The following is a 46,311-nucleotide window of genomic DNA, read 5'->3' as shown; positions in this document are numbered from 1 at the left end:
TCGGGGCGGAGTGATCTGTTGCGCTTCGATACCGTGGATGTGGAGTCGTTCAGTGCGGCGCTGGCGTTGTTCAAGGCGAGATTCGATCCAGCAGACGAACGTCTACTGGTGGTGGTGGTCGATAACGCTGGCTGGCACCGCAGTCCTCAGGTGATCGTGCCCTCGGGCGTGCACCTGGTGTTCACCTTGCCGTACACGCCAGAGTTGATGCCTGCTGAACACCTGTGGCTGCCGTTGAAGGAGGGGCTGGTGAATCGCGCGTGGTCAACCCTTTCGGAGCTGATCGAACCGCTGGATCGCCGTTGCGTGTGGTTGATGCAGGAGCATGCCCTGGTCTCGAATCTCACGAGCTTCCACTGGCTCCCGGCTGCCTGATGCTAAATGTCTAAATCAAAACCGTATCAGACGGGCGGAACGCGGAGCCGCCGCCCCGCCGCGAGCACCGGACCGCATGCAGGCCCGCGCCGTTCGGTTCATTCCTGGCGCGTTCCGTTCTGGCGGGCGTCCCCTTTACCGCGCGTCCACGCCGACGGCCTCGCTGACGTGCGTGAATCCGTCGCGGCGCAGCAGGGCCGCGAGGTCCGCGTTGATGCGGGCGGGCAGGCCCGGCCCGCCGTACACGAGGGCCGTGTACAGCTCCACGAGGCTCGCCCCGGCGCGGATCTTGTCATACGCGTCCTGCGCGCTGAAGATGCCGCCGACCCCCACGATGGGCAGGGTGCCGCCCGTCAGGCGGTACGCGGCGGCGACGAGCGCGGTGGAGCGGCGCGTGAGCGGGCGTCCGCTGAGGCCGCCCGCCTCGTCACGGTTCGGGTGCGTCAGGCCGGTCCGGTCCAGGGTGGTGTTGCTGACCACCACGCCCGACACGCCGACCGCCTGCATGGCCTGCACGCTCGCCGCGAAGTCCTGTTCGTCCATGTCGGGCGACAGTTTCACGAGGACCGGCAGGGAGGGTCGCAGGGTCCACACCTCGTCCAGCACGGTTCCTACGAGCCGCGTGAGTTCGTCGGCGGCCTGCAGGGAGCGCAGGCCGGGCGTGTTGGGGCTGCTGACGTTGATTACGAAGCCCTCCGCGTGGCGGTACAGGGAGCGCACGGCGTCCAGGTAGTCCTGCGCGGCCGCGTCGTTCGGGGTGTCCTTGTTCTTGCCGATGTTCACCCAGACGGGCGCGTGCCGCTGGCCCGTCAGGTGCCGCGCCATGCGGCCCGTGCCGCCGTTGTTGAAACCCATGCGGTTGATGAGCGCGTCGTCCGGCGGGAGCCGGTACAGGCGCGGGAGGGGATTGCCGGGCTGCGGGCGGGGCGTGACGGTGCCCACCTCCACGAACCCGAACCCGAGCGCCGTGAAGACGGGGACCGCCTCGGCGTTCTTGTCGAGGCCCGCCGCGAGCCCCAGCGGGCTGCGGTACGCGCGGCCCCAGAGGGTCTGCGTGAGGGCCGGGTCGGGGCGCAGGGCGGACGCGGCGACGCCCGTCACGAGCGGCACGCGGCCGAGGACAGCGGCTCCGCGGATGGTGAAGTGATGCGCCCGTTCGGCGTCCAGGCGGAACAGCAGCGGCTTGGCGAAACGCGAGTACATGAAGGTCAGCATAGAGCGTGCCCTCCCCTGCCGCCCGCCCCCGCCTCTACAGGCCCAGCTCGCTCAGGCCGGGCGTGCCGTGCGGGCGCGGGCCGAGCGGCCAGCGGAACAGGCGGTCCGTTTCGCGGATGGGCACGTCGTTGATGGACGCCTCGCGCCGCGCCATCAGGCCCGCGTCCGTGAAGGCCCACTGCTCGTTCCCGTGCGCGCGGAACCACTGCCCGGACGCGTCGTGGTACTCGTACACGAAGCGGACCGACACGCGCTCCTGATGGAAGGCCCACACCTCCTTCACGAGGCGGTACTCGTGTTCCGCCGCCCACTTGCGCGTCAGGAACGCGACGACGGCCTCGCGGCCCCGCAGGAACTCGGAGCGGTTGCGCCACACCGTGTCCTCCGTGTACGCGAGCGACACGCGTTCCGGATCGCGGGAATTCCAGGCGTCCTCAGCCAGCCGGGCCTTCTGGCAGGCGGTCTCGTGCGTGAACGGCGGGACGGGCGGACGTGCATCCATGAGGTCACCTCTGACGGCAGTGCGGAAGGCCCCGGGGAGGATCGGTGGGGCCGGGTCACTCCGCATGGTACGCCCGGCCGGACCCGCGCGGCGTGACGGATGACCATGATGCGGCACGCCCGGCAGAGCGGGTCTGCCGGGCGTGCGTGCGGGTGGGGCCCTGACCGGGAATTCCGGTGCAGGGCTGTGCTTCAGAACTGGGCGAGGACGGCCTGCAGGCGTTCCTTCTGCGCGGTGAAGTCCGTGACGCGGCGGCGTTCCTCGTCGATCACGTCCTGCGGGGCGCGCGCGACGAAGCCCGCGTTGTTCAGTTTGCCCTGCGCCTGGTTGATCTGTTTGTCGAGTTCCGCGAGGCGTTTCTTCTGCTTGCCGAGCCAGTCGGCGATGTCGACCGTCCCTTCAAGCGGCGCGAGGACCGTGAGGCCCGCCTCGACGGCGCTGAGGGTGCGGCCGTCCAGGGCGTCCACCAGCGTGACGCGCGCGATGCCTTCCACGATGGTGCGGTTGTCGAGCACCACGCCCGCGCGCTCGCCGTCCAGCGCGACGTTCAGGCGTTCCTGGGGGGCCATGCCGAGTTCGTTCTTGAGGCTGCGGGCGGCACTGACGGCGGCGCGCAGCGTCTCGAAGGCGCGGGTGGCTTCCTCGTCGTGCAGGGTGTCGTCCCCTTCGGGCCAGGTGTGCACGGCGATCTGGCGGCGGTGCCCGAGGTTCTGGTACAGCTCGCTCGTGATGAACGGCATGACGGGGTGCAGCATCTTGAGGATGTGTTCCAGCACGGCCTTGACGGTGACGAGCGTCCCGAGGCGGCCCTCCTGCAGGGCGGGTTTCGCGGCCTCGATGTACCAGTCGCAGAACTCGTCCCACGTGAAGCTGTACAGCGCGCGGATGGCGGCGCCGATGTCGAGCGCGTCGAGGTGCGCGGTCACCTCGCGGGTCACGGCGTCCAAGCGGCTGATGATCCAGCGGTCCGCGAGGGTCAGCTGGTCCGGCTGGGCGCGCACCTGCGCGAGCGCGTCGCGGCTGCGGATGGGGTCGCCGGTGCGTTCGCGCACGGCGTGCCGCACGTAGCGGGTGAGGTCGTCGCCGCTGCCGGACTCGCCGAGCAGTCCGGCGTCGTCGGCCTTCTGGATGTTCAGGACCGCGAAGCGCGCGGCGTTCCAGAGTTTGTTCGCGAAGTTGCGGCCCTGCTCGAAGCGCCTCGGGTCGTGCCGGATGTCCTGCCCGCCGGTGGACAGGAACGCGAACGCGAAGCGGCTGGCGTCCACGCCGTACGTCTCGAACAGCGCGAGCGGGTCGATGCCGTTTCCCTTGCTCTTGGACATCTTCTGGCCCTTCTCGTCGAGGTACAGGCCGTGCAGCATGATGCGCCCGAAGGGTGCCTGGTCGGTCAGGCCGTACGCGGCCATCTGCATGCGCGCCACCCAGAAGAACAGGATGTCGTAGCCGGTCACGAGGACCTGCGTGGGGTAGAACTTCTGGAAGTCCTCGGCGTCCAGGTCGGGCCAGCCGAGCGTGGAGAAGGGCCACAGGTTGCTGCTGAACCACGTGTCGAACACGTCCGGGTCGCGGCGCAGCGTGAGGTGCGCGTAGCGGGCGTCCTGATCGCAGTCCAGGTCGGGGTTCTCGGGGCTGGGCACGTACACGTTGCCGTCCTCGTCGTACCACGCGGGAATCTGGTGTCCCCACCACAGCTGACGGCTGATGTTCCAGTCGCGGATGTTTTCCAGCCAGTCGCGGTTGACCTTGGTGTAGCGGTCCGGGATGAGCTGCATGTCGCCCGCGTCCAGGCCTTCCAGCACACGCTGCGCGAGCGGTTTGACGTTCACGAACCACTGGGTGCTCACGATGGGTTCCACCGGGACCTTGGTGCGTTCGCTCAGGCCGATGGCGGTCACGTGGTCCTTCTGCTCCACGAGCGCGCCGTCCTCCTCCAGCGCCTTCAGGACGGCCTTGCGGGCCGCGAAGCGCTCCATGCCCTGGAAGGCGTCCGGCACGAGGTCCGAGGTGAGGTTGCCGTTCAGGTCGATGACGCTCGGGCGGGCCAGCCCGTGCCGTTCACCGATCTCGAAGTCGGTCGGGTCGTGCGCGGGCGTGATCTTGAGGGCGCCCACCCCGAAGCCCATCTCGACCGCGGCGTCCGCGATGATCGGGATGAGGCGCTTCGTGAGTGGAATGCGGGCCTGCAGGCCCACCAGGTGCCGGAACCGTTCGTCGTCCGGGTGCACGGCGATCGCCTGGTCCGCGAAGATCGTCTCGGGACGCACGGTCGCGATGAGGATCTCGCCCGCCTCGCCGTTGCTGGCGGGCGTGGCGGGGTCGGCCAGCATGTAGCGCAGGGTGGTCATCTGGCCCTTGCGTTCCTCGCGGTCGATCTCCAGTTCGGACAGCGTCGTCTGCGCGGCCACGTCCCAGTTCACGATGCGCTCCCCGCGGTACGCGAGGCCCTCGCTGTACAGGCGCACGAACTGGTGGCGCACGGCGCGGCTGAGCAGGTCGTCCATCGTGAAGCGCTCGCGGGTCCAGTCGGCGCTGACGCCCAGGCGGCGCAGCTGCTCGAAGATCTGCCCGCCGGACTCCTGCTTCCAGGCCCACACGCGCTCCAGGAACTTCTCGCGGCCCAGGTCGAAGCGCGTGATGTTCTCGGCCTTCAGCTGGCGTTCCACCACGACCTGCGTGCTGATGCCCGCGTGATCCATGCCCGGCAGGTACAGCGCCTCGAAGCCCGCCATGCGCTTGAAACGGATGAGCGTGTCGATGAGGGTGTTGTCGAGCGCGTGCCCGAGGTGCAGGTTGCCCGTCACGTTCGGCGGCGGGATCATGATTGTGAAGGGCGGCTTGCTGCTGCTGGCGTCCGCGCGGAACGGTTCGCGGAACCAGCGGTCCGCCCACTTCGGCTCGGCGGTCGCCGGGTCGAAGGATTTGGGCATGCCGGAGGTGTCGGCGCTGGCGGCAGTATCCGTGCTGGAGGCGGTGTCGGCGGTCGGCGCGTCGGGCGTCTGGTCGTGCGGCTGTTCGGGCGTGTGGTCGGTCATGAAGTCTCCTGTGATGGGCCGGGAAGGTGCGCCTGCAGGTGCCGCAGGGCCTCCCTGTCAGGGTGATGTGGGGCGGTCTGTCAGGTCAGACGGGGTTCAGGTGCGCGTGGGCCCAGGGGAGGGCGGCGTCCATCTCCCAGTCGAGCCGCGGGGCCAGGGCGGGCATCCAGCGGAACGCGAAGTGTTCGCCGTCCGCGTCTCGCTCCCAGGTGTCGGGCGTGCCGGGCGGCGCGCGGAACAGGAACGCGTGGCACACCTGCCGCGTGAAGCGGTCCGGCAGCTGCGCTTCCCACAGGTACGACGTGAGGTACGTCGGGGCGGGCAGGGTCAGGCCGGTCTCCTCCCACAGTTCGCGGGTGGCGGCCTGTCCTGGCGTCTCGCCGGGCTCCACGCCGCCTGCCGGGAGTTGCACGCCTGCACTTCCGGCGGGCACGTGGTCCATCACCAGCAGGTCCTGGCCGCGCGTGACGAAGCACACGGCCTTCTCTCTGAGGTGGTGGGTGGCGGCCCGGTGGCGGGCGTCCTGCAGGGTGCGGAAGGGTGTGATGCTCATGCGGTCCTCGCGGGCAGGTGAGTGAGGGCCGGGGGCGTGACAGCAGTGCGCCTCGCCCGCCGGGACGGTCCCGGTCGCGGACGAGGCGCTGCTCAGCGTTCCCGTGGTACCACCGCGTTTCCCCCTCCTGCTCCGGGGGCACTTGCTCGCGCTGTGTCGGGCGCACCCGGAGAGGTCTACTCGGCGTGCGCCTTTCTTCTCCCGTACTCGCGGGCGACGTTCCCCGGCTGCGTTCCCGGTCCCCTCTCAGTCGCGCGGGCGCGGGGGGCCTTCCTGTGGGTGCACGTCCGGGTACTCTTCCCGGTCAACGTGTCCCCAGTATAGCCGCTGCCGTGCGCGCGTGGGGCACGGACGGCAGCCGGGGGTACGGTTCCTGCGGTCCTCATGAGGGACGGGCCGTGCTATCCGCCGTCCGTGTTCCCGCCGGTCGGCGGCTGGTGCTGGCGGTCCTGCCAGTCGTGGCGGCTGACCTCCATGTGCACGTCGGTGCGGTCCGGCGTGATGGTGCGGCCCACCTCGTGGAAGCCGGTCGCGAGGAAGCTGCGCTGCGCGCGGCGGTTGTGGGAGAAGGTCGTGAGGCGCACGCGTTCCAGGGGCGGTTGCCGCTGCCCGAACGCCCAGGCGAGCAGGGCGGTGACGGCGTCGCGGCCGTACCCTCTGCCCCACAGGCGGCGCTCGCCGATCATGACGCCCAGCGTCCCGAAACGCGCCTGGGCGGGCGGGACGGGCCGCAGGTCGTACAGTTCGATGCTGCCGATGAGCGTGCCGTCTTCGTCGAGGATGCCGAAGCCGTGCCGGTCCCCGCCGCGTTCCTCGTCGATCATGACGCGCCGGAACAGGAATTCCGGGATGCGGATGGGCTGCGCGCCGTTCCAGTCGGCGAGTTCCCGGTCACGGAAGTACGAGTGCATCTTCCGCCATTCGGAAGCGTCGAGCTGCACCAGCGGCTTGAGCGTGACGCGCCCGTGGGTGGGGGCGCTCACGGCGCGGCCCGGCCTGAGCGGCGGAGTGCGGGACGGACGGACGGGACCCTCATGCCGGGGTAGTGTATCAGCGGGACGCGCGGAGCGCACGCCCGGCAGGCAGCGGCAAGGGAACGCGGGCCGCCCTGCTGTGGGCGGCCCGCGCGGTGAGGTGAGGTCAGTGCGCGGTGCGCTGGCTGCTCAGCTGGCCTGCCCCGATGGCGGAGTCGAGGTCCACGGCGCCGTTGCTCTTGAAGATCTTGATGGCGTCGTCGGTGTTCAGGTCGGCCTGCGCGCGGGCGAACACGAGGATGTGGCCGTTCTTGAGGCTCTGGTTGTACCCTTCGGCCACGCGGGCGGGCATGCCGAACTGACGCATCAGCTTGACGTAGTCACCGTTGTCGCTGCCGGCCAGCGCGCCGAACAGGCCACCCATGCCCGCGCCGCCCAGCACGCCGAACAGCATGCCGAGCAGGCCGCCGTCCGCGTAGATGCGGGTGGTGGGGATGATGAGCAGCAGGATCCACACGGGGACGGTCAGGGCGAGTCCGCCGAGCGTGCCGATGCCGATGCCTTTCAGCACGGCCGCGGAACCGCCGGGCGCCCCCTCCTCGGGGCTGATGCCGGTCTCCGAGGCCAGTTCGGCCTCCTGGACCACGTCGAGCATGGTGAATCCCAGGTTGTCGCGGTGGTAACCGCGGGCGAGCAGGGCGTCCAGGGCAGTCTTGACCTGGGTGGGCTCACGAAAGAGGGCAACGACGCTTTCCATTGGGTCTGTTGTATCACGGTCCGCTCAGGAAACGCGAGGGACACGCGTACCCGGGCGCGTCCCACCGCCAGGGACAGGACAATAAGGGGTGGCCGGGACTCAGAGGATCGGAGTGCTCAGGGGGACTGTCCGGGGCCGAGCACGTCGTCCGCCTCGGTCGCCTCGCCCATCGCTTCGAGGTGCGCGGCGTCGTTGAAGCCGAGGAGCGTCCCGCCGCCCTCCGTCAGGAGGACGCGGGTGACGCTGGTGTTCGTGACGGACAGGCGCGCCCACGCGTTCTGCGGCACGCCGCCCAGCGCGAGGCCCACCGCGACGCGGACGACGCCGCCGTGCGTGAACACCAGCACCCGCCCGCCCGCGTGCCGTGCCCGCATCGCCTGGAAGCTCGTCCCGGCCCGCTCGTACAGGTCCTTCATGCTCTCCCCGCCGGGTCGGCGGGTGTTCCAGGGGTCGGCGCGCAGCGCTTCGAGGTAGTCGGCGTGCTCGGTGCGGAGCTGCGGGGTGTCCTTGCCGCTCAGCAGGCCCACGTCGATCTCGCGCAGGCCCTCGTCGATCCGCACGTCCGGCTGCGCCGCGAGGCGTTCGGCGACGATCTCGGCCGTGACGAGCGCGCGCGCGAGGTCGCTGGAGTACACCGCGTCGAAGGTCTGCCCGGTGAGGCGTTCGGCGAGCATCGCGGCCTGCAGGCGGCCCTCCAGGCTGAGCGGCACGTCCGCCTGCCCCTGGTAGCGGCCCTGGAGGTTCCAGGTGCTCTCGCCGTGCCGCACCACCCAGAACTCCGTGGCCTGCGCCCGGTCCGGGGCAGGGAAGCCGGTAGGCGGCCTGTACGCGGGCTCGACGGGCTTCCCGCCCGGCGTTTCGGTGCCCGCCGGTTCCGGCTGGGTCATGCCGCGCCGCCCCCGTTCAGGGTCACGCCCGACCCGGCCGTCATCTGCCCGATCACCCAGGGCTGCTCGCCCGCCGCGCGCAGCGTGACGAGGGCGGCGTCCGCCTGCGCGGCGGGCACCATGAACAGGTAACCGACGCCCATGTTCAGGGCGTGGAAGGCGTCGTGCGTGCTGATCTCGCCGCGCTCCACGATCAGGCGGAAGAGTGGCGGCAGCGTCCAGCTGTTCAGGTCGACGCGCATGCCGACCCCCTGCGGGAAGATGCGGGGCGGGTTGTCGATCAGGCCGCCGCCCGTGATGTGACTCATGCCGCGCACGTCCGTCCCGGCCGCCACGAGCGCCTCGAAGGCCGCGAGGTAGCAGCGGTGCGGGGCCAGCAGCGCGTCCTGCAGCGTGCCGCCCAGGTCGCCGCGCTCCTCCTGCCAGTCGAGACCGTCCAGCACGCGGCGCGCGAGGCTGTACCCGTTGGTGTGCAGGCCGCTGCTCGGCAGGGCGATCACGGTGTCGCCCACCTCCAGGCGCTCGCCCGTCACGAGGTTCGGGCGGTCCACCACGCCCACCAGCGTGCCCACGATGTCGAGTTCGCCCGTCACGTACACGCCGGGCATCTCGGCCGTCTCGCCGCCCAGCAGGGCCGCGCCGACCTGCAGGCACGCCTCGGCCGCGCCGTTCACGAACTCCGCGACGCTCTCCGGCACGAGTGTACCCATCGCGATGTAATCGAGGAAGAAGAGCGGGCGGGCGCCCTGCACGAGCAGGTCGTTGGTGCAGTGGTTGACGATGTCGTGCCCCAGGTGTCGGAACACGCCCGCCTGCGCGGCGACCTTCGTCTTGGTGCCGACGCCGTCCGTGGACGCGACCAGGATAGGGTCCGTCATGCCGCCGAGCGCGGGCCGGAACAGGCCGCCGAAGCCGCCCAGGCCGCTGAGGACCGCGCCACGCAGGCCGGGCGCGTTCTGGCTGCGGCCCACCGCGTCCTTCATGAGGGCCACCGCGCGGTGCCCCGCCTCGATGTCCACCCCCGCCTGCTGGTACGCCGAGGGGCGGGGTGAGCCGGGTGTAGGGTTGAGGGCCTGATCAGTATCGTTCGCCATGCGTCTGGGAGTCAGTGTAGCAGGGGCGTTCCTCCCCCCCCGGCGGGAGGGCTGGACGGGGTCGCCGGGCGGGCGGGGAGGGGCGGGCGGTATGCTGGGCGTCAGACCCCCCTGCCCCCGACCTTCAGGAGACGACCATGACCCACGCACACCCCGGCCAGGAATCCGCATGACGGCGCTGCAACGCGGCGAGAAACGCAGACTGCAGGACCTCACGTCCCGGCGCACGCTGGACGTGACGCTGCAGCACGACCTGCAGGGCGCGGACGTGAGCGTGTTCGGCCTGAACGCCGACCGGAAACTGCAGGACGACCGGTACTTCGTGTTCTACAACCAGCTGAGCAGCCCGCGCGGCGAGGTGACGCTCACGCAGGACGCGCGCGGCGGCCGGTTCCGGCTGGAGCTGGACGCGCTGCCCGCCAGCGTGCGCCGACTGGTGTTCGTGGTCACGCACGACAGCGCGCCCTTCTCGCAGCTCGGGCGGCTCTCGTGGACGCTCGGCGACCCGGACGTGCGCGCCAGCGTGGAGCTGCGCGGCGATCAGTTCGCGCAGGAGCGGGCCGTGATGGTCGCCGAGGTGTACGAGCACGCCGGGGAGTGGCGCGTCGCGAACGTCGGGCAGGGCTTCAGCGGCGGCCTGGACGCCCTGCTGCGCCACTTCGGCGGGGAGGAGGCTCAGCCCACACCCCACACGCCCCCCGCCCCGGCCCCCACCTGGACGCCCCCGGCACCCGCCTCTCCCCCGGTCCCCACGGCGGGCGGCGGGACGCGCTTCGCGCCCGCCAGTGACGGCACGTACAGCCTCACGCAGTTCCTTCAAAAGAACGCCGAGGCCGACCGTCCCGGCGACGTGTTCGAACTGGAGAGCGACAAGATGCTGGAAGTCAAGGTGCGGGGCCGCGTGTGGAGCAAGCTCGGCGCGATGGTCGCGTACAGCGGCAACCTCAGCTTCAAACGCGAGGGCATGCTGGAGGGCGGCATCATGAAGGCCCTCGTGCGCGCCGTGACGAGCGAGATGGAACCCCTCGCGAAGATCGAGGGGCAGGGCGTGTGCTACCTCGCCGACCAGGCGAAGGAGATCACGGTCCTGAAATTGCAGGGCGACGCCGTGAACGTCGCCGGGCACGCCCTCCTCGCCTTCGAGGACACGGTGCAGCATAAAATCACCATGCACCGCAGCGCGGCAGGCATGGTGTCGGGCGGCCTGTTCAGCGTGCTGCTGCGCGGGCAGGGCATGCTGGCCCTGCTGAGCCACGGGCGGCCCCTCACGCTGCGCGTCACGAACGGCGAGACGGTGTACACCGACCCCAACGCCACCATCGGCTGGAGCGAGAACCTCAGCCCGCAGCTGCGGGTGGACAGCTCCCTGAAGAGCTTCATCGGGCGGGGCGGCGGCGAGACCTTCCAGATGGCCTTCCAGGGCGAGGGCTTCGTGATCGTGCAGCCGTACGAGGAGAACATGCACTGAACCTCTGCCGCCGGTGCACAGCTGACCACAGGGACGCCGCCCCCACGAGAGATCTCCGTGGGGGCGGCGCGCTGCTGACGCCTCGCTGCACGGGGCCGGGCCGTGCAGTATGGGACCCGCCCGGCCGAACGTCAGGCGTTCAGCTCCAGCCGGGATCAGTGCAGCGGCACGTGCCCCGGGAAGCCGATCACGAGGTCGAGCAGGTCGCCGACCATCGCGGACGCGGTCACCATGCCGCCCGCCCCGCCGCCCGCGAAGTACAGTTCGCCGCACTCCTCGCCGCGGAACACGAGGGCGTTGCGGCCCGCGCCGATGCTGCAGATGGGATGCGTGTTCGGGAGGCGCTGCGGGGACACGGTCGCTTCCCAGCCCTCGCCGTCCGGGCCGGGGCGCAGTTCGGCGATCAGCTTGTACTTCTCGCCGTTCGCGGCGGCGTCCTGCACGTCCTGCAGGGTGACGCCCTCGATGCCCTGCACCTTCACCTGATCGTACGGGAAGTCGCCGTCCGCGCAGAAGCGGGCGAGCACGGCGAGCTTGTGCGCGGTGTCGAAGCCGCCCACGTCCAGGGTGGGCGGGTCCTCGGCGTACCCCATCTCCTGCGCTTCCGCGAGCGCCTGCGCGTACTCCTTGCCTTCCTCCATCTGCGTGAGGATGTAGTTGCAGGTGCCGTTCAGGACGGCCTGCAGGCTCTCGAAGCGGCTGGCGCGCAGCACGGTGCTCATCGGGCCGATGACGGGCGTGCCCGCCATGACGGACGCCTCGTAGTACAGCTTCCCGGCGAGCGCGTACTCGCGCAGCTCACGCCAGCACTCCGCGAGGAGCGCCTTGTTGGCCGTGATGACGGGCCGCCCGGACTTCAGGTACGGGTGCAGCAGCGCCAGGGGCCGCTGCGTGCCGCCCATCGCCTCGATCACCACGCCGCACTCCTGCAGGAAGGCGGGGTCGTCCGTGAGGGGCGTTCCGGCGGGCACGTCGCGCGCCCGGTCGGCGTCGCGCACGAGGACGCCCGCCACCTCGATCCGCACGCCGATGTCGGAGAAGATGTCCTGGCGGCGCTGCAGGAGGTGCAGGACATTCTGGCCCACCGTGCCGCACCCCAGCAGCCCGACGGTGACGGTCTTGAGCGGAACGGCACTGGTCATGGGGGGATGATAGCCGCGCGCCGCCCGCCGCCCGCCTGCCCTGTATGGCCCTCCCCGGCCGCCGGACGTGGCGGGCACGTGAAGTGCAGGCACAGGAGGCGCGCCCCGCCCCGCGCTAGACTGCTTTTCATGTTCAACCATCCTGATCGCCTCTCCCGCCTGGAGCGTCCCGCTCCACCGCCCAGTCCGGGCAGCGCTCCACCCCGTCCGAGGGCACGCCTGCACGGAGCGCCGGGCACGTGCTGAGCGGCCGCATCGAGGAACTCGGCACCGAGTACGCCGCCATCGAACGCAGTCTGGGCGACCCGGCCGTGCTGGCCGACACGCGCGAGTACACGCGCCTCACGCGCCGCCACCGGGAACTCACGCCGCTCATCACGCTCTGGACCGAGTACCGCGCGCAGGAACGCCTCGCGCAGGACGCCCGCAGCCTCCTGACGGACCCCGAGATGGCCGACCTCGCCCGCAGCGAACTGGACGCCGCCCTGACGCGCATGGCGACGCTGGAGAACGAGCTGGAAGTCCTGCTGCTGCCCCGCGACCCGTACGACAGTCACGACGTGATCCTCGAACTGCGCGCCGGGGCGGGCGGCGACGAGGCGGGCCTGTTCGCGGCGGACCTGCTGCGCCTGTACACCCGGTACGTGGAGGGCCTGAACCTGAAGCTGAGCGTCGCGGACGCGTCCGAGTCGGACCTCGGCGGGTACTCGCGCCTCGTGGCGGAAGTCGCGGGCGAGAACGCGTACCGCGCCATGAAGTGGGAGCGCGGCGTGCACCGCGTGCAGCGCGTGCCCGCCACGGAAACGCAGGGCCGCATCCACACGAGCACCGTGACGGTAGCCGTGCTCCCGCAGGTCGAGCAGGAGGACGTGCAGCTCGACCTGTCCGAGGTGCGCATCGACGTGTTCCGCGCGCAGGGTGCGGGCGGTCAGGGCGTCAACACCACCGACTCCGCCGTGCGCGCCACGTACCGCGCGGGCACGCCCGAAGAGATCATGGTGGTCTGCCAGGACGGCCGCAGCCAGATCAAGAACAAGGAGAAGGCCCTGCAGATCCTGCGGGCGCGCCTCGCGGAACGGCAGCGTGAGGAGCGCGCCGTGACAGAACGCGAGGCGCGCAGCGCGCAGGTCGGCAGCGGCGACCGCAGCGAGAAGATCCGCACCTACAACTACCCGCAGAACCGCGTGACCGACCACCGCCTGACCGGCGACGACAAGAACTTCGCGCTGGACAGCGTGATGGAGGGCGCGCTCGCGGGGGTCGTCACGGCGCTCGAACGTGCGGAACGCGAACAGCAGCTCTCGGAGATGACCGATCATGCCACGGCGTGATCTGCTCGTCACGGCCGCCATCCTCCGCGACCGGCAGGGACGGGTGCTGCTGGTCGGGAACGACTGGCAGGGCCTGGGCCGCGTGCGCTTCACGCTGCCGGGCGGCGTGGTGGAGTCCGGCGAGGTCGCCCCGGAGGGCCTGTACCGCGAGATCGTCGAGGAGACGGGCCTGAAGCTCACGGGCATCAAGCACCTCGCGTACATGGTGCACATCGAGGACGAACGGCGCGGCGAGCGCGCCATCGCCATCGTGTTCGAGGCGACGTGGGAGGGCCTGCTCAACCCGGCCGACCCGGACGGCTTCATCGTGTCCGCCAGCTTCTTCACGCCAGAGGAAGCGGTGCTGAAACTGGAGACGCCGCCCATGCGCGAACCGCTCAGCGACTACCTCCGGACGGGCCAGCCGGGCCGCTTCTACGCCTTCAAGGGCTGGGACGGCAAGGGCGGCCTGCGCATCCCCGCGCTGCGCAAGGAAGACCACTGACGGCACGGCTGGACCATGGCCGAGACAACAGTACAGGGGGAAGGCCAGCGCCAGCCTTCCCCCCTTTTCTGTCGCGCCTCAGTCGCGGATGAGGACGACGGGCGTGCGGCCCGGCACGTCCAGCACCGCGCCGGACGCGACCTGCACCGTACGCCCGCTCACGGCGTCGCGGTACGTGCCGGCGGGCAGCGCGGACAGGGACGCGACCTGCGCGCGCGTGGCGGTGTTCATGACGACGTACGCGGCCGAACCGAGGTGCGTGCGGGCGTACAGCAGCAGGTCGTTCTGCGCGTGCAGCACCTCGAACGTGCCGCGCTGCAGGGCCGGGCAGGCGTGCCGCGCGGCCGTGAGCTGCCGCACCAGCGTCAGGGTGTCCATGTCCCAGCTGCCCTCGTCGTCCCACGGGAAGGCGCGGCGGCAGTCGGGGTCCGGGCCGCCCGGCAGGCCGATCTCGTCCCCGTAGTACAGGCAGGGCGCGCCGACGTACGTGAGCTGGAAGGCCAGCGCGAGCCGGTGCGCGGTCGCGTCGCCGCCCACGGCACTCAGGTAGCGGGCGGTGTCGTGGCTGTCGAGCAGGTTCAGTTGCGCCTGCACGATCTCCAGCGGGTACGTGGACGCGACCTCGGTCATGCGGGCCGCGAAGGCCTCGGTCGTCATGGGGTCCACGTGGCCGGTGCCGCTCACCTCGTTCATGCTGTGGTCGAGGGTGCGCGCCCCGAAGTGCGCGAGGCAGGGCCGCGTGAACGGGTAGTTCATGACGGCGTCGAACTGGTCGCCCTGCAGCCAGCGGTGCGCGTCGCCCCAGATCTCCCCCACGATGTACGCGTCGGGGTTGATGGCCTTGACGCGGCGGCGGAACTCCTGCCAGAAGCTGTCGTCGTCGATCTCGTTCGGCACGTCGAGGCGCCACCCGTCGATCCCGAAGCGCATCCAGAACTCCGCGACGTCCCACAGGAACTCCCGGACCGCCAGCGTGTCCGTGTTGAATTTCGGGAGGGCGCGGTTGCCCCACCACGCCTCGTAGTTGGCGGGCCGGGCGTCGTCGTACGGGGAGAGCGGGAACGGCCCGGCGTGGAACCAGTCGAGGTACGCGCTGTCCTCCCCCTGTTCCAGCAGGTCCGAGAACTGGAAGAAGCCGCGCGAGGCGTGGTTGAACACGCCGTCCAGCACGACCCGGATGCCGCGCGCGTGCGCCGCGTCGATCAGTTCGCGCAGGGCGGCGTTCCCGCCGAGCATGGGGTCCACCTGATAGTAGTCGTGCGTGTGGTAGCGGTGATTGCTGGCCGACTGGAAGACCGGGCAGAAGTAGATGGCGTTCACGCCGAGCGACGCGATGTGGTCGAGGCGTTCCACCACGCCGAGCAGGTCGCCGCCCTGGTACCTGTGAAAGGTCGGCGCGTCTCCCCAGTCCTGCAGGTGAGTCGCTTTCGGAACGCGGGTGCTGCGGGCGAAGCGGTCGGGGAAGATCTGGTAGAAGACGGCGTCCTTGACCCAGTCGGGGGTGCGAATATCCACCCTGCGCAGTGTACCGGATAACCTGGGCACGGGCGGCACGGGGAATTCAGGTCGCCTGGACCTTCCCGTTCGCCCAGGCGAGCAGCCACGTGCGCGCCCCGGCCTCGTCCGTCACGTCGCCCAGTGCGCGCGCTTCGGCGAGGGCGCGCAGCGCCTCCCCGAGCTGCGGGCCGGGCGGGAGGTCCAGCAGGGCCATCACCTGCCGCCCGTCCAGCAGCGGGGCGGGCACGCCGGGCTGGTCCTCCAGGGCCGCCAGGACGCGGTCCATGCCCTGCCGGTACGAGAAACGCGAGTGCTCGCTGCTGCGCGGCCCGCGTGCCGCCTCGCGGTCCGCCAGCATCAGGGCGAGCAGGTCCGGCAGCAGGTCCCGGCGGCGGTGCACGAAGCGCCGCGCCTCCCGTTCCGACTGCGGGAGCGGCAGCATGTGCGCCGCCACGAGCGCCGTCACGCGCTCCACCTCGCCCGCCGGGAAGCGCAGGCGCGTCAGCATCTCGCGCGCGAGGTCCGCCCCGACCCGCTCGTGCCCGTGAAAGTGCAGCGCGTCCCCGTCCACGCCCCGCGTGCGCGGCTTTCCCACGTCGTGCAGCAGGGCCGCCCAGCGCAGCGTGAGCGGCGCGTCCGGGAAGCGGCCCAGCAGCTGGTGCAGGGCCTCGGCCGCGTGCCCCAGCACGTCCAGGTGATGGAAGTCCCCGTGCCGCATGCCTTCCCCCTCCAGCAGTTCCGGCAGGTACACGCGCAGCAGCCCGAGGTCCCTGAGCAGCAGCACACCGCGCGCGGCGTCCTCGTGCCGCAGCAGGGCGTTCAGTTCGTCACGCGCGCGTTCCGGGGCGGGCAGTGGCAGCCCCTCCCCCGCCAGCCGCTGCACGGCGGCCCGCGTGGCGGGTTCCAGCGAGAAGCCCAGCGTGACGCTCAGCCGCGCGGCCCGCAGGAGCCTGAGCGGATCGCCGCGCAGGTTCTCTTCCCGCACCATCCGCAGGCGCCCTGCACGCAGGTCGCGCCGACCGCCGGTGGGGTCCGTCACGCGCCCGTCCGCGTGCAGGGCCAGCGCGTTCACCGTGAAGTCCCGCCGCCACAGGTCGTCCTCCAGCAGGTCGGGGCGCGGCACGACGTCATGCTGCTGTGCGCCCGCCACCACGCGGTAGTACCCGCGCACGGGATCGAGCGCGAACACTGCCCCGCCGAGCAGGCCAGCCAGCCGTTCCGCCGCCGCGTGCGGGTCGGGGGCCGCCCAGTCCCAGTCTTTCGGCGTCACGCCGCGCAGCACGTCGCGCACCGCGCCGCCCACGAGCACCGCCCCGTCCGGCCACCGCCCGTTCAGGACGAGGGGGCGCAGACGGGGCGGGACGGGCGAACGACGGAACACGCCAGGGCCGAAGCTTACTTCGCGCCGATCTTGACGCTGATGATCCAGCGGTTGGTGGGCGTCACCGTGTACGCGGTGGTGCCATCGGCCGCTGTGGAAGCGGTGGTGGTGTTGCCGAAAACGTAGTCGATGCGCGGCCCGATCAGGACCGGCAGCGCGTCGTTGCGGTAGAACAGGTCGGCGCGCACGCCACCCTCGCTCGTCACGGTCAGGCCGTTCACGCTGCGCTCGTTGTCGTAGTGCGGCGTCAGGTCCAGCACGAACGCGGGCGCGACATCCGCGCGGGCCGTGAACGCCACGTTGTTGAGCGTCGTCTCGCTGCCCAGGAACGAGTACCGGAAGTGGTACTCCGCCGAGCGAAGCGACAGCGCCCCGGCATTGAGTCTGGGCGTGGCGACCACGTCCACGTTGCTGCGGCTGTAGCGGCCGAAGTTGTACGCCCCGATCTGGCTGTCCCCGACCGCGAAGCGTTCGAACTCGCTGACCGTCACGCTGCTGTAGTCGGTGGGGCGCACGGTGACGCTGGCACTCAGGTCCGTGCTGAGCTGCACCGACTTCGGGAAGAAGTACCCGCGCGCCGTGCCGTACACGCCGTACGTGGCGGGGCCGTCCGTGACGCTCTTTCCGCCGCTCACTTCGGTGTGGACGAACGGCGACTCCTGATACCCGTCCGGACCCTTGACGTTGTCGTAGTTCCCGGTGCCCTGCCAGGCGTAGCCCGCCTCGGCGTAGACCCGGAAGGGACCCTGCGCGGCGGCCCATCCGGCAGACAGCTGGCTGACTCGGTTATGGTCCTGCAGCAGCGCCTGGTACTGCAGGCCCGTGTAGGGGTTGTGGTTGATCTCGAGGTGGCCGACGCCTTCCGTGGCGCCCGCCGTGTCGTTGTAGTACCGGCCTGCGGCGAAGGTGGTGTCGTCGTAGCGCACGCTGAGCGCGTACTCCTGATACTTGGGGTGGCTGACGTACGTGAGGCGCGTGTCGGCCTTGAAAGGCAGCGGGAAGTACCGCACGCCGTACCCGTTGGAGGAGTCCGCGAAGCCCTCCACACCACCGAAGCGGCCGAGGTACTCGGCGCTGAACAGGTTCAGCAGCTGGGCCGTGAAGCTGACGTTGGGGTCGTTGGGGCTGGTCGAGGGTGGCGGCTGGGGAGGCTGCGTCTGCGCGGAGGCGAGCCCTCCGGCGGTTCCCAGGACCAGGCTCAGTGCGGCGGAAAGGATACGGAGTCTCGTCACCATGTCGCCCCACTATGCCAGAAGGAACGGACCGGGGGTGAGGGGGAGGGACAGACGTCTCATGAGCCTGCCCGGCCGGGGCGCGTCAGGAGCGGCGGATGTGGACGACGGTGACGCCGTGCCCGCCCTGGTTCGGTTCGGCGTCGCTGAAGCTCTCGACGCGCTTGTCGGTCTTGAGGTAGTCGCGCAGCAGGCGGCGCAGAACGCCCTGCCCCTTGCCGTGCACGACGCGCAGCGGGGATTCCTTGAGGGCGTGCGCCTCACCGACCGCCTGCCGGAGTTCCTCGACGGCCTCCTCGACGTGGTGGCCGCGCAGCTGCAGTTCGTTCTGGAAGGTGGTGGCGGTCGTGCCGACGAACGCGGCGCGTTTCTTCGCCTGGACCTTCGGGGGTTCCTCGGCGCGCAGGCGCACGTCGCGGCGGCGCACGTTGACCTTCATGACGCCGAGCTGCACGACGAGTTCGTCGCCGCGCACGTCGAGCACCTGGCCGCTCGCGCCGTAGGCGGGCACGTCGACGGTGCTGCCCGCGCGCAGGGGGTCGCCGCGCGGCGTTTCCGGCTGCGTCTGCGGTCGTTCGGCCTGCGCGGTGCGGCGCAGCTGGCGCAGTTCCTCGAGGACGCGGGGGCGGGCGGTGTCCTCGCGGGCGCGGGAGCGGAGGCTGCGGACCTGTTCGACGGCGTTGGTGTAGAGCGCCTCGGCCTTCTGCGCGGCCTCCGCGATGAGTTCGTCGCGGCGTTCCTGGATGGTGGCGCGTTCCTGCTGCACGCGGCCCAGTTCGGCCTCGGCGGTGCGGCGCGCGGCGGCGGCGCGGTCCAGGTCGGCGCGGAGCGTCTCGCGCTCCTGTTCGAGGTTCTCGAGCAGCGCTTCGAGCAGTCCGCCTTCCGGTCCGAGGATGGTTTCGGCGCGCGTCATGACGCTTTCGGGGAGGCCCATGCGGCGCGCGATGGCGAGCGCGTAGCTGCGGCCCGGCTGGCCGACCTGCAGGCGGTAGGTGGGCGCGAGCTGCGCGAGGTCGAAGCCCATGCTGGCGTTCTTCAGGCCCGGCGTTTCCAGCGCGAACAGCTTGAGCGGCGCGAGGTGCGACGTGATCACGCCGCGCGCGTCCTGACCCAGGAGGCGTTCGATGATCGCCTGACTGAGCGCGGCGCCTTCCTGCGGGTCGGTGCCGCTGCCGAGCTCGTCGATGAGGACCAGGGTGCGGCGGCCCGCCATGTCGAGCACCTCGCGCTGATGCTTGAGGTGCGACGCGAAGGTGGACAGGCTCGCCTCGATGCTCTGCTCGTCCCCGATGTCCACGAGGACGTCTTCCACGACGGGCAGCACGGCGCTCGCCGCGGCGACGTACAGGCCGCACTGGTGCATCAGGACGGCGAGACCGAGGGTCTTGAGGGTGGCGGTCTTGCCGCCCATGTTCGGGCCGGTGATGAGCAGCAGGCGCGTGTCGCCGAGCGTCAGGTCGTTCGCGACGGCGTTGTCGATGAGCGGGTGGCGGGCTTCGTGCAGGCGGTACTCGCCGTCCGGTCCGGTCTGCGGGCGGTTCAGGCGCCAGTCGCGGGCGAGTCTGGCTTTCGCGGCGATCAGGTCGAGTTCGGCGAGCGTGAGGATGGTCGCGTCGATCCCGGCGTCCCCGGCGATCAGGCCGGACAGTTCGGTGAGGATGCGGCGCACCTCGGCCTCCTCGTCGAGCAGGAGGCGCGCGAGTTCGTTGTTGAGGGGCGTGATGGAGGCGGGCTCCACGAAGTACGTCTGCCCCGAAGCGCTGGAGTCCACGATGATGCCCTGCACCTGCGAGACGCGGCTCGCCTGGACGGGCAGCACGTAGCGGTCGCGGCGCAGCGTGACGATGTTCTCCTGCAGCACGTCCGCCCACTGTTCGAGGGTGTTGGTGAGGCGTTCGCGGATGCGGTCGCGCAGCGGCGCGAGACGGCGGCGCAGTTCGCGGAGTTTGGGCGTGGCGTCGTCGCGGACCTCGCCGCCACGGTCGATGCTCTCCAGCACGCGCCGCACGACGAGCGTGTGGTCCGACAGGCCCGTCCCGGCGTGGTGCGTGACGACGTCCAGCAGCGGGCCGCGCGAGTTGGTGGCGACGGATCGGCGCACCGTCATGGCCGCGTCGAGGGTGTACCCGACCTCCAGCAGTTCCTGGCCGGTCAGGACGCGGCCGTCACGGGCGCGCTCCACGAGCGGCCGGACGTCCTGCACGCCGCCGAGCGACAGGGACACGCCGAACAGCGCGTCCTCGAGTTCGTCGAGTTCCCGGGCGATCTGCGCGGGGCTGTCACTGGGACACAGGCCCTGGGCGCGCTCCACGCCCATGCCGGTCGCGGCGCGCGTGGCGAGGGCAGCCCGGATGCGGGGGAAATCGAGGGTGGCGAGGGCGGCTTCTTCGAACGGCACGCCCAACAGTATAGGAAGGGGGACCCACAGGGATCGTGGGCGAAATGGCTTACGTGTCCTTCACGTGCACGGCCCGCCCCGTCCTGCGGGCACGGGAGCGGTTCGCGTGACGGGGGTTCGCGGGCAGGGGCGGGGTGCGGTTCACCAGCCGAGGATCTTCAGCACCAGGTTGATCGCCCCGAGGCAGCCCCGGTTCTCGCGGCTGATCTGCTTGCGGCGGCGTTCGTCCTCCAGTTCCGTGCGGAGGCGGAGCCGTTCGGTCTCCTCCGCCCGGAGACGTGCCCGGGTGGTCACGTCCAGTGCGGGCTGGGTCTCGTCCCGTTCGGCGGGGTGGTCCGGTCCGGTCACGGGGTCTCCTGGGAGGGCGCGGGTCAGAGGCGGGGCGGGGTGACCTGCAGGTCGCCTTCCGGACCGTCCGGGCCGTCCCTGACGGCGTCCTGCACGGCGGCGGGCGCGCTGGGCAGGGTGGTCGGCTGGACGTGGCGCGTCAGTTCGAACACGAGGTGCGTGAGTTCGTCGCGCAGCAGGCCCTCCCAGGCGGTCTGCACGGCGTTCCGGCTGCCGGGCAGCGCGAACAGCAGCGTCTGGCTGGCAAGCCCGCCGACGGCGCGGGACAGCATCGCGGCGCCCTTCACCTGCTGAAAGCTGAGCATCCGGAACAGTTCTCCGAAGCCCGGCATGGGTTTGGTGATGAGGCTCTCGACGACGGGAATGGTGACGTCACGGCCCGTGATGCCGGTCCCGCCGCTCGTGATGACGACCTGCGCCTGCCGCATCAGGGCGTTGAGCGCGCCGCGAATTTCGAGGGCGTCGTCGCGGACGATGCGGTAATCCACGACGTCGTGCCCGCCGCTGCGGAGTTCCGCGAGCAGGTACTGGCCGCTCGTGTCGGTCTCCTCGGTCCGGGTGTCGGAGATGGTAAGGACGCCCACCTGAACGCGGTCGGGGGCGGCCTGGATGTGGTCTTCGCGGCTCATGGCTGCCACTGTAAGGGCTGAGCGTGAGGACGACTCTGACTGGCGGCTTGCATGAAGGTCCGCTCAGGGCGGCTCACATCTTGCCCGGTCGCCTGGCAGGTTCCCGCGCTTCATACGGTGTTGATCCGATTCCAGGGACGCCGGGAACGACGCCGGCATCCAAATCATCTCCTGGGAACCGTACTTGTTGGTGCCCTCTTCGCTCGGCTGAACGCCAGGAGTTCAGCCGGGCGTGGGATCAGTCCTGTTCGACGCTGCCCGCGAGGACCGTCTGGACGCGTTCGGGCAGGAGGCGCAGGTGGGCGCGCGTGAGGGGCGCGTTCGTGCGGCGCAGCGTGAGCGACACGTACAGGCGCGCCTGCTCGCCGAGGTACTCGCGGTAGTACACCTCGCCGCCGGACCGGACGCACTCCAGGGCGAGCAGGTCCATCTGTTCGCTCAGCACTTCGAGCGCGAGGTGCCGGGCGGCCTGCGTGCCGCTCTCGCCGAGCAGGACGGGGAGGGTGTCCAGCAGGCGCGGGTCGCGCGCGAGTTGCGGGGCGGCGCGGCGCACGGCGGGGTCCTTCAGGGTGAGGCTGCAGGCGCGGCAGGGCTGCTCGGCGGTGGCTTCGCCGCAGACGGGGCAGGGGCTGTAGCCCTGCTGTTCGCGCCACCGGCGGGCGCGGGTGATGGCCTCGGCGGCGCGGGTGGCGGCGTCCCGCAGGGTGTCAGGCACGTCCTGCACGAGCTGCTGCGCGCGTTCCCGGTCGGGGGGCGGGAGGACGTCCTGCACGACGACCGTCTCCTCGGGCCTGGGCGTGCCGACCACGAAGCGCAGTTCGGTGACGCTCTCGTCACCGAGCGCCTGCTGCAGCCGCGCGAGGACGTGGTGGCGCTGCATGCTGAGGTGGTGCGCCTGGGCGCTGTCGCGCGCCTCGACGAACAGGGTGGTGCCGTGCTGGTTGCGGGCGCGGGTGAGGCGCGCGAGTTCCGGGCCGACCACCTGCGGCCACAGCAGGACGCTGCGGGCGCGGTTCACGCCGACCTTCAGGCCGCGCCGGGCGAGCGTCTCGCCGAGCAGGCCGCGCATGCTGTGCGTGGTGCCGGTGCGGCGGCTCACGCGTGCACCTGCGTGGGTTGCGGTTCGGGGTGACGGGCGGGCCGGAAGGTGCCGCCGTGCGCGCGCAGTTCGAGGACCGCGCCGGGGAAGGCCTCGGTGCCGGTCACGATGGCCTGCGGGACGGACGCGGCGAGGTCCAGCAGGAACTGGCGGCGCTGCGGGTCGAGTTCGGCGGAGAAGTCGTCGATGAGCAGGATGGGCGGTTCCGCGTAACGTTCCTGCAGCAGGTCGAGTTCCGCCTTGCGCAGCGCGAGGGCGATGGTGCGCGCCTCGCCGCGGCTGGCGTAGTCGCTGGCCGGGAAGTCCCCGAGGTGCAGGCGCAGGTCGTCGCGGTGCGGGCCGAGCACGGTGGCGCCCCGGCGGAGTTCCTCGGGGCGGCGGCGGCCGAGGTCGGCGCGGAAGGTGTCGGGAGTGGTCGTTTCGAGCAGTTCGAGGCGCAGGGGTTTGCCGCTGCCGAGCGCGGCGTGGTTCTCGGCGGCGAGTTCCGCGAGGCGCGACACGGCGCGGCGGCGCAGCAGCATGATCTCGGTGCCGAGCGTGACGAGGCTCTCGTCCCAGACGCCCATCGCCCAGTCCTCACCGGCCTTGAGGCCCGCGTTGCGCTGCGCGACGCTGCGCTCGTAGCGGGCGAGCACCTGGGCGTGCCGGGGGCTGAGGCGCGACAGGAGCGCGTCAAGGAACGCGCGGCGCAGGGCGGGACCGCCGTACACGAGTTCGCTGTCCTCCGGGCGGATCCAGACGGCGCTGCCGCGCGGGAGTTCCTGACCGCGCACGCGCACGCCGTCCACACGGGTGGTACGCCGCCCCCGGCCGACGCCCGTCTCCAGCACGCTGAGGCTGCCGCCCTGGTACAGGTCCGCGCGGACGTACCCTTCGCGCTCCCCGGCGCGCACGAGCACCTCGAGGCGCGGCGCGTCCGTCAGGCCCGTCAGGGCGAGGTACGCCGCTTCGAGCAGGTTCGTCTTTCCGGCGCCGTTCTGGCCCCAGATGCCCGTCACGCCCGCCGGGAAGTTCAGGGTGGCCGCCTCCAGATTGCGGTAGTTCAGGGTCGTGAGGGCGGTCAGCAGCACACCCGCCATTGTACCTCCCGCGTCCGGGCCGCACGGTGAGCCGCGCCGGGCCTCTCCCCTGCCGGGCGCGGGGCCGTCACCGTCCGGGCCGGGGCGGGGTACACTTCCGGCATGCCCTTCATCATCGTCTCCGGCCTCTCCGGCAGCGGCAAGAGCACCGCGCTGCGGGCGCTGGAGGACGCCGGTTACTTCGCGACCGACAACCTCCCGCCCGAACTGTGGGGCGCCATGAGTGACCTCGCGCAGGCGCGCGGCATCGAACGGGTGGTCGTCAGCACGGACGCCCGCACGCGCGACTTCCTGGCCGCCCTCGACTCCAGTTACGACCGCCTCACGAAACGTCAGGACGGGGTGCGCGTCGTGTTCCTGGAGGCGACGGACGAGGTGCTGCTGCGCCGGTACAACCTCAGCCGCCGCATCCACCCGCTGGGCGACCCGAGCCTGCTGCTGGACTTCAAGCGCGAGGCGGACCTGCTCGCGCCCCTGCGGGCCATCGCGGACACCGTGATCGACACGACCACGCTCAGCAACGCGCAGCTGAGCGAGCGGGTGCTGGGCCTGTTCGGGCTGTCGCAGGGCTTCGACCTGCGCCTCACGACGTTCGGGTTCAAGCACGCGCCGCCGCGCGACGTGGACCTGATGGTGGACGTGCGCACCCTCCCCAACCCGTACTACGATCCCCAGCTGCGCGCCCGGACGGGCCTGGACGAGGACGTGGCCGGGTACGTGTTCCAGGATCAGGCGAGCCTGGACTTCTACGCGCGCCTGCGCGACTACGTGCGCGAGAGTGCCGAGCGGGCCCGCGCGAACGGCCGGCTGAGTTACAGCGTCGCGGTGGGCTGCACGGGCGGGCAGCACCGCAGCGTGGCGGTGGCCGAACGCCTCAAGCACGACCTCGACGATCTGGGGGCCCGCGTGATCGACCACCGGGACATCCCGCAGACCACCCCGTGACGCCCGAACGCGTGCCCGGACCCCAGACGGCCGCGCCGGAGGCAGGCGAGCCGGAGCAAGCTCCCCTGACCCTGACACCCGCCCCCACCCGGGAGGACGAAGCCCCGGGGCTGAGCCGGGACGCGCGGCCCGGTCCCACGGCGGACGCGGGTGAGCGCGGGTCGGCCGGGCAGCGCGGTCAGGCGTGGGCGCGGAACATGTCGCGCTGGCTCCCGGCGGGCCTGGGCGTCAAACGCTGGTTCACGCTGTTCATCGCGTGCTCGCTGGTGGGCGCCTTCGCGTTCCTGTACCTGACGTGGACGGGGCCGCTGCACGCGGTCGCGACCCGCTGGATCCTGAACCTCAACGCCGCGCTCGGCACGGGCTTCCTGCAGGTGTGGATGCTGGGCGGCGCGGTGATGCTGCTCTCGCTCGCGGGCGCCGTGACGAGCATGGTGATGTTCAACCGCAGCATCCTGCGCGCCATGGGCAGCGATCCTGCCGCGACGCTCGACACCATCCACTCGGTGCGGACCCTGGCGCGCGGGCCGCGCGTGGTCGCGGTGGGCGGCGGGACGGGCCTGTCGAAACTGCTGGGCGGCATGAAGTCCCACACCGGGAACCTGACAGGAATCGTGACGGTCGCCGACGACGGCGGCTCTTCGGGGCGGCTGCGCGCGTCGCTCGACATGATCGCGCCGGGCGACCTGACGGACTGCTACGCGGCCCTGTCGGACAGCCCGGTGCTGGCGCGGCTGCTGCTGCACCGCTTCGAGCGCGGCGAGGGCCTGGAGGGGCACACCTTCGGGAACCTGCTGCTCGCCACGCTGTCCGAAGAGCAGGGCGGCCTGCAGGGCGCGATGCAGGACGTGCACGAGATCCTGAAGGTGCGCGGCGAGGTGTTCCCCGCCACGACCTCCCCCACGCGGCTCGTGGCGGAACTGTCGGACGGGCGGACCGTGGTGGGCGAGAGTCAGCTCGCGCAGTCGAAGGGGGACGCGCGCATCCTGCGGGTGCGGCTCGACCCGCCGGACCTGCCCGCGCTGCCCGCCGTGACGGCCGCCGTCCGGCAGGCGGACCTGATCGTGCTGGGGCCCGGCAGCCTGTACACGTCGATCCTTCCGGCGCTGCTGGTGCCGGAGGTCGCGGAGACGATCCGGCGTTCGCCCGCGCCGCTGGTGTACGTGGCGCCCATCATGACCGAGCCGGGCGAGACGGACGGGATGGGCCTCGCGGCGCTCGACGCGGCGATCCTGCATCACCTGGGGCGGCGGCCGGACCTGCTGCTCGTGAACAGCCAGCCGGTGCCGCTGCGCGTGGTGGACCGCTACGCGGCCGAGGGTGCGGAACTGCTCAGCAGTCTCGGCATGACGCCCGGCGTGCGCCGCCGAGTGAGTTACGCGCCGCTGCTGGAGGCGGGCGACGTGGCGCACCACGATCCGGCCGCGCTGGCGCGGGCGCTGCTGGCCCTCAGGCACCGCCGCTGACGGGCTATACTCCCAGCCGTGCTTTCGCTCCTGGCTGCGGCCCTCCTGACCATTCCCGACGCTGCCGGAGACACGCGCGGCGACGGCTCGTACACCCTGCCGTCCCGGCCGCCGCTCGCCGCGAGCGCGCTGGACCTGCGGGAACTGCGCGTCGAGACCGTGAACGGGAAGCTGCGCCTCACGGTGGCGCTCGGGTCGGTGCAGAACCTCTGGAACGCGCCGCTCGGGTACTCGGCGGGCGTGATCGACATCTTCGTGAAGAGCCGCCTGGGCGGCGCGTCCACCCTGGATTCGCTGGGGTTCGTGACGCCCGCGCAGCAGGGCTGGCAGTACCACATCCGCGTGGACGGGTTCGGGAGCAGCCTGGAGTTCGTGCCGGACGGCAAGGCGACGCCCGTCCGCAAGGACACGCCGCTCACGGTGCGGCTCTCCGGCAGTGCCGTGCAGGTGGACACGCCCATCCCGGCCGGGCAGTACGGGTACTGGGTGACGTCCAGCGTGTACTCGCCGTTCACGACGGACGGCCTGCTGCGGCCCTCGGTGGGCGGCGGCAGTGCGAGCGTGTCCAGCACGCGCCCGAACGCGCCCGTGCCGGTGGACGTGCTGTCGGGTGGGGATCAGGCGCGCGCGTACGCGCAGGGCGTGCTGCAGCCGGTGGGCCGCACGCGGGACCGGCGGGCGCTGCTGCTGCTGGGGCTGGCGGCGGCGGGCCTGCTGGTGTGCGTGATCGCGACGGTGCGCGTGTGGCGCAAGAGCCGGGTCTGACCGGGTGACGACCGGCACGGAAGGGCAGGCGCGGCAGGTGGTGCTGCGCTCCACGCTGCTCGTGCTGACGGCGGCCGTGCTGTGGGGCCTGCTCGGTATCTTCGGGAAGCTGGCGCAGGCGCGCGGGCTGTCGCCGCTGGAGGTCGCGTTCTGGCGCGCGGCGCTCGGGGGCGGGCTGTACGTCGCGCACGCCCGCGCTGCGGGGATGCGCTGGCCGCGCGGGCGCGACCTGCTGGTGACGGCCCTGTTCGGCGTGACGGGCGTGAGCGTGTTCTACGCGTCGTACCAGCTGGCCGTGCGGAGCGGCGGGGCGAGTCTGGCGTCGGTGCTGCTGTACACGGCGCCCGCCTTCGTGGCCGTGATGGGCGGCGCGTTCCTGCGCGAGCGGCTGGGCGTGCGCGAGGCGGTGGCGGTGCTGGGCACGCTGGGCGGCGTGGCGCTCATCTCGCTGGGCGGCGGTCAGGGCGTGCACGCGACGCCCGCCGCGCTCGGCTGGGGCCTGCTGGCGGGCTTCACGTACAGCCTGTACTACCTGTTCGGGAAGCTGTACTTCCAGCGGTTCGAGCCGGTCGCGCTGTACGCCGTGGCGCTCCCGGTGGGCGCGCTGGGCCTGCTGCCCGTCACGTCGTTCGTGCACAAGGACGCGGGCAGCTGGCTGCTGCTGGCGGGCATCGCGGTGCTCAGCACGTACCTGGCGTACATGGCGTACGGCCTGGGATTGCGCGGCCTGCCCGCCACGCGCGCCAGTGTGCTCGCGAGCGTGGAGCCGGTGGTGGCGGCCCTGCTGGCGGCCCTGGTGTTCTCGGAGCGGCTGTCGCTGCTGGCGGTGGGGGGCGCGGTGCTGGTGCTGGGCGCGGCCCTGCTGCTCAGCCTGCCCGCCCGCCGCGAGAACGCGGGCACGGTGTAGACGTCTCCCCTGCCTGCCCTCCAATGGGGAATGCGGTGCCGGTTCAGGGGGCGGGCGGCGCCGGGGTCACCTTGAGGTCCGCCTCGAAGCTGCGGTTCCAGGGGAGCGTCACGTCCTGCAGGTCGTAGCGGGCGCGGAACTGCAGCGGGAAGTACGGGCGGGCCAGGGTGTTCAGGACGGTGCTGGCGTCGCTGCCGGGCAGTCTGGCGTCGGGAATCAGGGCGCGCAGCTGGGCGCGGAGGTGCGAGCCGTACACGATGTCGTTCGCGTACTCGCGGGCGAGCAGCGCGTCCTGCGCGTCTGCCGGGGCGCCCGCGAGCGCGAGCTTGGCGTGCGCGAGGACCGTGCCGAGGTTGTTGCCGGGCGTGCCCCACGCGGCCAGCGACGCGAGGTCCTGCGGGCGGCGCAGGGTGTACAGGTCCGCCCAGGCGCGCACGTTGCCGGAGTTGACCTGCTCGACGTCCGCGACGGCGACCGCGCCGCGCTCCCGCAGCAGCTGCGAGACGCGTAGCGCGGCCGCGCGGGCGTTCCCGCCGTTGAAGACGTACAGGGTCAGGTCGCCGGGCGTGGCGGGGCGCGTGCCCTGCCCGCCGAACGGCGTCCGGATCGCTTCCGGGGTGGTGGTCACGGCCTGCCATCCGGCGGCGGCGGCGTGCAGGGTGACGCTGCGGGAGAGGGCGATGCCCTCGTAGCGGATGACGGTGTCGGCCCTGGCGGGGTCGGAGTACTCCACGGCGAGCGTGGCGGGCCTGGGCGCGAGGGCGCGGGCGACGAGCGTGCCGAGCACCTCGTCCGCGCCGGGGTACACGCTGACGTTGGCGGGCGCGGTCCGGGCGAGTTCGGCACCTTCGGCGGGCGAGGGGCTGCCGGGCAGCGCGTCGTCCCAGGTGACGTGCAGTTCGCGGAACACGCCTTCGCCCGCCCAGGCGATCATGCGGCGCGCCACTTCGAGGTTGCGGGCGCGGTCCACGGCGTCCGGTTCGCGCGGCAGGACGATGAAGGCGTACACGGGCTGCCCGCTGGCGCGCTGCCAGTCGCGGACGGCCTGCAGGCGTGCCATGACGGTGTCCACGGTGTCGCGGCTGCTGCGGGACTGCACGAGGCCGCCGTACGCGAGCGCGTCGAGCGACACGATGAGCGGACCGTCCTTGGGTTGCGCGGCGAGCCACGCGGTGAGGGCGGCGGGGTCCGCGCCGCGCGTGGCGTTCCCGAGGAGCGCGGCGGGGACGACGTGGACCGTCCCGCCGAGCAGGCCCGCCATCTGCGCGGGGAGGGTGCTGGTGGCGGGGCGCGAGTCGAGCGGGATGAGGGTCTCACCGCCCACGGTGGCCTGACCGGCGGGCGTGGTGGGCGCAGCGCTCTGGGCGGACGCGAGGGACGCGGTCGCCAGCAGGGACGTGAGCAGCAGGGCGGGCAGACGGAAACGCATGCCTCACGCTAGCGGGCGTGCATGAGGGCCGGGGCCGGGCGGGCCGGGGCGTCTCTGGTGGAACCTTGAGGCTGTTCTCAGGTGCGGTGGCGTGCTGGGCCATACCATCGGGCATGACGTTTGGACGAACTGAACCGCGCGCCCAGAAGGCGCTCAGCCGTGGCCTCGTATCCGGCATCTTCATGATGGGCGGCGTGGGGGCCTTGATGGCGCCGGAAGCGCACGCGCAGGCCGCGAAAGGTGTGCTGCCCGAAGGGCTCGCCACGCAGGGCGCACGCGCGAACGGTGCCGTGATGGTCGGCGCGGGCGCCCTGTTCGCGGCGGGCGCGTTCGGGAAGTGGCCCGCGTACGCGCTCGCTGCGACGCTCGTGCCGGTCACGCTGCTCGGGCACCGCTTCTGGGAGAAGGAAGGGCAGGAGAAGCGCACGGAACTCATTCAGGTGCTGAAGAACGTGGCGCTGTTCGGCGCGGTGCTGTACGTGGCCGGGGAACGGTGACGGCGCCCGTCCGGCTGGGCGAGCACGTGTACGCGCTGCCCATCGAGACGACCCTGATGGGCGGCCCGACCGTCATCTACCCGGCCGTGATCCTCGACGACACGCACGGGGCGACGCTCGTGGACACCGGCATTCCCGGCATGGAGGACGACATCGCGCGCTCCCTGGCGGAACTGGGTCTGTCGTGGACGGACGTGCGGCGCGTGATCGTGACGCATCACGACCTCGACCACATCGGGTCGCTGCCGGGCGTGGTCGCGGCGAGCGGCGCGCAGGTTCTCACGAGTGCGGGCGAGGTGCCGTTCGTGCAGGGTGAACGCCCCGGGCAGAAATCGCCGGGACCGGAGGTGATCGCGAAGATGCCGCCCGAGATGCGGGCCCGGTTCGCGAACCCGCCCAGGGCGCAGGTGGACCGCGTCCTGCAGGACGGCGAGGTGCTGGACGTGGCGGGCGGCGTGCGCGTGGTGCTCACGCCGGGGCACACGCTGGGTCACCTGAGTCTGCTGGTGGTGCAGGACGGCGTCCTGATCACGGGCGACGCCCTGACGAGCGCGGGCGGCCAGCTGAACGGCCCGGTCGCGCGCGTCACGCCGGACATGCCGGAGGCGACGCGGAGCGTGCAGAAGCTCGCGCAGCTGCCTGCCCGGACGATCCTGACGTACCACGGCGGCGTGGTGAGCGAGGACGCGCCCGCGCAGCTGCGGCGCGTGGCCGACACGCCCGCCTGACCGGAGGACACGACTCTTCCCGGCACGCGGCGGGGGCACGGGCGCATTCCTCCTCGTGCCCCCGCCGCCCTGACGGTGCGGGTCAGGCGGGCGCGCCGAGGTGATCGAGCACCGCGAGGCGCGCGAGGGTGGCGGGGCCGTCCTGCGGCCAGTCGAGTTCGCTGTACGCGGTGTTCAGGTGCCGGTACGTGTCGCGCCGCCAGGCGGTGCCGGGGTCCGTGCCGTGCAGCGCGGCGAGGTACGCGGTGATGGCCGCGCCGTGCGACACGACGACCAGCGTCTCCCCCGCCCGTGGCCGCACGCCGTCCAGGGCGGCCGTCATGCGCTGTGCGACGGCGTGCAGGCTCTCGCCGCCGGGAAAGCCGAAGTGCCCGTCCCCGGCCACGAGTTCGTGCGCGTGCGTGTCCATGCGGCTGTACGGCTGGCCCTGCCAGTGCCCGGTGTGGACCTCGTGCACGCCTGGCAGCGTCCCGAGCGGCTGGCCGATCGCACTGGCGAGCGGGCCTGCGGTCTGCTGGGCGCGCGTGAAGGGACTGGCGTACACGCGCACGCGGCCCTGCGCGGCGAGCGGCGCGAGGTGCGGCCCGAGATGGCGTGCGAGGGCCTGCGCCTGCGCGTGGCCGCGTTCGTCGAGGGGTTCGGTGTCGCCGTTCGGGCCACGGAAGGCGCGGGCAGCGTTGGCGGGCGTCTGCCCGTGGCGCACGAGGATGAGGCGGCTCATGGGCTCATGCTACCCGCGCCCGTGCCGCAGGTGGGCGGGGTCGCGCTGATGGCCGTTCAGGCGGTGGCGGGCCTGGCGCGGTACGCCCAGTGGTACATCAGGCCGACGAGCAGGCCGCCGCCCACGATGTTCCCGGCGATCACGACGAGCAGGTGCAGGAGGCTCGCGCCGGGCGTGACGGCGGCCATGCCAGCACCCGTCACGCCGGACGCCTTGAGCATCAGGCCGAGCGGCAGGAAGTACATGTCGGCCACGCAGTGCTCGAAGCCGCAGGCGACGAACACCGTGATCGGGAAGAGGACGGCGAGGATCTTGTCGGTCACGGTCCGCCCGGCGTACGCGAGCCACACGGCGAGGCACACGAGCAGGTTGCACAGCACGGCACTGAAGAACGCCGTGAGGTACGGCAGGCTGTCCTTCTTGGCGGCGATCTCCAGGGCGTGCGTGGCGACGAGGCCCCTGTTGAGGCCGAGCGTGCCGGAGTACAGCACGATCACGGCCAGCAGGACGGCACCCACGAGGTTCGCGAGCGCGACGCGGCTCCAGTCGCGCGCGAGATCGGAGAAGCGGAGTTTGCCGCTGGCCCAGGCGAGCGTCATGAGGATGTTGCCGGTCAGGAGTTCGGCGCCCGCCACGACGACCAGCACCAGGCCCACGCAGAAGCTCAGGCCGCCGAGCAGCTGCCGCGCCGCAAAGCCGAGGGTGGGGTCGGACGTGACCATGGTGTACACCATGCTGCCCAGCCCGATGAAGATCCCGGCCAGCACGCCGAGCACCACGGCGCTGCGGGCGGGAAGGCTGGCCTTGTTCACGCCGACCGTCTCGACGTACTCGGCGAGTTCGGCGGCGGCTCGGAGGGCGACGGTGTTCGCTGCTGCTGTGTCTGCCATGGTGCACCTCTGCCGGTCAGGGTATGCCGCTGGCGTATAGCGGCCCGTGCCGTTCCCTTGCAGCAGCCTTTAGGGCTCGCTGAAGGATTCTTTAGGGCAGGGTCCCGGCATGGCGGAGGGCCGGACGCCCGTGGTGCGGCGTCCGGCCCTGGGTGGGGTGGCGGGAGGGGTCAGCCCTGCAGGGCAGTGGCGGCGGTGTCGCCGAAAGGCGTGGTGGGGCGGCCGATCAGGGTGCTGAGGTCGCGGCGGTCGGTGCCGAGCTCGCCGCGCGCGATGCCGCTGTCGGAGTTCGCGAAGACCGCGGCGAGCGCCTCGGGCAGGCCGTAGCTCTTGAGGGTGTCGGCGTACGCCTGTTCGGGAAGGTCGCGGTACTCGACGCTTCTGCCGCTCCGGGCGGCGTACTCGGCGGCGATCTGCGGGAGGGTGAGGGCGGTGTCCCCGGCGAGTTCGTAGGTGGCGTTGTCGTGCCCGGGGGCGGAGAGGACGACGGCGGCCGCGTCGGCGTAGTCCTCGCGGGCGGCGGGGTTGAGGGCACCTTCGCCCGCGCTGCCGAGCAGGACGCCGTTCTGGACGGTCTGGGCGGCGCTGCCGGTGTAGTTCTCGCTGTACCAGCCGTTGCGGAGCAGGGTGTACGTGACGCCGGAGGCCCTGAGGGCCTGTTCGGTGGCCTGGTGGTCGGCGGCGAGGAGCATGGTGCTGGTGTCGGCGTTCAGGATGCTGGTGTACGCGACGCGCTGCACGCCTGCCTCGCGGGCCGCCTCGATGACGTTGCGGTGCTGGCCGGGGCGGTCCTGGAAGTCGTTGCTGCTGATGAGCAGGAGGTTCTGCACGCCCTGCAGCGCGGTCTGGAGGGACTGGGGCTGGTGGTAGTCGGCCTGGCGGACGGTGACGCCCTGCGCGGCGAGGTCGGCGGCCTTGGAGGGGGTGCGGACGATGGCGACGATGTGGTCGGCGGGCACGCCGCGCCGCAGGAGGGCCGCGACGACGAGCTGGCCGAGCTGGCCGGTGGCGGCGGTGACGCCGATGGTGGGGGTGGTGCTGGTGGACTGGGTCATGGTGGCTCCTGTGGGGCGGCGTGCTGGACACGCGAGAGGCTTTCATGTAAGCGCGGCACTTACATGCACGGTAAAAATTTTTGTGCTGACAGTCAGCCGATGCGTTGGAGCAGGTCGGCCGTCACGTCCGCCAGCGTGGTCCGCGCGAGTTCCGCTTCCATGGCGGCCTGGGCGCGCGCGAAGCGGACCTCCAGCGTCGCCTGGATGTTCGCCCCGACCGGGCAGGACGGGTGCGGGTGCTCGTGCAGCCGGAAAACGCTGCCGTCGCCGTTCACGGCGCGGTACACGTCCAGCAGCGTGATGCGGGACGCCTCGCGGGTGAGGCGCGCGCCGGTCACGCCCTGCCGGGTCTGCAGCAGCCCGGCGCGGCGCAGCTGGCCCGTCACGTTGCGGATCACGACGGGGTTGGTGCCGACGCTGCCCGCGATGTCCGCCGAACTCATGTGGTCCGGGAACGTGTTGATCAGGGACAGGACGTGGACGGCCACGGCGTACTGGCTGTTCACTCCCGGTTCCTCCCGCTCAACATGTCATCAGAATATTTACATCCCTGCGCCGCGTCAAGTCCGCACCTCAACACTCCCTTCACCTCAGGTCACGGTCCCCGCCCCCCCACTCCACTATCCTGAAGCGTGCTCCCAGACGACCTGCCCGTCCTCCCCACCACCCCCGGCGTGTACATCTTCCGGGGCAAGACGGACGTGCCCATCTACATCGGCAAGGCCAACAACCTCCGCTCCCGCGTCAACCAGCACTTCAAGGCAGGCGGCAAGAGCGGGAGATTCACGGCCGAAGCCACCAGCCTCGAATTCATCAGCGCCCGCAACGAAGTCGAAGCGCTGGTGCTCGAAGCGAACCTCATCAAACAGCACCGCCCGCACTACAACGTCCTCCTCAAGGACGACAAGCACTACCCCTTCCTGAAACTCACGAACGAGGCCTTCCCGATGCTCGTCATCACGCGCCGCGTCCTCAAGGACGGCGCCAGCTACTACGGCCCGTACCCCGACGCGGGCGCCGTGCGGCGCGTCAAGAACCTCGTGGACACCATGTACCCGCTGCGCAAGAACTCCGGCCTGCCCATGCAGCACAAACCGCGCCCCTGCCTGAACTTCCACCTGGGCCGCTGCCTCGGCCCCTGCGTGGACCGCGCCGACCCCGCCGAGTACGCCGCCGCCGTGAACGACGTCCGCGCCCTCCTCGAAGGCCGCGCCGGGACCGTCATCGCCGGACTGCGAGACAGCATGAAGGAAGCCGCGCAGAAACAGGACTTCGAGCAGGCCATGCGCCTGCGCGACCGCCTGCAGGCCACCGAGAAACTCTTCGGGACCGAGCAGAGCGCCTACGTCTCGGACGAGACCGACCTCGACTTCCTCGGCTTCTCGCAGGCGGGCGAGTACGCCATGGTGCAGCTGTTCCGCATGCGCGGCGGGCGCGTCCTGGGCCGCGACAAACGCTTCCTGACCGGCGCGGGCGACGCGGCAGGCGGCGAAGTGATCGGCGCGTTCGTGCAGGACTACTACGCGCAGGCCACGCACGTGCCGCCACTCATCCTGCTGCCCACCGAGTACGAGGACGCGCCCCTCTGGACCGAAGTGCTGTCCGAACGCGCCGGGAAGCGCGTCGAGATGCGCACCCCCAAACGCGGCGACAAGCTCGAACTGATCGAGATGGCACAGCGCAACGCCGTCACCGGCCTGGAAAGCGAACTGAGCCTCCTCGAGAAGCGCGGCGACCACCCCGGCCTGGACGCCCTGCGCGAGATGCTCGCCCTGCCGGAACGCCCGTGGCGCATCGAGGGGTACGACAACTCCAACCTGTTCGGCACGAACATCGTGTCCGGCATGGTCGTCTTCGAAGGTGGACGCGCGCGGCGCGGCGAGCACCGCCGATTCAAGGTCAAGGGCCTCGACCACCCCGACGACTACACCGCCATGAACCAGACCGTCAGCCGCCGCTTCTCCGGCAGCCTCGCCGACAAGCTCCCCCTGCCGGACCTGCTGCTCATCGACGGCGGGCGCGGGCAGGTGAACGCCGCCCTGGACGCCCTGAAGGCCCTGGACCTGCACGTCCCGCTGGTGGGCCTCGCCAAGCGCGAGGAACGCATCATCCTGCCCGGCCGGTACGGCGCGCAGTGGTGGCTGGAAGACGGCACCGAGGTCGGCGTGAACCGCGAACTGCTGCTCCCGCACGCGCACCCGGCCCTGCGCGTCCTGATCGGCGTGCGCGACGAGGTGCACAACTACGCCATCACGTACCACCGCAAACTGCGCGGCGAGGCCATGTTCAAATCGGTCTTCGACGGCCTGCCGGGCATCGGCCCCAAACGGCAGGACGCGCTGCTGGAGAGTTTCACCAGCCTGGAGGAACTCGGCGCGGCCAGCATCGAGCAGATCGCGCAGGTGCCCGGCATGAACCTCAGCGCCGCCCGGGCCGTCAAGGACTTCCTGGCGACGCGTGCCGCCAACGAAGCCCCGCTGGACGCCTGAACCGCCCGCATGGCGATGCTCCGGCAGGGGCGGGCACGTCTGTCCCTACCGGACGGATGCGGCCCGACGGGACGAAGCGCATCATGACGGCATGCGTCTCACCGTCCACCCGGTCCTGAAGGAACTGCGCGCCGTATACGACGTGGGCGGGCGGCACTCGCGGGAACGCTTCGGAGCGTACCTGCGCCTGATGCTGGACGGCCCGGAACGCCTGCCGCTGGGGGACTTCTCCCCGATGGGCGAGCGGCAACCGGCGTACCTGGACGCGCTGCTGCAGATGGACGCCGAACGCGTGGCCGCCGAGGCCGCCCGCGAGATCGAGACTGGCCGGGAGATCGAGACTGAACAGGGCGGCGTTCCGGCCGACCTGCGCCTCGTGCTGGTGGTGACGGATCAGCCGGGAAACGGCTGGACGCAGCGCTGGCTGACCGACGCCGCCTGGAGGTTCGGCCCGCACGGCGCGCCCCCGCAAGGCCCGGCGACTGCAGCGGGGTGGGTCACGGTGCAGCTCTGGACGCACGTGCCGCCCACACCCGGATACCTGCGTTCGCAGCTGCGCGCGGCCGTGACGCGGGCCGTATGGCGCGGGCGTCACGGGGCGCCCGTCACGCTGGCGGGTCACCTGCGGCAGGAGGGCGCGGCCCTGCGTGCCGGTGACGGCCTGTTCGCCGCTGCTCCACTGACGCTGGACCCGGAGGAACAAACCTACACCCGGCAGGTGCTGGAACCGCTGCTCGGCACGCGGCACTGGCCCACCGTCTTCGCCGCGCTGTACGGCGACGGACCCGCGCGCGAGGTGGGCTTCCCGCCGCTCGGCCTGAGTCCGCTGGCGGGGTTCGCGCTGGCACTGGCCGGAACGACGGGCGACGGGTGAGGCTGGCCTGCGGGCCGGACATCCAGGCGGGGGTGGTCAGCGTTTGCGGGCGCGCAGGGTGTCCCAGCTGCCGTCGGACGCCCAGCCGCCGTCCACGCTGAGCGTAATGCCGTTCACGAAAGGGCTGGCGGCGCCGTCACTGAGGTACAGGATGGCGCGCGCGATGTCGTCGGGACTGGCGAAACGGCCCATCGGGACGCGGCCCTGGATGTCGGCGTCGCTGTACGCGCCGCTACCCATGTCCGCCTCGTCCATCTCGGTCTTGACCCAGCCGGGGCACACGGCGTTCACGCGCACGCCGCGCCCGCCCCACTCGGCGGCCAGCGTGCGCGTCAGGCCGATCAGGCCGTGCTTGCTGGCGTTGTACGCGGCGCGGTCCGCGATGCCGAGCAGGCCCGCGACGCTCGCGACGTTCACGACGCTGCCCTGGCCGCGCGCGAGCATGGCGCGCCCCAGTTCGCGGCTGAGCAGGAAGGGCGCGGTGAGGTTCACGTCCAGCACGCGCCGGAATCCGGCAGCGGTGGTGTCCTCGGCGGGCGTGATGAAGCTGATCCCGGCGTTGTTGACGAGGGCGTCCACGTGCCCGAAGCGTTCCAGGATGGCCTGCGCGTGCGCCGTGACGACGGCCTCGTCGCTCAGGTCGCCGCGCAGCACGAGGGCGTCCGCACCGTGCGGGACGGGCGAGTCCTGCAGGTCGAGCAGGGCGAGGGCGTCGCCGCGTTCGGCGCAGAGTTCGGCGGTGCGCCGCCCGATGCCCTGGGCGGTGCCGGTGATGACGGTGACGCGTCGTGGGGTGCTCATGCCTCCCAGCATACGGGCCTTCCCCCCCCGCTGGGCGGTGTGCGGGACGTGGTTTCCGCTTTCTTATTCGTCCCAGGCACCTTAAACTGTGGTTCATGACGACCCGGCGTGCCAAGAAACCTGCTCCAGCCATCAGTAACCGCTTCGACGGTGAGGTGCTGGGACTGGTGCTGTTCGCCCTGGGCATCTTCCTGGGGATCACGGTGGCGCTCCCGTCGGCGGGGAGCGGGTTCATGGCGACCGCGCACGACGCGCTGACCGGCTGGCTCGGCTGGGGCGCGTACGCGCTGCCGCTCGTCCCGGCAGCGTACGGGGTGCTGGTGTTCCTGAACCGCGACCTGCGGAACCTGACCCGGCGCGTGCTGGGCGGGACACTGGTGGGCGTGTCGCTGCTGGCCCTGTGGCAGCTGGTGCACCCGGACGCGCTGTACCCGGGCGAGGCGGGGCGACTGGCGGCGACGCTGATGCGGCCCCCGTTCGGGGCGGTGTCGTACGCGGCGGCGCTGCTGCCGATCGTGACGCTGACGCTGGGCGTGGAGGTCATGCTGCGTCTCGCGCCGACGGCGCTGCTGCGGCGGTTCTTCATGGGCGTGAGCCTGCTGCTGGTCGGCGGGGCGGGCGTGGTGCAGGCGCGCGTCGAGGCGCGCAAGGAGGGGCAGACGGCGGCGCAGGCCCGCGCGCGGCTGCGGGGCGGGCTGTCCGCGCACATCCGTGACCTGGAGACCCTGAAACGCCTGTACCCGCAGGCGATGGAGTTGAGCGGCTGGCAGCAGGAGGCGCGCGAGGCGGCGCGCACGCTGGGCGGGCAGGACGAGGCGGCCCTCGCGGCGAGCGAGAAGCAGCTGGAGCAGTGGCGGGACGTGAGCGGCGGGTTCGTGCGGAGCGCCGTGCAGAAACTGCACGGCAGCGTGCAGCGTGAGGCTCCGGCGGCCGCGCAGCAGGTGGCGGCGCTCGCGGCGGACGTGAAGGCGGGGCGTCACCCGCTGGCGACGGAACTGCCGTCCACCATGGCGAGCGGCGCGCTGGAAGGCATCCGGCGGGCGCTGAGCATGGACCTGCAGCGGCTGTCGGCGCGTTCGGGGGTGCTGGAGCAGGGGCGGTCGCGGGCCGAGGCGCGGCTCGTGAAGGGGGACGCGGCGGTCCTGCTGCGCGAGCAGCCCGCCGCGGACGAGCGGGCGCGGGACTGGGCGACGCTGGAGGCGGGGCTGGCCGAGTGGGTGTCGCGGGCGGAACCGTACCCGCTGTGGCCCGCGCTCACGCTGGCGTACGACCGCGCGCCGACGGAACTCGCGGCGGAACTCGCGGCGGCGCTCGGCAACGATCCTTACGGGACGTTGCGGGAGCACGCCGTGTGGGAGGCGCGCCTGCAGGCCGTCCCGGCCGCGCCCGTCCAGTCGGCGCCGGACCCGGATCTGCTCGCGATGGACTTCAGTTTCGGGGACGTGACGCCGCCCATCCCCGCCGTCACGAAGGCCGCGCCGCCCGCCCGGAGCGGCCCGCAGGCGCGCGGGAAGCTGGCGGCGGCCTCGCTGGTGGACCCGGGGCCGTCGCTGCTGGTGGATGTGCCGGTGGAGGCGCCCGTGACGGCCCCTGCCGCTGCGCCCGTGCCCATGCTGCCGGACGTGACGCCTGCGCCCGCGCCGCTGCTGCCTTCCCGCGCGGTGCCGGTCGGGCCGACGGTGCTGGACCTGCTGGGCGAGGACGAAGAGGACGACGGGGTGGACGCCTTCCTGGCCGCGCCCGTCGTGACCCCGGTCACGCCGCTTCCCGCGCCTTCCCCTGTCCCTACTCCCGCTCCCTCTCCCATTCCGGCCCCCTCCCCTGCCCCGGCGGCCACCCCGCCCACGGCAGCGAAGGCGACCCCGCCGTGGGAGTCGGCCGCGCCGGAACGCGGGCATCTGGAGCCCGCCCCGCCGCGCCTGGGCGCCATCGACATCGCCATTCCCGGCATGGACCTCCTCGACCCGATCCCGGACCTGCCGGTCGGCACGGCGCAGCTCGACCATCAGGCGAGACTGCGGGCCGAACTCATCAACCAGACGCTCGCGCAGTTCGGTCTGCAGGCGCGCGTGGTGGACTTCGCGCGCGGACCGACCGTCACCCGCTACGAGATCGAACCGGCGCCCGGCGAGAAGATCAGCCGCATCGCGGGCCTCAGCAACGACCTCGCCCGCGCGCTCGCGGTGGGCGGCGTACGCGTCGAGGCGCCGGTGCCAGGCAAGAGCGTGATCGGCCTGGAAGTCCCGAACGCAGAACGCGAACCGGTCACGTTCCACACGGCGGCCGCCGCGCCGAGCTTCCAGCAGACGCGCGCGAAACTGCCGATCATTCTCGGCAAGAGCATCGACGGGGACCTGATGGTCGGCGACCTCGCCAAGATGCCGCACCTGCTGGTGGCGGGCAGCACCGGGTCCGGCAAGTCCGTGTGCGTGAACACCCTCATCACGAGCCTGCTGTACCGCTACCTGCCGACCGAGCTGCGCTTCCTGATGATCGACCCGAAGATGGTGGAGCTCACCCCGTACGACGGCATCCCGCACCTCGTGCGCGGCGTCGTCACGAACCCCGTGGACGCGGCGGGCGTGCTGCTGGGCGCGGTGGCGCACATGGAGCGGCGCTACAAGATGATGAGTCAGATCGGCGCGAAGAACCTCGAGCAGTTCAACGCCAAGATGCGCGTGACGGGCGAGCCGGAACTGCCGCACCTCGTCATCATCATCGACGAGCTCGCGGACCTGATGATCACCAGCCCGAAGGAGGTCGAGTCGGCCATCATGCGGCTCGCGCAGATGGCGCGCGCGACCGGCATGCACCTCGTGCTGGCGACGCAGCGGCCCAGCGTGGACATCCTGACGAGCCTCATCAAGGTGAACGTCCCGGCGCGCATCGCGTTCGCGGTGAGCAGCAGTCACGACTCGCGCACCATTCTGGACAGCATGGGCGCCGAGCGCCTGACCGGCATGGGCGACATGCTGTTCTACCAGCCGGGCCTGCCGAAACCGCTGCGTCTGCAGGGGCCGTACATTTCGGAGGCGGAGTCGGTGCGCATCTCGGATTACCTGCGGCGTCAGGTGTTCGAGGACGCGTTCGTGGAGGCGTACGGCACGGACTTCGACGGGGCGATCGAGGCGGGCGGCGGGAGCGTGTCGGACCGCAGCAACATGGATTTCTCGGACCCGCACCTGCGTCAGGCGGCGTTGATCTGCATCGAGGAGGGTCAGGGGAGCGTGTCGCGCCTGCAGCGTCGCCTGTCGGTGGGGCACGCGCGCGCCGGGAAGCTGATGGACATGCTGGAGGCGATGGGCATCGTGAGCAAGCACCAGGGCAGCAAGCCGCGCGACGTGCTGATCAGCGAGGCGGACCTGCCGGAGTACTTCGGGAAGTGATGTCAGGCGAGTGAGGCAGGGCGAGCAACCTGAGAAACGACGACCGGACGGGCAGCCTGCAGGCGCCGTCCGGTCCTTCCTCATGGTCTTTCCTGGTTGGCCGGAGGGGGGAAATTCCGGCCGCGGAATCATCCGTTTCGTTAAAGGCCCGCTCAATAATTTCCGTCTATTTTTACACCCAATTCAAATAAAAGGCGGGGAATATCATTATTTTTCCTTCATGAGACTTTCTTTAACTGGTCTGCTGACTTCATTTCCGTGTTGCGGTTTGCCTGCCCTTGGTGTCTATTGAGGCGGAAGCACAGTTCAACCGAGGTGATCATCATGAAGAAAATGACCGTTCTGCTCTCGCTCGGCCTGACGCTCGGCAGCATCGCGCATGCCGGTGGTGCCGGAGCCCCCGCCCCGATGCCCAAGCCTGCCGCCGCGATGCCCGCCGCGTGCATGACCATCACCGACATCGTCGGCAGCGACCCCCAGTTCAGCACGCTGCTCACCGCCGTGCAGGCCGCTGGTCTGGAAGACACCCTCAAGAGCGGCAGCTACACGGTGTTCGCGCCGACCAACGCCGCCTTCGCCAAGGTGCCGTCCGACGCGCTCGCCAACCTGCTGAACGACCCGGAGATGCTGAAGTCCGTGCTGCTGTACCACGTGGTGCCCGGCAAGGTGAACGCCAGGCAGGTCATGAGCCTGAAGTCCGCCAAAACCGCCAACGGCGCGAACGTCAGCGTCCGCACGGCGGGCGGCAAGGTCATGATCAACACCGCGACCGTGACGAAGGCCGACGTGATGGCCTGCAACGGCATCGTGCACGTGATCGACACTGTCCTGATGCCGCCCATGGCGGCTGCGCCCGCCGCTCCCGCCCCGACCGCGGCGGCCACCCCGGCACCCGCCCCGGCCATGCCTGAATTCAGCGTGGTGAACATCCCCGTCACGCCGCAGCCGCGCACCACGGCCACCACGACGACGGACACCACCGCCACCAGCACGACGACCACCACCACGGACACGACCACGACCGCCACCGACACCAGCGACACGGGTGACATGGCCGTCATGAGCAACACCGTGTACGACGTGATCGTGAAGGACGAGCGCTTCAGCACCCTCGCGGGCCTGATCAGCGACGCGGGCCTCGACGAGACCCTGATGAGCGGCGACTACACCATCTTCGCGCCGACCAACGAGGCCTTCGACAAGCTCGACGACAACACCCTCGCCCAGGTCGCATCGGACCGTGAACTGCTCAAGAAGGTCCTGCTGTACCACGTGGTGTCCGGCAAGGTCCTGGCGGCCGACGTGGTCACCAGCACGCAGCTCGCCAGCGCCGAGGGTTCCAGCCTGGACGTGACGGTGTCCGGCTCGGACGTGAAGATCGGCAGCGCGAACGTCATCGCGACCGACATCGCGGCGGACAACGGCGTGGTGCACGCCATCGACGCCGTGCTGCTGCCGCCCGACGTGACGGTGCCCGCTGCGGACGCCGCTCCGGCCGACACGACTGCCACGGTCACCACCACCGTCACCACTGCTCCGGCTGCCGGTGACATGAGCGGCGGCATCGTCGCCACCAACATGACCATCGCAGACGTCATCAACAGCGACGCGCGCTTCAGCATCCTGCGTGGCCTGCTGCAGCAGTCCGGCAACCTCCTGACGACCGCCCTGGCCGGCAACGACCTGTACACGGTCTTCCTGCCGACCGACACGGCCTTCGGGAAGCTGGCCCCCGAGACGCTCAACATGGTCAAGAACGACCCCGCCACGCTCGCCCGCGTGCTGAACTACCACGTCGTCAGGGGCGCCATCAAGCTCACGGACACCAACACTCCGCTCGCCACCATCACGAACGACCAGCAGGTCCTGTCTCGCAGCGCCAGCGGCAGCAGCTACGTGATCGGCAACAGCACCGTGCTGTACAGCGACATCCAGGCCAAGAACGGCTACATCAACGTCGTGAACGACGTGCTCATCCCGCCCGCCACCAAGTAAGACCGGCAGGGGACAACAAGAGGAGGCCGGGTCCGTGTGGACCCGGCCTCCTCTTGTCGACTGGCTTTCTCTGACCAGGCGGTCATGACCGAGGGGAGGGCCAGGCACCTTCGTGCGGCCCTCCCCTCCCCCACCCGTGCTGGCCGGGCAGTTCAGGTCACTTCTTGCTGATGTCCTTCCAGTACACGCCGAGGATGAAGGCGCGCATGGGGTTGTAGGTGTCCTTGCTGATGCCCTGCAGGCTGTCGCGGTACGCGAAGATCCCGGCGGCGGCGGGCAGGTTGATGTAGTACGCGTTGTCGTACACGGCCTTGCCGACCTGCGCGTACAGCTTGTCGCGCTGGCCCTGGTCGGCGATGCTGCGGGCCTGGTCGAGCCAGCCGTCGATCTGCGCGTTCTTGAAGTTCGCGGCCGTCTGGTAGTAGCCCTTGCTGCTGTAGAAGGTGTACAGGAAGTTGTCGGCGTCGGCGTAATCGGGCGCCCAGGCGTTCAGGATCATGGCTTCCTTGCCGTTCTGGGAGTCCTGGATCATGGTGGACCACTGTTTCGCGGTGAGGTTCACCTTGAATTTGGGGTTGAGCGCCTCGACGTTCTTCTTGAGGATTTCCATCGCGGTCTGCGCGGCGACGCTGCCCGCGCGGTAGTCGGCGTTGAGCACGAAGCCGTTCTGCCACAGCTGTCCGCCGAACGCGGCCTTGAAGGCGGCGGTGGCCTTGGCAGTGTCGAGGGCGTAGGTGGGGATGCTGGCGTCGTAGCCGGGGAAGCTGTCGGGGAGCAGCATGGTGCGGGGTTTGCCCTTGCCGAGCTGCACGTCCTTGATGTAACTGTCGACGTCGAAGGCGTACGCGAAGCCCTTGCGGACGTTGACGTCGCTGAAGAAGTTGGCGGGAACACCCTTGCCGTCGAGCTTGCCGCTGCCGAGCAGGGCGGCATTGCTGATCTTCTCGTTCATGAAGATGGCGCTGGAGGTGGTGTTGGGCAGGTCGTCGATGATGGCGATGCCGGGCTTGCCCTGCAGCTGCTGCTGGATGACGGCGCGGCTCGCACTCTCGACGACGTCAGCGTCACCTTTCAGCAGGGCCTGCTGGCGGGTGGCGTCCTCGGGGACCTTCTGGATGAGGACGTTCTGGAGGGTGGGCTTGTCGCCCCAGTAGTCGGCGAAGGCGCTCGCGGCGAGGCTGTTCGCGTCGCGTTTCACGAGCTTGTAGGCGCCGGTGCCGCTGGGGTCCTTGTCGAGGACGCCGCCGGTGAGGTCCTTGCCGACCCAGTCCTTCCAGGTGGCTTCGGTGCCGTCCCAGTCGCCGATCTCCTTGGCATGCTTGCTGTCCACGATGGCCTGCCCGATGTATGCGAGTTTCGGGAGGATGGCCGGGTCGACCTTGGGCATGCTGAGCACCAGCTGGCCCTGGTCGTCGCAGCGGACGGCGGCGCTGATCTTGGCCCAGGTGATGCTGGGGTCGTCCTTGGCGTTGCTGCTGGTGCCGAGGAGGGCCTCGGAGATGAACCAGTTGCCGGAGTTGCTGCTGTTGGTGATGAGGTTGCGGCGCAGGCTGTACTGGGCATCCTCGCAGGTGAAGGGGTTGCCGGTGTGGAACTTGACGCCTTCACGGAGCTTGAAGGTGACGGTCTTGCCGCCGTCCGTGACATTCCAGCTCGTGGCGAGTTTCGGCTGGAGGTCCCTGAGGCTGCTGCCCTTGTAGTCGAGCAGCGTCTCGTAGAGGTTCTCGACGACCTGGCCGGAGGCGGTGTCGTAGGTGACGCCGGGGTCGAGGGTGGGGATGTCGGCGGACTCCTGGTACACGAGGGTGGACTTGTTGCCGCTGCCGCCGCCACTGCACGCGCCGAGCGCGAGGGCGAGGGTGGACAGCAGCAGGCTGCGGGTGAGGGGGGTATTCGCTTTCATGGTGACTCCAATCGGTCTTGGCTGGCCGCTGCGTTGCGCGGGGCCGGGCGTTCGACCCTGAGGCGTGGCCCGTGCCGGGCCGCCAGAACACGGAAGGTTAGCGTATCCGGGATGCATGAGCCAGTGACGCGTGCTGTTTTAAGGGGTCATGAAGGGTGGTGCAGGTATGTGGGCGGGAATGGCGATCTCCCTTCCTTTCATACTTGAGTGCCCCCGTGTAAGATTTTCTAATGACTCTGCCTTCCACTCCGTCCGACGCCGGCCACACCCACGGCCATCCCGCCAGCTTCATCCTGCGCGGCACCGCCGCCGAGGGGACCCTGCGCCTCGTCGCGGTGGACAGCACCGCCATCGTCGAGGAAGCCCGCCTGCGCCACCACCTCTCCAAGACCGCCACGGCCGCCCTCGGCCGCTCCCTGAGCGCCGCGCTGCTCCTCGCCATCGTGCTCGGCAAGAAGACCGACAGCCGCGTCACCCTCCGCATCCAGGGCGACGGCCCCATCGGCTGGATCGTCGCGGAAGGCAGCGCCGACGGCCAGGTGCGCGGCTACGTCCGCGACGGGAGCGCCGACCTGCCCGTGCGCGACACGGACGGCAAACTCGACGTGAGCGGCATCGTGGGCACGGACGGCGAGATCGCCGTGACGCGCCTCCTGGAAAACGCCGAACCGTACACCGGCAGCGTCCCGCTCGTCAGCGGCGAGATCGCCGAGGACGTCGCCAACTACCTCGCGGCGTCCGAGCAGATCCCCAGCGCCGTGCTGCTCGGCGTGTACGAGGAAGGCGGCCGTGTCGCGCGCAGCGGCGGCCTGCTGGTGCAGGCGATGCCCGGCGCGAGCGACGAGACGCTCGGGCAGCTGGAAGCGAACGTGCGCGCCATGGGCCCCATCACCGACAACCTCCGGCAGCGCAGCCTGCTGGAAGTCATGGAGCGCGCCGCCGACGGCCTGGACCTGCAGGTGGTCACGCAGGCGCAGCCCGCGCGCTTCAAGTGCCGCTGCTCCCGCCAGAAGGCCAAGAACAGCCTGCTGTACTTCGGGATGCAGGAACGGCAGGACATGATGAAGGAGGGCGGGCAGGAGGTCGTGTGCCACTGGTGCAACGAGCACTACCAGATCACGCCCGACGAGATCGCCGCCCTGGACGCGGAAGGCGACGCGCCCCACGCGCAGGCCTGAACATCTTCACGTTCGCCTGAATCCGCACACAGCCACGCCATGACACGGGCGCCCTGCCGGAAGTCTCTGGCGGGGCGCCCGTGCTGTGCGGACCTTCCCTTACTTGAGGGTCTTGAGGTACGCCTGCAGGTTGCTGATCTCGGTGGTGGTGGGCGCCTTGCCCTTGTCGCCCGCGAAGCCGATCTTGCCCCAGTTGGGCATGGGGGCCTTGAGGGCCACGCCGTGATCGTCGACGCTCTTCAGCATGGCGCGCCTGAAGATCGCGGCGCTCCACCCGGCGGCCTCGTGCAGGTTCGGGCCGACGTTCCCCTGGGCCTTGGCACCGTGGCATCCGGCGCAGTTGGCGGTGTAGATGGCCTGCCCTGACTTGACGTTGACGGCAGCGAGGGAGGTTCCGGCGAGCAGCACCATCAGGGGAAGGATTCGGGACATACGTCACTCTAGCGGGTTCAGGTAATGGAACGGTATACCCCGCTCGCCGCCCGCCCGGAGGCCGGGTCAGCGGTCCGGGAAGAGGGCCGCCACGTCCGAGCGGCTCGGCGCGAACGCGCCCGGCCTGGAGCACGCGGCCGACGCGACCCGCAGCGCGAACGCGAGGTGCTCCGGCCAGATGGCGTCCGGGCGCTGCGTGGCGCTCACGAGCAGGCCCGCGCACAGCGCGTCGCCCGCGCCGACCGTGTCGGCCACCTGCACGCGCGGGGCGGGCAGGTCCGCCCGGCCCGCCGCGTGGTACAGGCTGGCGCCGTCCCCGCCGCGCGTGATGACGATGGGCGACTGACTGTTCAGGCCGCGCAGGACGCGCATC

The 46,311-nt window shown here is 71.1% G+C and carries 41 protein-coding genes (1 of these 41 only partly in view); 15 read left to right on the top strand and 26 right to left on the bottom strand.

What is annotated here, in order from left to right:
- The coding region (locus tag IEY33_RS01015) for a transposase (RefSeq protein WP_229670659.1) at positions 1–375 on the top strand (375 nt) is incomplete at its 5' end.
- 135 nt (positions 376–510) lie between these two features.
- On the opposite strand, the gene IEY33_RS01010 is transcribed toward IEY33_RS01015, so the two are convergent.
- The 8 genes from IEY33_RS01010 to purM form a co-directional block, all read right to left on the bottom strand.
- Positions 511–1,578, bottom strand: coding sequence for a quinone-dependent dihydroorotate dehydrogenase (locus IEY33_RS01010; RefSeq protein WP_188960367.1), 1,068 nt, complete (start codon positions 1,576–1,578; stop codon positions 511–513).
- A gap of 46 nt (positions 1,579–1,624) precedes the next feature.
- A complete protein-coding gene (locus IEY33_RS01005; protein WP_188960366.1) occupies positions 1,625–2,092 on the bottom strand; it encodes a nuclear transport factor 2 family protein in 468 nt (155 codons plus the stop codon).
- Positions 2,093–2,283: 191 nt separating this feature from the next.
- The gene (locus tag IEY33_RS01000; RefSeq protein WP_188960917.1) at positions 2,284–5,019 is read right to left on the bottom strand and encodes a valine--tRNA ligase; all 2,736 of its coding nucleotides are present in this window, start codon (positions 5,017–5,019) and stop codon (positions 2,284–2,286) included.
- Positions 5,020–5,209: 190 nt separating this feature from the next.
- Positions 5,210–5,677 carry an NUDIX domain-containing protein gene (locus IEY33_RS00995; protein WP_188960365.1) on the bottom strand — a complete coding sequence of 156 codons (468 nt, stop codon included), beginning with the start codon at positions 5,675–5,677 and terminating at the stop codon, positions 5,210–5,212.
- A gap of 401 nt (positions 5,678–6,078) precedes the next feature.
- A complete protein-coding gene (locus tag IEY33_RS00990) occupies positions 6,079–6,660 on the bottom strand; it encodes a GNAT family N-acetyltransferase (RefSeq protein WP_188960364.1) in 582 nt (193 codons plus the stop codon).
- Positions 6,661–6,817: 157 nt separating this feature from the next.
- Complete coding sequence (locus IEY33_RS00985; RefSeq protein WP_188960363.1) at positions 6,818–7,408, bottom strand: hypothetical protein; 591 nt, start codon at positions 7,406–7,408, stop codon at positions 6,818–6,820.
- Positions 7,409–7,524: 116 nt separating this feature from the next.
- Positions 7,525–8,295: a histidine phosphatase family protein gene (locus IEY33_RS00980; protein WP_188960362.1), complete on the bottom strand. Its 771-nt coding sequence runs from the start codon at positions 8,293–8,295 to the stop codon at positions 7,525–7,527.
- A complete protein-coding gene (gene purM, locus IEY33_RS00975; RefSeq protein WP_188960361.1) occupies positions 8,292–9,389 on the bottom strand; it encodes a phosphoribosylformylglycinamidine cyclo-ligase in 1,098 nt (365 codons plus the stop codon). Before purM ends, IEY33_RS00980 begins: the two co-directional genes overlap by 4 nt.
- Positions 9,390–9,558: 169 nt before the next feature.
- On the opposite strand from purM, the gene IEY33_RS19515 reads away from it, so the two are divergent.
- The gene (locus tag IEY33_RS19515; RefSeq protein ID WP_188960360.1) at positions 9,559–10,857 is read left to right on the top strand and encodes an AIM24 family protein; all 1,299 of its coding nucleotides are present in this window, start codon (positions 9,559–9,561) and stop codon (positions 10,855–10,857) included.
- Between the two features lie 155 nt (positions 10,858–11,012).
- Here the strand turns inward: IEY33_RS19515 and IEY33_RS00965 are convergent, their stop codons facing one another.
- On the bottom strand, positions 11,013–11,999 hold the full coding sequence (locus IEY33_RS00965; protein WP_188960359.1) for a homoserine dehydrogenase: 987 nt from the start codon (positions 11,997–11,999) through the stop codon (positions 11,013–11,015).
- A gap of 239 nt (positions 12,000–12,238) precedes the next feature.
- Between IEY33_RS00965 and prfA the strand changes: the two genes are divergently transcribed.
- Together prfA and IEY33_RS00955 are read left to right on the top strand one after the other, a co-directional pair.
- Positions 12,239–13,330: a peptide chain release factor 1 gene (gene prfA, locus IEY33_RS00960; RefSeq protein ID WP_188960358.1), complete on the top strand. Its 1,092-nt coding sequence runs from the start codon at positions 12,239–12,241 to the stop codon at positions 13,328–13,330.
- Positions 13,317–13,814 (top strand): NUDIX hydrolase, encoded by a 498-nt coding sequence (locus IEY33_RS00955; protein ID WP_188960357.1) that lies wholly within the window; start codon positions 13,317–13,319, stop codon positions 13,812–13,814. Before prfA ends, IEY33_RS00955 begins: the two co-directional genes overlap by 14 nt.
- A 78-nt stretch (positions 13,815–13,892) precedes the next feature.
- Here IEY33_RS00955 and IEY33_RS00950 read toward each other — a convergent pair whose 3' ends face one another.
- The 8 genes from IEY33_RS00950 to recF form a co-directional block, all read right to left on the bottom strand.
- Positions 13,893–15,329, bottom strand: coding sequence for a glycoside hydrolase family 13 protein (locus tag IEY33_RS00950; RefSeq protein WP_188960356.1), 1,437 nt, complete (start codon positions 15,327–15,329; stop codon positions 13,893–13,895).
- 46 nt (positions 15,330–15,375) lie between these two features.
- Entirely contained in the window at positions 15,376–16,692 is a 1,317-nt protein-coding gene (locus tag IEY33_RS19145) for an HD domain-containing protein (protein WP_229670658.1), read from the bottom strand.
- A 14-nt stretch (positions 16,693–16,706) separates the two neighbouring features.
- Positions 16,707–17,927, bottom strand: a complete 1,221-nt coding sequence (locus IEY33_RS19140) for a hypothetical protein (RefSeq protein WP_229670657.1) — start codon at positions 17,925–17,927, stop codon at positions 16,707–16,709.
- A gap of 82 nt (positions 17,928–18,009) precedes the next feature.
- Positions 18,010–20,322 carry an endonuclease MutS2 gene (locus tag IEY33_RS00940; RefSeq protein ID WP_188960355.1) on the bottom strand — a complete coding sequence of 771 codons (2,313 nt, stop codon included), beginning with the start codon at positions 20,320–20,322 and terminating at the stop codon, positions 18,010–18,012.
- Between the two features lie 141 nt (positions 20,323–20,463).
- A complete protein-coding gene (locus IEY33_RS00935; RefSeq protein ID WP_188960354.1) occupies positions 20,464–20,670 on the bottom strand; it encodes a hypothetical protein in 207 nt (68 codons plus the stop codon).
- A 23-nt stretch (positions 20,671–20,693) separates the two neighbouring features.
- A complete protein-coding gene (locus IEY33_RS00930) occupies positions 20,694–21,299 on the bottom strand; it encodes a MogA/MoaB family molybdenum cofactor biosynthesis protein (RefSeq protein WP_188960353.1) in 606 nt (201 codons plus the stop codon).
- A gap of 238 nt (positions 21,300–21,537) precedes the next feature.
- On the bottom strand, positions 21,538–22,398 hold the full coding sequence (locus IEY33_RS00925; protein ID WP_229670656.1) for a DciA family protein: 861 nt from the start codon (positions 22,396–22,398) through the stop codon (positions 21,538–21,540).
- The gene (recF, locus tag IEY33_RS00920; protein ID WP_188960352.1) at positions 22,395–23,477 is read right to left on the bottom strand and encodes a DNA replication/repair protein RecF; all 1,083 of its coding nucleotides are present in this window, start codon (positions 23,475–23,477) and stop codon (positions 22,395–22,397) included. The genes IEY33_RS00925 and recF overlap by 4 nt, the downstream gene beginning before the upstream one ends.
- Before the next feature lie 102 nt (positions 23,478–23,579).
- On the opposite strand from recF, the gene rapZ reads away from it, so the two are divergent.
- From rapZ to IEY33_RS00900, 4 genes are all read left to right on the top strand, one after another.
- Complete coding sequence (rapZ, locus tag IEY33_RS00915) at positions 23,580–24,422, top strand: RNase adapter RapZ (RefSeq protein WP_188960351.1); 843 nt, start codon at positions 23,580–23,582, stop codon at positions 24,420–24,422.
- Positions 24,423–24,619: 197 nt separating this feature from the next.
- Positions 24,620–25,888: a gluconeogenesis factor YvcK family protein gene (locus IEY33_RS00910; protein ID WP_188960914.1), complete on the top strand. Its 1,269-nt coding sequence runs from the start codon at positions 24,620–24,622 to the stop codon at positions 25,886–25,888.
- Between the two features lie 18 nt (positions 25,889–25,906).
- On the top strand, positions 25,907–26,653 hold the full coding sequence (locus IEY33_RS00905; protein ID WP_229670655.1) for a glucodextranase DOMON-like domain-containing protein: 747 nt from the start codon (positions 25,907–25,909) through the stop codon (positions 26,651–26,653).
- A gap of 4 nt (positions 26,654–26,657) precedes the next feature.
- Positions 26,658–27,560, top strand: a complete 903-nt coding sequence (locus tag IEY33_RS00900; RefSeq protein ID WP_229670654.1) for a DMT family transporter — start codon at positions 26,658–26,660, stop codon at positions 27,558–27,560.
- A 43-nt stretch (positions 27,561–27,603) separates the two neighbouring features.
- On the opposite strand, the gene IEY33_RS00895 is transcribed toward IEY33_RS00900, so the two are convergent.
- Positions 27,604–28,989, bottom strand: a complete 1,386-nt coding sequence (locus tag IEY33_RS00895) for a DUF4127 family protein (RefSeq protein ID WP_188960350.1) — start codon at positions 28,987–28,989, stop codon at positions 27,604–27,606.
- Positions 28,990–29,102: 113 nt separating this feature from the next.
- Between IEY33_RS00895 and IEY33_RS00890 the strand changes: the two genes are divergently transcribed.
- Positions 29,103–29,486, top strand: coding sequence for a DoxX family membrane protein (locus IEY33_RS00890; protein WP_188960349.1), 384 nt, complete (start codon positions 29,103–29,105; stop codon positions 29,484–29,486).
- Entirely contained in the window at positions 29,483–30,214 is a 732-nt protein-coding gene (locus IEY33_RS00885) for an MBL fold metallo-hydrolase (RefSeq protein WP_229670653.1), read from the top strand. The genes IEY33_RS00890 and IEY33_RS00885 overlap by 4 nt, the downstream gene beginning before the upstream one ends.
- Positions 30,215–30,296: 82 nt before the next feature.
- On the opposite strand, the gene IEY33_RS00880 is transcribed toward IEY33_RS00885, so the two are convergent.
- The 4 genes from IEY33_RS00880 to IEY33_RS00865 form a co-directional block, all read right to left on the bottom strand.
- Positions 30,297–30,935, bottom strand: coding sequence for a histidine phosphatase family protein (locus IEY33_RS00880; protein ID WP_188960348.1), 639 nt, complete (start codon positions 30,933–30,935; stop codon positions 30,297–30,299).
- Positions 30,936–30,991: 56 nt separating this feature from the next.
- Positions 30,992–31,825 carry a formate/nitrite transporter family protein gene (locus IEY33_RS00875; RefSeq protein ID WP_188960347.1) on the bottom strand — a complete coding sequence of 278 codons (834 nt, stop codon included), beginning with the start codon at positions 31,823–31,825 and terminating at the stop codon, positions 30,992–30,994.
- Positions 31,826–31,995: 170 nt separating this feature from the next.
- Positions 31,996–32,880 carry an SDR family oxidoreductase gene (locus IEY33_RS00870; protein ID WP_188960346.1) on the bottom strand — a complete coding sequence of 295 codons (885 nt, stop codon included), beginning with the start codon at positions 32,878–32,880 and terminating at the stop codon, positions 31,996–31,998.
- 92 nt (positions 32,881–32,972) lie between these two features.
- A complete protein-coding gene (locus tag IEY33_RS00865; protein ID WP_188960345.1) occupies positions 32,973–33,386 on the bottom strand; it encodes an Rrf2 family transcriptional regulator in 414 nt (137 codons plus the stop codon).
- 126 nt (positions 33,387–33,512) lie between these two features.
- Between IEY33_RS00865 and uvrC the strand changes: the two genes are divergently transcribed.
- Together uvrC and IEY33_RS00855 are read left to right on the top strand one after the other, a co-directional pair.
- On the top strand, positions 33,513–35,369 hold the full coding sequence (gene uvrC / locus IEY33_RS00860; RefSeq protein WP_188960344.1) for an excinuclease ABC subunit UvrC: 1,857 nt from the start codon (positions 33,513–33,515) through the stop codon (positions 35,367–35,369).
- Between the two features lie 91 nt (positions 35,370–35,460).
- Positions 35,461–36,243: a hypothetical protein gene (locus tag IEY33_RS00855; RefSeq protein ID WP_188960343.1), complete on the top strand. Its 783-nt coding sequence runs from the start codon at positions 35,461–35,463 to the stop codon at positions 36,241–36,243.
- A gap of 36 nt (positions 36,244–36,279) precedes the next feature.
- On the opposite strand, the gene IEY33_RS00850 is transcribed toward IEY33_RS00855, so the two are convergent.
- Complete coding sequence (locus IEY33_RS00850; protein WP_188960342.1) at positions 36,280–37,044, bottom strand: SDR family NAD(P)-dependent oxidoreductase; 765 nt, start codon at positions 37,042–37,044, stop codon at positions 36,280–36,282.
- Positions 37,045–37,139: 95 nt separating this feature from the next.
- On the opposite strand from IEY33_RS00850, the gene IEY33_RS00845 reads away from it, so the two are divergent.
- Positions 37,140–40,430: an FtsK/SpoIIIE family DNA translocase gene (locus IEY33_RS00845; RefSeq protein WP_188960341.1), complete on the top strand. Its 3,291-nt coding sequence runs from the start codon at positions 37,140–37,142 to the stop codon at positions 40,428–40,430.
- Positions 40,431–40,763: 333 nt separating this feature from the next.
- Positions 40,764–42,425: a fasciclin domain-containing protein gene (locus IEY33_RS00840; protein ID WP_229670652.1), complete on the top strand. Its 1,662-nt coding sequence runs from the start codon at positions 40,764–40,766 to the stop codon at positions 42,423–42,425.
- Positions 42,426–42,582: 157 nt separating this feature from the next.
- Here the strand turns inward: IEY33_RS00840 and IEY33_RS00835 are convergent, their stop codons facing one another.
- Entirely contained in the window at positions 42,583–44,328 is a 1,746-nt protein-coding gene (locus IEY33_RS00835) for an ABC transporter substrate-binding protein (protein WP_188960339.1), read from the bottom strand.
- Between the two features lie 230 nt (positions 44,329–44,558).
- Between IEY33_RS00835 and hslO the strand changes: the two genes are divergently transcribed.
- Positions 44,559–45,506, top strand: a complete 948-nt coding sequence (gene hslO, locus IEY33_RS00830) for an Hsp33 family molecular chaperone HslO (RefSeq protein ID WP_188960338.1) — start codon at positions 44,559–44,561, stop codon at positions 45,504–45,506.
- A gap of 99 nt (positions 45,507–45,605) precedes the next feature.
- Here the strand turns inward: hslO and IEY33_RS00825 are convergent, their stop codons facing one another.
- A complete protein-coding gene (locus tag IEY33_RS00825) occupies positions 45,606–45,938 on the bottom strand; it encodes a c-type cytochrome (RefSeq protein WP_188960337.1) in 333 nt (110 codons plus the stop codon).
- Between the two features lie 66 nt (positions 45,939–46,004).
- Positions 46,005–46,311 carry the end of a carbohydrate kinase family protein gene (locus IEY33_RS00820; RefSeq protein ID WP_188960336.1) on the bottom strand. It continues 620 nt past the right edge of the window, so the window shows 307 of its 927 coding nt (coding positions 621–927); the start codon falls outside the window, past its right edge; the stop codon is at positions 46,005–46,007.

This window comes from Deinococcus aquiradiocola, from assembly GCF_014646915.1.
Taxonomy (GTDB): Bacteria; Deinococcota; Deinococci; order Deinococcales; family Deinococcaceae; genus Deinococcus; species Deinococcus aquiradiocola.
The sequence above is the reverse complement of the archived record's forward strand: the minus strand, read 5'-3'. Positions and strand labels throughout refer to the sequence as shown.

Bases quoted from the DNA above. Each gene is read 5' to 3' on its own strand.
- rapZ (WP_188960351.1), top strand. From the start codon at position 23,580: ATGCCCTTCATCATCGTCTCCGGCCTCTCCGGCAGCGGCAAGAGCACC.
- IEY33_RS01000 (WP_188960917.1), bottom strand. From the start codon at position 5,019: ATGCCCAAATCCTTCGACCCGGCGACCGCCGAGCCGAAGTGGGCGGAC.
- IEY33_RS00840 (WP_229670652.1), top strand. From the start codon at position 40,764: ATGACCGTTCTGCTCTCGCTCGGCCTGACGCTCGGCAGCATCGCGCAT.
- purM (WP_188960361.1), bottom strand. From the start codon at position 9,389: ATGGCGAACGATACTGATCAGGCCCTCAACCCTACACCCGGCTCACCC.
- IEY33_RS19140 (WP_229670657.1), bottom strand. From the start codon at position 17,927: ATGGTGACGAGACTCCGTATCCTTTCCGCCGCACTGAGCCTGGTCCTG.
- IEY33_RS00825 (WP_188960337.1), bottom strand. From the start codon at position 45,938: ATGTCCCGAATCCTTCCCCTGATGGTGCTGCTCGCCGGAACCTCCCTC.
- recF (WP_188960352.1), bottom strand. From the start codon at position 23,477: ATGGCGGGTGTGCTGCTGACCGCCCTCACGACCCTGAACTACCGCAAT.
- IEY33_RS00870 (WP_188960346.1), bottom strand. From the start codon at position 32,880: ATGACCCAGTCCACCAGCACCACCCCCACCATCGGCGTCACCGCCGCC.
- IEY33_RS00850 (WP_188960342.1), bottom strand. From the start codon at position 37,044: ATGAGCACCCCACGACGCGTCACCGTCATCACCGGCACCGCCCAGGGC.
- IEY33_RS00845 (WP_188960341.1), top strand. From the start codon at position 37,140: ATGACGACCCGGCGTGCCAAGAAACCTGCTCCAGCCATCAGTAACCGC.
- hslO (WP_188960338.1), top strand. From the start codon at position 44,559: ATGACTCTGCCTTCCACTCCGTCCGACGCCGGCCACACCCACGGCCAT.
- IEY33_RS00985 (WP_188960363.1), bottom strand. From the start codon at position 7,408: ATGGAAAGCGTCGTTGCCCTCTTTCGTGAGCCCACCCAGGTCAAGACT.
- IEY33_RS00855 (WP_188960343.1), top strand. From the start codon at position 35,461: ATGCGTCTCACCGTCCACCCGGTCCTGAAGGAACTGCGCGCCGTATAC.
- IEY33_RS00875 (WP_188960347.1), bottom strand. From the start codon at position 31,825: ATGGCAGACACAGCAGCAGCGAACACCGTCGCCCTCCGAGCCGCCGCC.
- IEY33_RS00880 (WP_188960348.1), bottom strand. From the start codon at position 30,935: ATGAGCCGCCTCATCCTCGTGCGCCACGGGCAGACGCCCGCCAACGCT.
- IEY33_RS00995 (WP_188960365.1), bottom strand. From the start codon at position 5,677: ATGAGCATCACACCCTTCCGCACCCTGCAGGACGCCCGCCACCGGGCC.
- IEY33_RS00890 (WP_188960349.1), top strand. From the start codon at position 29,103: ATGACGTTTGGACGAACTGAACCGCGCGCCCAGAAGGCGCTCAGCCGT.
- IEY33_RS00955 (WP_188960357.1), top strand. From the start codon at position 13,317: ATGCCACGGCGTGATCTGCTCGTCACGGCCGCCATCCTCCGCGACCGG.
- IEY33_RS00835 (WP_188960339.1), bottom strand. From the start codon at position 44,328: ATGAAAGCGAATACCCCCCTCACCCGCAGCCTGCTGCTGTCCACCCTC.
- IEY33_RS00980 (WP_188960362.1), bottom strand. From the start codon at position 8,295: ATGACCCAGCCGGAACCGGCGGGCACCGAAACGCCGGGCGGGAAGCCC.
- IEY33_RS00965 (WP_188960359.1), bottom strand. From the start codon at position 11,999: ATGACCAGTGCCGTTCCGCTCAAGACCGTCACCGTCGGGCTGCTGGGG.
- IEY33_RS00930 (WP_188960353.1), bottom strand. From the start codon at position 21,299: ATGAGCCGCGAAGACCACATCCAGGCCGCCCCCGACCGCGTTCAGGTG.
- IEY33_RS00895 (WP_188960350.1), bottom strand. From the start codon at position 28,989: ATGCGTTTCCGTCTGCCCGCCCTGCTGCTCACGTCCCTGCTGGCGACC.
- IEY33_RS00910 (WP_188960914.1), top strand. From the start codon at position 24,620: ATGTCGCGCTGGCTCCCGGCGGGCCTGGGCGTCAAACGCTGGTTCACG.
- IEY33_RS01005 (WP_188960366.1), bottom strand. From the start codon at position 2,092: ATGGATGCACGTCCGCCCGTCCCGCCGTTCACGCACGAGACCGCCTGC.
- IEY33_RS01010 (WP_188960367.1), bottom strand. From the start codon at position 1,578: ATGTACTCGCGTTTCGCCAAGCCGCTGCTGTTCCGCCTGGACGCCGAA.
- IEY33_RS19515 (WP_188960360.1), top strand. From the start codon at position 9,559: ATGACGGCGCTGCAACGCGGCGAGAAACGCAGACTGCAGGACCTCACG.